Origin of the sequence: Rhodococcus sp. ARC_M12 (assembly GCF_022810385.1) — a bacterium.
GTDB lineage: Bacteria > Actinomycetota > Actinomycetes > Mycobacteriales > Mycobacteriaceae > Rhodococcoides > Rhodococcoides navarretei.
On sequence record NZ_JALGQI010000003.1, the window covers coordinates 229,966 to 287,636 of the forward strand.

Here is a 57,671-nt window from a genome sequence, read left to right on the forward strand (position 1 = left end):
ACTCGACCCACAGCTCGCGGATGAACGGCAGATTCGCCGGTTCTTCGAATCCGGCGAGCACTGTCTTCACGCTGTCCGGCAAGCTCGGGTCAGCATTCATCGGTCGACCGACTGTGAAGTTCTCAGCGGCTTCCCGAACTTTCGCCATCAGCTCGCTGCCACCAGAAATCTGGTTGGTCTGCTGCCCCAATTGCGCAAGCAGCAATTCCCGTATCGGCCGACCAGGTGGTGCCGCGAGGACGATTCCCGCAAAGGGGACGTCATGGGTTGTCGTGGCGTAATGGAGCACGTGCAGAGTTCCTTCACTGTTCCCGAACCCCACGATCCTCGCGGAATCGACGCACTCCAGCCCGGAGAGCACCGTGACGGCATCGACCAGCTCGTCCAGATGCGATTGCATACTCATTTTGCCGGTCAGCGTCTCGACGTTGTCCATCGCGTGTGCACCGGATGCCCGCTTGTCGTAACGAAGAGAGGCGATACCCGCATCGGCGAACGCCTCTGCCATGAGCCGAGCGCTCCCATTTTCGCCGGGCAGCAGGGGCGAACACCAATCGCGGTCGGTCGGCCCGCTACCGGCCACGAAAACCACTGCAGAAAAAGGCCCGTCACCTTCGGGGCAGACCACCGTGCCTTCCATGGTGATGCCATCCAGCATCCAAGTGACCTCGAAGGTGTGTGTCATATGTGCCTTTCTCTTGTCCGGCCGCGAACCGCGCCGAACTGATGGGGTACGGCGCACAATGCGCCAGGGCCGTGCGGAATGGGCCAGGTGAGTGTCCCGACGCTGGGTCGGCTCGTACCGCTTCTTGCCACTTCGGCGCTAGGGTTGGGCTCCGATCGATTCGAGCAAAGGGGTGCCCATGACATGGAGCACCAGTGAGCTTGCAGAGTTGGCGACGACCACCGTCAACACCGTCCGGCACTACCATCGGTGCGGATTGCTGGACGAGCCATATCGTCGCTCCAACGGTTACAAGCAATACGGCGTCACGCACCTGGTGCGACTCCTGCAAATCAGACGGCTACGCGACATCGGCGTACCACTCGCGGAGATCCAGGCCACCGGTTCGGGCGTCGGAACCTCGGCCGACGTACTCACCGCCATCGACGCGAATCTTGCCGACGTCATTGCAAGCAGCCTTCGCACTCGCGCCCAAATCGCGTTGTTGCTTGAGCACGGATCGATCACCGAGGTCCCGGCCGGCCTCGAGCGCACCGCACTGGGCATGACTCCGGCCGAGCGATCCATGGCGCTGGTCTACTCGCAGGTATACGACACCGAAGCTATGGACGATGTCCGAGACATCATCGAATCCGACGACGACGCGGCGACAATCGCGTTCGAAGCTTTGCCCGCGGACGCTGATGAGGACACGCGTACACGCCTCGCCGACGAGTTCGCGGACACCATCGCCAAAGCATTGGTCGAGTACCCGTGGATGAGCGAACCGAATTCCCGTCTGATGGGAAGCCCGTCGTTGGCGGGAGAGGCCATCGCCGAGACCATCCGAGAGTTCTACAACACTGCCCAACTCGACGTACTGCTTCGTGCCACCGTCATCGCTCGTCAGCGACACCGGTGACCGGTCTCCCGTCACAGGACGCAGCGTGAGTCGTCGGGGGGCGTCACGAGGTCGATGAGGTAGTCGGCAACGATGTCGTCTGTGCAGGCGTTCCCCGCGATGATCGATCCGTGCTGCTCACCCTCGACGGTCAACAGGCTTCCACCGAGTGCGTCCGCAAGGTTGATGGCACCCTGGTGCGGAGTCAACGCGTCACCGGTCACGGAGACCGTCAAAGTGTCTGGTAATCCTTCGATTTCGGTCGCGTAGGGGTAGCCCAATGTGGGCTCGACAGGCCATTGCTCGCATGTATCCCGCGCGCTCTCTGCCGACCGTCCCGAATCGACGAACGGACTCGCATCGAACACTACGCGAATGAGCGCCGATTCCTGAACCGGACTGTGGCGTTCCTCGTCGATGCAGTTGATCGCACCCGTCGCTTCGAGTGTGTTCGCGTAGGTTCCGTTCGTGCTGTTGCGTCCCTGGTAGATATCGTTCAGCGCAATCAGTGAGTCTCCTCGGCCGTCACGCAGTTGGGCAAGACTCATGACGACGGGCTGCCACGCCTCCTGCGAATACAGGCCGAGGACGACGCCCCCGATTGCTTTGGTGAATGTCAGTTCACGACCGTCTGCCGCCGGCAGTGGTGCGTCGACCAGGGGCCGCACGAGGCTGTGGAAGACCTCGGTTGCCTGTGCCGGATCCGGTCCCAGCGCGCAATCGGGTTGTGCGGCACAGAACTTTGCGAGCTCGTCGAACGCACGTTGCATACCGTCGGCCTGCTGAACGCGTCGCTCCTTCGTTCCGGCGAATGGATCCATCGCACCATCGAGAACGAGCGCCCTGACGTTCCCCGGGAACATCTCTGCGTACACGGCGCCCAGTCGGGTTCCGTAACTCGCACCCGCGTAGGTGAGCTCGTCGTCGCCCAGCGCAGCGCGCATGACATCCATGTCGCGTGCGACATCACGGGTGCCCAGGTGGGCCAGCGCGTCCTCTCCCCCGGACCCTGCGGCGCAGTTCTCATAGAATTCGCGGGTCGATTCTTCGGACTTCGCATGCGGCAGAACGCTGATCGCAGCGCTGATCGCGTCGGATTCACGCTCGTCGTCGTCGAAGCAGTTCACCGCGGGTGTCGACGCACCCACACCACGCGGATCGAACCCGACCAGGTCGAACCTGTCGGTGAGGTCGCTCTGCGCCCACGCGCCTGCGGTGGTTGCCGCGAACTCGGTCCCCGAGAACCCGGGCCCACCTGGGTTCAGCACGATGGAACCGATCGGATCAGCCGAACGTGCAGGAACCCGGGAGAGCGCGATCTCGGCAATCTCCCCGTCGGGATTCGTGTAGTCGAGTGGCACATCCATGCGTGCGCACTCGAATTCCATTGGTGACCTACCAGTTTCGCCAGGCGAGAGGTTCGAGGCAGGCGGGGCACAATCCACGAAGTTCAATTGCTGGCTGTAGAACGTGTCGAGAGGTCCGGCTTGGGGCTCGCTGTCCTGGGGTGTGGTGTTCTGGCTGCAGGACGCGAGCAACACCAATGCTGCCACAGCCGCACCCGCTTTCAGTCCTCGGTGAGTACGCATACGTCCATTACGCACTATGTCGTCGGCACACAGTCAAGAACGATAGGGTCCGCGCAATCAGTGGGTCGTGGTGATGTGCCGGCGAACGGGCTGCCGATGTCCCCACGTGCCCCACCGCCACAACCATTCGAGCGGTCCTCGAGTGAAGCGCCTTAGCCACAACACGCTGGCGACCCATTGTGCGAGGAGTATCGCGCCTGCCGTGCCCAACAGTGTTGCCCACGAGGAGCTGTCGGAGAAGTTCAACACCCACCCCGCCGCCAGCATCAACGGTGCGGCACCGACGTAATTGGTCAAGGCCATCCTGCCCAACGGACCGAAGGCCGCTTCCAGAATTCGAGACATACCGGTTGTCATCAGCAAGGCGAGCGACGAAACGTACACCCCTGCGACAGCCAGACCCGCTGCAGCGGACTCTGTACTGTAATTCGACATCTCGATTGTTTTGGTCTGCAGGAAGATCAGCGGGACCGCGGCAACTGCACCGACGATCAGCACGATCGTCGCACCACGGCGCGACCGACCGATGGCCGGCATGACACCGTACCGGGTGAGGACCGCACCCAGAAGGAGCATCCCCGGAGTCAGGCTGATTCCACCGCCCGCGAGGACAAGGCTCCCCACGATGAGCGCCAGTGCCACAACCGCGGAGACCCGCCGCGACATCCACGTGCTCGGAAGCAAGATGACCAGGCCGACCACCGCCAGCGGTAGCAACGCAGATCCGGGTTGGAGCACGTTGAACGGGATTCCGATGGCGAGCAGGAGCAGCAGTCGCCGGAGCAGTAGTAGCCGGGGACGTACCACTCGGCGGGCAGCGGACTCGTAGAACATCGCAAATCCGATGCCGAAGAGCAGAGCGAAGATCGGGAAGAAGCGTTGTTGCACGAGAAGGTGCAACCAGCCGCCTGTGTTGTCGAGCGAAGGACGCTCGTAGAGGCCCGGTGCGGTGCGGAAGCCGGTGAGTGGCCCGATGTTGACAAAGATGATGCCGCACAATGCAACACCACGAATCACATCGAGAGTGGCGATTCTGCTGACACCGGTTACCGAAACAGACTGCTGTGCAATGGATGTCACGTGTTCACCTTCCTCCGAGGTTCGACCGGGGCCGCCCGCACATCAACGGACGGAAAGCCATGACTCGAACGCGTCGGTGAACTGCTGCGAGAAGGGCAACGGCTCTCCGTACTCGGCACCGGTCGACGGCTGGTCGCCTACATCCTTGAGCACATGGTTCGCCGTGTCGAGATGCGTTGTACTCAGCTGCGTTTGCGCCAAGACGTCGTTGAGACCGGCAACGTCGACGCAACGAATTTGCATGTCCTTGTCCGAACAGCTTGTGAATACTGCCATCGAGGACGGCAGGGACGCCGCCATGGCGATCGGATCGAGTTCGTCCTGAGTGGCCAGCATGGTGGCGCCTGCCGGAACCATCCCTATCGAACGCAAAGGTTCCGGGAGATCGTTCGGAATCGTCCCCGAAGTCCGGATCTGGTCCACCGCGCGGTTCAACGACGATACGAGGTCGGCACCATCGGCATCCACCAGTTGTCCGGATTCCACCAGTCCGGCGACCTGACGCATCATGATGTCCAACGTTCGTGCCGTCTGTGGTTGCACCAGGCCCAACGATGTTATCGGCGGCACCCCGCCGGCCTTGTCGGTGGCCAGCGCCAACGCCACAAGGGCACCTTGACTGTGTCCGACCAGTCCGACTCCCGATTTGTCGATACCCGGGCGATCCGCGAGAAAGTTCGCCGCCGCGGCGGCCTCGTGCAGGTATACATCGTGTCCGAGTTTCGACGGGTTTGTCTCTGGGTCCAGTTCCGTTGCACCGGTGCCGGATTTGTCGTACCTCAGGCTGGCAATGCCGCGGCGCGCCAAGACGTCGGCAAAGTAGCTCAACGTGCCGATGGCTCCTTCGACGTGGATGTTGTCGCCATTCCTATCCGTCGGCCCGGAACCTGCAATCAGCAGTACAGCCGGAACAGCTACGCCGGTGTCGTCGGGCATTCGTAAGCTTCCATGAACCGTCAACGCCCCATTTTCGAACGTGACCTCGTGGTCCCTGCCTACCGACTGTGCAGCCGGGCTCGCACTCTGCGAGTCGGAAGTGGCGCTGCCACAGGAGACTATGACCAGCATGGACAGGCCTGTCAGTATCGCCGTCGATGTCGTGAACTTCATGTCAATCTCTCCAAGGTTGCTCTGTCAGAGGCGACGTCTGTGTCCTTCGCTCGCACGCGCCGTGGACCGAAACCAGTGCGCCCCAAGGACAGGGTCAAGCCCAACGATTCGACCGGTTCAACGGTTCTCACTCGCCCGATTCCGCACGGATGGTCGGATCGGTGAACCTGGGTACCGGACCGTCATGCTCGGAGCTCCCGTCGATCGGCGTCCAGGACTCATAGGTGAATTCCTCCAGGGGCATGGGTTTGGCATGTGCCACGATCGTCCGTGGTGGCCGATCTCCGCCGAGCAGGAAGTCGATCACCGGACGATCGACCTCGTCCGTGCCGTAGGGGAAGACGCCGTGGACGCTCTCGTTGTCGACCGCGATCAGGCTCGTGTTCGGCAGCTGCGTGCCCGCAACCTGACCCGCCTCCCACGGCGTCATCGAATCGAGTTCGCTCTGCAGAACAATGCTTTCCGGGAAGTCCTCGGTCAACGGAGGCATCGCCGAGTCCGTCGGCCAGAATGCACAGGCCTGTGGCCCGTCGAGCAGTCCACTCTGCGCCGAGAAGGGCGCAGCGAGCGCCGTTCGCTCGTTGAACTCGTTCCAGTATTCGAGGCCCTGAACCCACTGTCCGTCGGTGCATTTCGTGAAGTCGATGACCTCGTCGTAGGTACCGCGAACCAACCCACTGGAATCGTCTTCCGGTGCCGCGGACAGCGCCGCCAGCACGTCGTGGGCCGCGGTGCGTTGCTCCCCGGTGAGGGTGTCCATCCCGTCGACGATGCGGCTCGCGGAGGCAACAGGAGTCGTAGGGGTCACGGCACGTTCACCTTCGGCGATGATCAGCGAAACGAGCTGTCCAGCAAACGGATAGACCACCGAACTGGAGAACGCAACGTTGAGGTTCGTCGACGCCCACGCGTACCGAGCAGCCAACGACTGCTCCGCACTTCCGGTAGCTGTGAAGTAGCGATTCCAGATCACCTCAGGGTCGCCGCCCAGCCCATACGTGGCGTCGTTGCGCGCAATCCAGTTCATCATGTGGAGCCGGAACTGCCGATCGCGGCCCTCGTGGGCCAGGTCGTACAGGCCCTGGATCGAGTCCTGTGTCGGGTCCGTGGCCGAATCGAGAACCATGCGCTCGATGTTGTCCGAAAACAGGCCGCCGTACCAGGCACCGAGCCACGTGCCGTAGGAGTAGCCCATATAGGTCACCGATTCGAGCCCGAGAAGGTGACGGATGAAATCCATGTCGAACGCGGTCTGTTCGGTCGTCATGGTCGCGACCTCGGGATCGACCGAGCACGACTCGCCGATCGCGCGCGTCTCCGCGTCGGGTCCATCCGCCGGATCGTATTGGTACTCGCACTGCGCATGACTGGACTGACCGAGACCACGCTGATCGAAGCTCACGTAATTCGTGGTCTGCCGCAATTCCGGGGTGTACATCTGAACGGTCGAGCTGTAAGACAACCCCGACGCGTACGGTCCACCCGGGTGGGTGATCACCGTGGTGTGGTAGTCAGGATCGGTGCGATCGATGTTGTGTGCCTGAGAGATTCGTACATCCCACGTCTGCTGTGGATCAGGATCGTTCCAATCGCGTGGAACCTTGATAGTTGCGCACTCGACGTTAGAGACGTCGGCACCAGGGATGGGCGGTCCGTCGTCGTTGAACTCACATGTCTCCCAGCTGAGTTGCTGGCCGGCCAACGACCCTGCGAGCGCAGCGATATCCGGTGTTCCATCACCGGATTCGTCGCCACTCGCAGTCGGGGCGCTTGGTGGCGGTGACGCCATGGCAGCCATCACGACGACGCCGGTCAATCCGATGACACCGGCAGCGATCGCAGCCGGGAGCAAGTACCTCCGCCCGCGCGGTGCCGTACTGAGCACACTCTTGTCCAACGGCACGTGAGCTCCTCCTCATCGATCATCAGTCGGTCCAGCCCGGCGCACGGCAAGATGTGCGTGCGTTGATGTGTGCATGACAAAGCTATTCCGTGTTCCCGCAACAGGGTCAAACGTCCGAACCCCTCAGGGATGGTCGAACAGTCCCGGCACCTGAGATGCCGATATCAGGCCGCGGAGGCGGCGCATCGGATCCGACGCCAAGATCCGATCTGCATACGATCGATCGACAAGAAGGCATCCAGACGGTCGACTCGCCTTTCGCCGCTTACCAGCCGGCCAAGGACCACGAGATAGTCGGATCGAGTCGACCCATTGCGTCGGCCCCACCACTTCGACTCAGCTATCTGTACGCCGGCCTTCTCGCGGAACTATTCCGTGGGCGGGGTTTGTAGCACCGTCATAGCAGCATCGGCGATCGCAAGAAGGTCTTCGGTAGTTCCGCCGTCGCGGGCGCAGCCGGACATGCCACGCATGACTGCCAGGAGAAACGAAGCCAGGTGATCGGTGTGGGTGGTCGTAGCCAGCTCACCGGCATGGACACCGCGATCGAGCCGATCTCGAAGCCGTATTCGCAGGATCTCTCGCTGCGAGGCCAGCCGTGGCTCGGTCAGCATCAGACAGCCCGGGGGCGTCGCGGTATCGGTGTGAGCTCGTGCTGTGTCGTCGAGCATTCGGCCCAGGGCTTCACGGACCGTGGGTAGTTCGGCCGCCTCGTCCACGGCCTCGCACGTGCGGCGAAAGTACTCGGCTGAGGCTTCCTCGAAGAGACTCTGCTTGTCGCCGAACGCGGCATAGAGGCTCGGTGGCGTCACACCCATGGCTGCAGTGAGTGTCGCGACCGAGGTGTCGGTGAAGCCCCTGCGCCAGAACAGTTCGGTAGCCACCGCCAATGCCGCGTCACGATCGAAACCACGTGGTCGGCCAGCCATGCCGGAAGAATAACATATCGATCACTACATAACGTGCTACGCTCGCTGGGCAATCGATAGTGATCACTACACAAAGGATCCGTATGAAGCTCGAAGGTGCAGTTGTGCTCGTCACCGGAGCGAACCGAGGCATCGGTGCCGAGTTCGCGAAACAGCTCAAAACACGTGGGGCAGCGAAGATCTACGCGGCTGCCCGCGACGCGAGCGCGGTCGAAGCCGACGGCGTCGAGCCGATCGAGCTGGACATCACGAATGCCGGGCACATCGAAGCCGCGGCTCGCGCTGCCGGCGACATGCAGGTTTTGATCAACAATGCAGGAATATCGACAGGCACTGCCCTGCTGAGCGGAGATATGGCGGACATCAGGCGGGAAATGGACACCAACTTCTACGGTCCGCTGCAGATGACCCGCGCCTTCGCCCCGATCCTGGGGGCCAACGGAGGCGGTGCGATCCTCAACGTCGTCTCCGCACTGTCGTGGTTCACTGCGCCGGGCGCGGGTGCCTATGCCGCGTCGAAGGCCGCGGCCTGGATGTTGACGGACAGCACGCGCCTCGAGCTCTCATCGCAGGGCACACATGTGGTCGGCGTGCACATGGGGCTGGTCGACACCGACATGGCAAAAGGAGTGGACGCGGTGAAAGTCGCACCGGCCGACCTCGCGAATGCAGGTCTCGACGCAATCGAGTCGGGGGCGCAAGAAGTGCTGGGCGACGACTGGGCGGAGTTCGTGAAAGCCGGCCTCCCGCTCGACCCGAAAGAACGGTACCGGCAGATCTTTTCCGCCCTCGGTATCAGCTGAGCGCCGACCACAGCATCGATCGTCGTCGGGTACGTCGCGACCTCGACACCCATAGCGGCTGTTGATCCGTCGGCCGGCTTCCCGACCGACGGAAAAACTGAGAGCTGTGTCGGGGAAGCGAACACTCAGGATGCTTTCTCATTGACTGATGTGCTGGGCGTGCCCACGAAGCCTCGATAGCGCGGGTCTTTCCTCGGATCTCGCTGGAGACGAGACGAACCTGCTTCAGTAGGACGTCGTCGACAGATTCGATCCTGGCGGGTGTCGGCAATGGGTTATCGAGTCGCGGTGTCTTCTGGTCACGTGTCGTCCGAGCCGATCGACTGCGGCGAACGATGCCTCGAGTTTGTCGGCGAGTCGCCTACTGCCGCGCGCCGGGAGGAAGACCATGGCGGCGGGCAGCAGCTGCGGCGAGCAAGGTGCATGCGACCAGACCGAGGGTGACGGCGGGAAACGACCCTGGTCCTGCAGCAGTGAGAAGTACCCCACCCAGAGCGCTTCCCAGAAAGATTGCCGCGTTCGCGACGGTCGTCAGTATCGAATTGGCAACATCGGCATCGGGGCCCGATGCGTCCGCCAGTGCGGTCTGCAACAACGGTGCAGCGCCACCGAACGACATGCCCCACAGGATCACTGCTAGCAAGAACATCACTGGAGTGCTTCCCGCGATCGCCAGCGAGGTGGCCGCCAAGGCGAACGCGGCCAAGTAGATCAGGACCAGCCTTCGCAGGATGCGGTCCGCCAGCGCCCCGACAACGGCGATACTGGCCATCGCAGCCACCCCGAACACCGCTAGCACCACATCGACTCTGAGCCCTACGTCCATATCGTCGATGATGGGTGCGATGTAGGTATAGAGCAGGTTGTGGGCAAGGAACCATCCGAGCACCACGGCGATGATCGGCGCGACACCGGAGAGCAGAAAGACGCGATTCAATGGCGTTTGCGCAGTGGAATTCTGGCCGTCGGAATCGGGAACTGATACGACCACCCACGCGATCAAACCAAGGGCAATCACAGACATCAGACCGAAGGTCCAGCGCCACCCGACCAGCGTTCCGAGATACGTCGCAAGAGGCGTGCCGATAGCGAACGCAACAGGCGTACCCGCCATCGCCACGGTCAGCGCCTTCCCGGCCAACGCGGGCGGGGCTATTTTGCGGGCGTACCCGGCGAGCATCCCCCAGACCACCCCGGAGAAAGCCCCCGCAACGAAACGCGCCAACAGTGCAATCTCGAACCCCGGTGCCAACGCTGTGATCGTATTGGCCACCACGAATCCGCCGACTGCGACGAGCAGGATCGGTTTGCGTCGCCAACTTCGCGTGAACGTGATCGCAGGAATCGCGAAGAGCACCGCTCCGAGTGCGTATGCGCTGATCAACTGCCCTGCCGCGGCCTCCCCGACGCTCAAACCCGCGGAGAGCTGAGGTAGAAGCCCGGCAGGAAGTGTCTCGGTCATGATGACGATGAATGCGGTCGCTGACATCGCCAGCAGCGCTGACCATGGAAGTCGCTGTTTACTTCCGCCCCCGGCCGGCATCGGAATTGTCGAGCTGTCGGTGGTGCCCTGAATGACTTCTGGATTGATCATTCCGTAAGTCAACACCACCGACACCCCTGTTGCCAAATTATTGGATTGATTAGTCTGTAATCCACTGAACACCGAAACACGGAATGGAACCGCGATGAGCAGAACCGGGAGACCGCGAAAGTTCGACGAGGACCGCGCTCTCGAAGCGGCCATGGTCCTTTTCTGGGAGAACGGCTACGAGGCAACGTCATTGACGCAATTACGAAGCAGCATGGGTATGTCTTCGGCCAGCTTCTACGGTGCGTTCGGATCCAAGGATGGATTGTTCGCCGCCGTGGTCCAGCGGTACATCGACAGCTACGGCCGTGCGACCGCCCCACTGGCAGACGAATCCATGGACCCTCGAGCCGCTCTGGAGAAGACATTGCGTGGCTCGGTGACCATGCAGACCGATGCGACGCATCCCCTCGGATGCCTGGTCGGCCTGGGCGGAATCATCGAGGGTCCGGACGCCGGAAAGCACTCTGCCCTGGCAGCCCGGAGGTCTGTTGATCGCCGCAACATTGCCGCGCTGGTCGAACGGGCTGTCGATCGAGGTCAACTCGACCCGAGCATCCCGATCGACGCAACAGCGACACTGTTTCACGGCTTTCTACTCGGATTGTCACCCCTGGCCAGAGACGGTGTGCCCGCCGATGAACTTCAGGCATCGGTCTCGGCAATGATGACGTTCTGGGATTCCATGCACCCGCGGTAGACGAACCACCCTCTGCCACAACATCTCCGGCCCAAACCCTGCATGCGATCAGGGTGTGGGCCGAAGGGCGAGGTTGCACCGCGCGTCGGGTGCGGGCGACTCGAGGTCCACCAGATAGGCCGAGACGATTGCGTCTACGCACGCATTACCCGCGAGAGAGGCACCGTGCTGTTCACCTTCGACCGTGAGCAGGCTGCCGCCGAGCGCCTCGGCGAGGGCGATGCCGCCGGCGTGCGGAGGAATACCGTCGCCGGTCACCGAGACCACCAGAGTGTCGGCGAGGCCGTCGACCTCGTCGGCCAGGAGCGGGTTGAGCGTGGGATCGACCGGCCAGTTCTCGCAGCCGTTTCGCGAGTTCTCGACCGCAATGCCGGGGTCGATGAACGGCGCGGCGTCGAACACGGCCCGCTTGGGCGCCGTCTCCGCGGCGTTCGCGCAATCGACGACGGTGGAGGCGTTTTCGAGCTCTACAACAGCGCCCAGATCGAGGTCATCCGGCGAGCGGGTCTTCTCGCCGGATGACAGTTCGAGCTCGGACCAGTCGAGCCAACTGTCGAGCAGCGGATGCAGACGGCGAAGCACCTCGGACTGGGCCGCGTTGTGCACGCCGACAACCGCATCCAGCAGGATGTCCCGAGTGCGATCGTCACCCAGCCGCGTGTTCGCGTCGGCCCCGGCAAACACGCCCTCGATGTAGACGAGAACGGGATGCGGTGGCACTGCCTCCGCGAGGTGTCCTAGGGTCACATCGTCGACAAGTGAGGGCAGTGAATCGAACTCGACCTGCGGTTCGGTGCGTTCGGTCGTGAACTGTTCTCGAATCACGTCCAGGGCGCTCGCGGGGATCAGTCGCGAGCAGATCAGGTTGAGCGCGCGGTTCGCGGCCGTCAACCGGCCTGCGATATCGCCGAACTCCGCGGGCACGTCGTAGGGCGCGTCGAGAGCGATCGCGGTCGCGAGATCTCCTCGCACGGTGCCCAGATGCGCGATCGATTCAGTCAATTCCGTCTCCAACAAGCGAAGCATCGTCGATGGCGGTGTTTCGGAACCCATCTCGGCGATGTCGTGCAGTAGTACTCCAAGGTGCGCAAGCCTTCTCACATGCAACAGGCGCACGAGGTGCCGAACCTCGTAGTGTCGTTGGCCGTCGAGTCGGCGCGGGGGCTCGTCGAGCAGTCCGAGACGGTGATAAAGGCGCACGTTATTCGCGGTGGCGCCCACCAGGTCGGCCAGTTGTCGCCTGTTCCACGGCATCGCCCTCACCCCCTCTCGGTGTCTCGGCGTTGCGTTGCCACCGCCCCCGTTGGGTCACCCAGCGCCGACGCACTCGCTTCGTTGGGCAGCTTGGACGCTACCCGTCACAGCCGGCAGCGACCAGTCCGTTCCGGGACGATCACTCAGCAGGTAGGGCGGTCCCTGCGGGGGTACGTAGCCCGTCCAGTGCGATGGCAATCGTTCTGCGCCACTGCCCTTCTCCCCTGGTGGCCCCCAGACATTCCTTGCCGCCGATCGGTGCCAGCGACAGCAGAACGACATCCCGCCACGTCACGTCACTGCGCAACGTCCCTTGCTCCTGCGCCCGACGGACGAGCCGGTCGACCATCTCCGCGAGCACAGCGTTACGGTCCACCAGCTCTTTCGGCAGCTGATAACTTGTCCCGCTGGTGAATTCGGCCAATCCGAGATTGTTCATCTGCGCCTCGGTGAACGCATAGAGAAAGCGGGAGAGCCCTTCCCACGCGTCGGCGTCCTCGAGAGCGGCCTCGGCCCACGATTCGATCTCCGCCACGCCATCGAGAAGCACATCGGCCACCAAGGCCTCCTTCGACCCGAACCGTCGATACAGCGTTCCGACTCCGACCTCGGCGCGTTCGGTGATATCCGTCGTCGACGCCTGAAGTCCGTGTTCGGCAATAGCCGCGCGTGCCGCCTCGATCAGGCGCAGGCGTTTGCGGCGCGAGTCCGCGCGTTCTCTCGGAGCCTCGCCGGCACCCGCTGCGTTCGTCATACCGACAACCATAGCGCGGATAGTATCTCTCCCCTCGGAGCCATTACCTCCGATCGGAGCGTACCTCTCCGTTTATGCTACGTTCGTCTTTATGGAACACAGCGCGCCCCCCGCACTCCTCATCTACGGCGCAACCGGCTACACCGGACGCCTGATCGCCGAGGAAGCTGCCCGCATCGGACTGGACTTCGCGGTGGCAGGACGTAACCGGGTCGAGGTCGAGGCCCTGGCGGAACGGCTCGGGGTTCCCGGTAGGGTCTTCGCTCTGCACGACCCGATCACCGTCCTGGACAACCTCGAAGGCACGCGCGTCGTACTCAATGTTGCGGGTCCATTCGGCGTGACAGCCGAACCGCTCATTCGCGCAGCCATCTCGGAGGGCATCCACTACCTCGACACGACTGCCGAATTTGCGACCTACGCTCTGGCAGAGGAACGGTCGGCTGCTGCCGCAGCGGCCGGCGTGATGTTGGTGCCCGGGGTGGGCTGGGACGTCGTTCCGAGTGACGCCGTCGCCGTGCACGCGGCCTCGAGGACACCACGACCGGTCCGGCTCCGTATCGCACTCGAGATCACCGGCGGCTTCTCTCGGGGGTCCATCTCGAGCTCGGCCGGAATCGGCGACCTCCTCGGGCTGGTCCGCGCCGATGGTGGACTGGTACGCACGCCGAACGCCACCGCTGAAACCTTCGACTTCGGCTCAGGGCCAGAGGACTTCGCACCCGTACCGATGGGTGATCTCATCACAGCACAACGGTCTCTCGGGCTCGGCAACATTGCAGTGTTCATGCGGTCGACCAACGGGATGCCCGCGCCGGGTGACCACATCCCCGACGGCCCGACCGAGGCCGAACGACTCGAAGGTCGCTATCGCGCACTGGCCGAAGTCACCGACGAGGACGGCACCGTCGTGCGGTCGGTCATCGACACTCCGAACGGCTACGTCTACACCCAACTCTCGGCCGTTCAGGCGGCTCGCCGCGTCCTTGCCGGCCAACACTCTGCAGGGTTTCGGACTCCGTCCGCGGCATTCGGCCCCGGATTCGCCACAAGTATTGCCGACAGCCACATCACCGATCTCTGACATCACTACAACAAAGGAAATAAAATGCGCTACACCACCTTCGGACGACGTTCAGGCCTGCGAGTCTCGGAATTCGCTCTGGGCACCGGCAATTTCGGGACCTCCTGGTCCAGCGGTACGGACGCCGCGGAGGCCCGGATCATCTTTGACCGGTTCGCCCAGGCCGGCGGTACGTTCCTGGACACCGCCAACATGTATCAAGCGGGAGAGTCCGAGGTCATTCTCGGAGACCTCGTTGCAGCAGACCGCGATCATTTCGTCGTCTCGACGAAATACGGTGCGAGCGACACAACCGAGCCACACGTCTCGTCGACAGGAAGTGGACGAAAGAACATGATCTCTTCGGTCGAAGCAAGCCTTCGCCGGCTCCGCACCGACTACCTGGACCTGCTGTGGGTGCACTTTCCCGACGGAGTCACACCGATAGACGAAATCGTCCGCGGGATGGACGATCTCGTGCGTTCGGGCAAAATCCATCACGTCGCCCTCTCGAACTATCCGGCATGGCAGGTCTCGGCCGCGGCGACCCTGGCGGACATGCGTGGGTGGGCACCGATCGTCGGAATCCAGACCGAATACAGCCTGGTCGAGCGGACCGCCGACCGTGAGCTGATGCCAATGGCCGAGAGCCTCGGATTGGCCGTCAATCTGTGGTCGCCACTCTCCGGCGGACTACTGACCGGAAAATATCGAACCGGTGCCGAAGGTCGCGCTACGGATCCCGACCGATTCGTCACTCCGGAACACTCTGCACAGCGCACGGCCGTCATCGACGAAGTCCTGGCAATTGCACAACAGACCGGTGCGAGCGCCGCTCAGGTATCGATGGCCTGGCTGCGGGAACGGGGCGATCGATCCGCCGCCACACTGATTCCTATCGTCGGACCGCGCACAGTTGCTCAGCTGAACGAGTATCTCGGCGCGCTCGACGTCACGTTGACCGATGAGCAGTACACGCGGCTCGACGCGGTCAGCGCCGTCGAACTCGGTGTCCCCCACTGGATCAACGCACAGATTCGTCCCAACCTGCTGGGCGGGGATGCGAGTCGGTTCATGGGTCCACTCACCCCGATCGCCTGATCGGAGGGGCGTTCACCGTCTCGATCCAGGCGCGCCGAAACGTGCGTGACCCATGATGTCGTGGGTCCGACCCGCGGCCGGCCGGAGTGTGGTTACTTCGAGTGTTTCGGTCATCGGTTGCGACTTGACTTCGGGCGAAAAGCGCTTCCCCACTTCTCGAGTCTCGCCGTCGACCGTTCGCAGAAGGCGGAGCGCGCCGGGGTGCACCGAATCCTGTAAGCCGACCCACACCCAGGTCAGGTATTTGCCTCGACGCTCGGAATAGCACAGCAAGCCGGCCGTTCCGCCAATCGGCGGAACAACCATCCGTCGTCGACGATCGATGTCGCGAACTTCGATCTCCCCTTTCTGTCGCTGTCACGCCGTCCACAACGTGCCCGGTCTTTTCGACCAGGCCAGGAGCACTCAACTCACCGCTTTTCCCTCGAAGTGATGAGCTGGGACTAAGCCGAGGAAAAACAAAACACCCCGCCTCCAGCTTCAAACTGGTGACGGGGTGTTTCAGTGTGCGCCATCAGGGATTCGAACCCCGGACCCGCTGATTAAGAGTCAGCTGCTCTAACCAACTGAGCTAATGGCGCCGATCCGCACCGCGTGTTCTCTGCGGTGCGGGAGAAACATTAACAGCAGATGCCGCCAGATGTGAAATCGGCTGGTCGGAGCACCTGCTGCGTCAGTTGAAGATCCTGCGAACCACGAGAACTGCCACCACTGCGCCGACTCCGAGGAGGGTGAATTTCACTGCCGGCTCGTTGAGCTTGGCCACCACGGACTGCTTGGTGTTGGCGACGATGTTCTTGGGGCTGGCACGGACGCTCAGCTCGTCCAGGGTGCTGGCGAGCTGATTGCGAGCGGCCTCGATCTCGCGCTCGATTCGGTCGGTGTCCTTGGCCACGTGTCCTCCAACTTGTTGCAAATAGTCTCGGTCGCAGTCGAGCCTAGAGCACGACGACATTTCGATACTCTCGTGCGGTGACCGAATACAGCAAGCTCGAGCCGGGCGACACCGCTCCGGCGTTCACCCTGCCCGATGCCGACGGCAACGACGTCTCTCTCGCCGACTACGCAGGCAAGAAGGTGATCGTGTACTTCTACCCTGCTGCGAGCACCCCGGGCTGCACCAAGCAGGCGTGCGACTTCCGAGACAGCCTCGCCGAGCTCAACGGCGAAGGCCTGGAGGTCATCGGTATCTCCCCCGACAAGCCCGCCAAGCTCGCCAAGTTCCGCGACAAAGAAGAGCTGACGTTCCCCTTGCTCTCCGACGAAGACAAGTCGACGCTGCAGGCGTGGGGCGCATTCGGGGAGAAGAAGAACTACGGCAAGGTCTACGAGGGCGTCATTCGCTCCACGTTCCTCGTCGACGAGGCCGGCAAGATCGAGGTGGCGCAGTACAACGTCCGCGCCACCGGCCACGTCGCCAAGCTCCGTCGCGATCTAGCTGTCTGAGTCCCCACTACCCGAGCCGGCCAGTCGCTGCAGGAACAACGCCTCGGCGACGGCCATCTTCTCGATCTCCGTCGGATCCACGCTCTCGTTGGGAGCGTGGATCCGGCACCGAGGTTCCTCGACGCCCATCAGCACGATCTCGGCGTTCGGCAACACCTGAGCCAGCGCGTTGCACAGCGGAATCGACCCGCCCTGCCCAGCCGTCCCCATCGGTTGCCCGAATGCCTCCTCCAACGCCTCGGAGAGCGCCGCGTAACCCGGCCCGTCGGTTCTGGCCCGAAACGGCGACCCGATCGCCTCACGCTCGACGGTGACCCGCGCATTCCATGGCGTACGCGCCTCCAGATGAGCCACCAACGCATCCTGAGCCCGCAGCGAATCCATTCCCGGCGGCACCCGCAGATTGAGCCGTGCCGACGCACGCGGTGAGATCGCCGCTGCCGACCCCACGACGGGTGGGCAGTCGATCCCCAGAATCGTCAGAGCAGGCCGCGCCCACACCGCCTCGGCCACCGAGCCCGAGCCCGCCAGCCCGACGCCGTCGAGCACCCCGGCATCGGAGCGGAACTGCTCGGCGTCGTACTCGACGCCGTCCCAGGCCTGCGTGCCGTCGAGACCGTCGACCACGGTGTCGCCCTGCTCGTTGCGCAACGTGGAGAGCACCTGCACCAACGCGGCGAGCGCGTCGGGTGCCGACCCACCGTACATGCCCGAGTGCACCTCACCGGCAAGGGTTTCCACGTGCACCACGACATTCGCGATACCGCGGAGCGTGGTCGTCACCGTCGGCGAACCCACGCGAGCGTTGCCGGTGTCGGCGATGACGACCATGTCTGCGGCGAACAATTCCGGTCGCTGCTCCACGAGCGCTTCCAACCCGCCGGTACCCACCTCTTCCGAACCCTCGCAGACGATCCGCACGCCGACGTCGAGCGACTCCCCCAGCGCCCGTAACGCCAACAGATGCATGATCACGTTGCCCTTGCAGTCGGCCGAACCCCGCCCGTACCACCGGCCGTCCCGTTCGGTCAGCTCGAAAGGCTCACTGTCCCACAGCGTTTCATCTCCTGGAGGCTGGACGTCGTAGTGCGAGTAGAGCAGAACGGTCGGCGCTCCCGCGGGTGCCGGACGCGAACCGACAACGGCCAGGGAGCCGTCGACCGTCTCGATCAACTGGACGTCGGGGACGCCCGCATCCAGGAAAGCCTGCTGCACCCAGTGCGCTGCCCCGATGCATTGCTCGGCCGGAAACTGCCGGGGATCGTGTACCGAAGTGAATCGGACCAGCTCTGCCAACTCAACTTTCGCTCGGGGCATCTGCGATGCAATTGCAGATCGAACGTCGACGGGTCGAGCATCGGCGGGCATGAATCCTCCAAACGAGAAAATGACAGACGGGCTCTCGCCAGTCTGTCATCACTCGTCACCGTCAGCGGCCGGAGAACTCCTGCTCGAACCACTGACCCGTCTGCTGCCAGTGCCGATCCCACGCTTCCTGCTCGAGCTGTTCGGGCGACTTGCCCGGCTCCGGAACGGGAACGGGAACGGTGAACTGTGGCGGGTCCACCCGTGTTGGTACCGGTGCCGCCACCTCCTGGCGAGGTGGATCCTGGGTCGCCCACGCCTCGGTCGTCGGTGCAGACTCGACAACTGTCGATGGGTCCACTGTCGGAGGAATTATCTCGGGCGGGGGCGCAATCACCGGTGCAGGCGGAACCACGATCGCAACCGGGTCCGGGGTCGTCGAATCCGCCGGCCGGGTTGCCCCCACCAGATCCGCCCCGGCATCGCGCCGATCCACGCTCTGCTCGGCGGTCGTCTCGGATTCACCCGGCAATGTCGCAGCAACAGCCACACCTGCCGACAGCACACCGGCCAGCAGCACAGCGGCGAACACGAGCTTGCGCCCAGAGCCTCCCGACCGGGCCGGGTGTGCACCCACAACGCGCGGCACTGCAGACGGCGGAAGCGGCGCTGGCACCACAACGAGATCCGGAACCTTCTCGACCTCGACGGTCTCCTCGGGCCCGGCATCGGCGGCGACGGTCTCGACCGGCTCCGAATCCGCGGCCGCCGTCACTGGCGCGACGGCCAGCGGTGCCGACTCGCCCTCGTGCGCCAGCAGCGCAGCTCCTCGCGCTGCGACCTGGTCCGCGTGACTCACGCGCACGACGGGGACGCCGAGTCCGAGCGACAGGATGTCCAGGAGATCGCGATTGCTCGACGAGTCGCCGAACAGGGCCACGAACTCGGGCTTCTTGCCGGATTGATCGACCACTTCCCACGCCAGCGGGATGGTGCTGCCGATGCGCTCGGGCGACATCGAGTCCAGCGCAGTGGTCTTGGTCGGGGTGAGCGAGGCTTCGGCTGCGTCGGCGAGAGATATCGAGACACCCGTGCCGCCCATGTGATACAGCAGTACGGTCTTCGCGTCGGCGAATTCCTTCGAGCGCTCGAGCCAACCGAGGAACGACTCGGCCGCGGAGGACAGAACTACGGGCTCGTGGACCAGCGTGGCTGCGAACTCGGCGCGCTCGTCCTCGGTTCGGTACACCACGCCTACTGCGTCCACGTCGGTGTCTAGCGCCGCTGCCTCGGCGCGCATGGTCTCGATCGCTGTCGCCAATACGGAGGCCACGTCGGGGTCGAGAGGGGCGGTCCGATCGGCCAGCACCACGCCCGAGGTCGGCTCGAGTAGAACTGTCTGCATCGAGCCAGATTCGATCGCTACACCAATAGTTGCCATGGCAGTCTCCCTGTGCTCAGGGTGGAGGCACCCGACCATGAACGCCATTCTGTTGTTCCGAATAACGATCACCCTGCACGGAATTTGATTCTGTCTACCAAACCATACCTGTTGACGGTTAAATCGGTCCGGATCGGGCTTGGAGTTTGTCACAGTATGGGGAACGAGAAATTGTCGTCGAACCCAGGTTTATTTCCGAGACCTCCAGCCGTGGCGCGCGTGTCGGACCCAGTTGTGGATACCGAGCACCTGCGCCGGATAGCCTGACCGGGTGGAATCCTCTGCTCGTGCCCAGTCCTCGCGCCGTCTCGACGCCGCGCTCGAGTCGACGGCACAGACTCAGGAGCTCATGCCGCGACGGCGTCCCACCCAGGAACGCAGCCAACGCAAGTTCGACGCTTTGCTGCAGGCTTCCCGCGAGTTGCTCAGCGACGTGGGGTTCGAGTCGTTCACCTGCGAGGAGGTGGCGTCACGAGCCGAACTGCCGATCGGCACGCTCTACCAGTTCTTCGCCAACAAGTACGTCATCGTCTGCGAACTCAATCGCCAAGACCTTGTCGGGGTTCAGCAGGAGCTCGCCGAGTTCGACGGTGAGGTCCCATCGCTGGACTGGGTGCGGTTCCTCAACAACTTCGTCGACCACATGGCGGGCATGTGGATGACCGATCCCTCACGCCGTGAGGTGTGGCTCGCCATGCAGTCGACGCCCTCGACACGCGCGACCGGAGTGATCCATGAGCGAGAATTCGCCGATCAGGTCTCCCGCATGCTCGGTCCACTGACTCCGCGCACACCCCGGCACCGACGCAACCTGATGGCTCAGGTGTTGGTGCACATCGTCTACTCGATGCTCAATTTCTCGGTGCAGGACGGCCAGAGCCACGAGGACGCCGTCGCCGAGCTCAAACGCATCATGATGGCGTATCTGCTCGTCGCCGAGAAAGAGAGCAGGCGCTCCGGCGGCTCGGCGAGCGATACAGAGCGAGCCTGACCAACCCGACCCCGCACAAACGACAGGCCCGCCCGATCACCTGGATCGGACGGGCCTGACTCGTTTTCGGAGCGAACTCACTCCTCCAGGATCGCCACCGCGGCGGCGATGTCACCGTCGTGGGTCAGTGACAGATGAATCTTCACCGTCGGCAGGAACTCCTGCGCCATGCCGTGCAACTTGATCGACGGACGGCCCCACGCATCGTTGACGACCTCGATCAACGGATACGGGTTGTCACCGATCTGCGGCGGCCGAGCGAATCGCGATGTCGCCCATGCCTTCAGCACTGCTTCCTTGGCAGCCCACCGTGCTGCGTAGTGGCGGGTCGGGTCGGAACTCTTCGTTGCGGCATGACGGCGCTCGCCCGCGGTGAAGCTGTCGCGGATCATCGTCGTGCCGACCTTCTCCATCTGCTCGGCGAAGTCGGACACCGTCACCAGGTCGAAACCCACTCCCAGGATCGCCATCAGATGGCACCCGGCAGACCGGAGGAGTAGACATCGTCCTCGCCGAGGCGAGCGGACTCGTTGAGCAACACGTGTGCCTCCAGTTCGCGTGACGCCGTGGACGGCGTCCCGTCATGTCCGAGCCGTCGATCGTCGGGCCGCTCGTAGAGGGAATCTCCTCCCACCATCGCGGAGATCAGCCTGCGCTGACCGGCGATGCGCCGCTCGTTCGCCTTGGCGATGTACGCGGCACGTCGATCCGCCGGAACGGCCTCGAGGAATGCCTGCGGGTGCACCAGCGCGATGAGTCCGGACACGTGCCCGAAGCCCAGCGAGGTGAGCAGACCTGCCTTGAGCGGTACCGAGTCGCCGAAGCGCAGCGGCTCCCGTGCCCACACCAGGTGCTCGAACGCGGTCATCTTGTCGTCGACGCAGTCCAGGCTGCGGTTCGGCGGGATGACTCCGTTGGCCAGCACCTGGCACAGGCCGATCAGCTGCCAGGCAGCCGCTCCGCCCTTCGAGTGTCCGGTGAGGCTCTTCTGCGAGACGACGAACAGCGGAGCGCCGTCCGAACGGCCGATGGCCTTGGCGAGGCGGGTGTGCAGTTCCGCCTCGTTCGGGTCGTTCGCCGCGGTGGAGGTGTCGTGCTTGGAGATCACGGCCACATCGTCTGCACTGACGCCGAGCGCGTTGAGCGAGAGCGCGAGCGCCGAATCCTTGCCGCCGCGACCGGCACTGAGCGCGCCGAGTCCCGGAGCCGGGATGGACGTGTGCACTCCGTCGCCGTACGACTGTGCGTAGGCCACCACTCCGAGGACCGGTAGGCCCATCTCGAGTGCCAGATCGCCCCGAGCGAGCAGAATCGTTCCGCCACCGTGGGATTCGACGAATCCACCGCGCCTGCGATCGTTGGCTCGCGAGAACCGGCGATCGCTGATGCCCTTGGCGGTCATCGCTGCCGAGTCGGCAGTTGCCGACATGTCACCGAAGCCGATGATGCCCTCGGTGCTCAGGTCGTCGAATCCGCCGGCGACCACGAGCTGTGCCTTGCCCAGCTTGATCTTGTCGACGCCTTCCTCGACCGAGACTGCAGCGGTGGCACAGGCAGCGACGGGGTGAACCATCGCGCCGTAGCTACCGATGTACGACTGGACCACATGCGCGGCAACGACGTTCGGCAGAGCCTCCTGCAGGATGTCGTTCGCACGAGCATCACCGAGCAGGGTGTCGATGTACAGCGAGCGCATGGATTCCATGCCGCCCATGCCGGTGCCCTGCGTGTTGGCGACCAGTGTCGGGTGCACCCAGCGCATAAGTTCCGACGGGTTGAAGCCCGAGGAGATGAACGCGTCGACCGTGGTGACGATGTTCCACAGGGCGACTCGGTCGACCGAGCTGGCCATGTCGGGCGAGATGCCCCACTTGGTGGGATCGAATCCGGTCGGAATCTGTCCACCCACGGTGCGGGTGAGCTTCATCTTGCGCGGAACGCGAATCTCGGTGCCAGCCTTGCGGGTGACCTGCCAGTCGCTCGAATCCGGGACCGGCGTGATCAGCGTGTGCTCGGGATCCGCTGCTGCGAACGACCGGGCATCGATCTCGGTTCCGACCACGAACGTGAGGTCGTTGTCGAGGAAGATCGAGGTCATCAGCGGAGCGGTGTTGCCGACCATCGCGCCGTCGTCGCCGTAGGTGCGGATACCGCACTTCTCGACCACGATGTCGTGGTACTTGTCGGCGATGTCCTCCTCCGGCACCAGGTCACCGGACTCGATGTCGTACCAACCCGGCTTGGGATCGTTCTCCCAGGCGATGAGACCGGTGTTCCATGCGAGTTCGAGAACGCCTGCGGCAGAGAGCTGCTCGTCGACCTCCATCTCGAAGCGGGTACGCGCCGAACCATACGGTCCGAGCTCGCCTGCACCGACGATGACGACCAGGTCCTTCGGGTCCACATCGAGTGTCGGCCACGCCGGAGCGGTGGTCGACGTCGACAGCCGCGGCGGTGCGGGTAGTGCCGCGATCACCGAGTTGTCCACTGCCTCTTCGGTCTTCTCGGCAGCGGCCGCAGCTGCATCCCGAGCGAGCTCGACGAGGTTGAGCTTGGTGTTGGCCAAGCCGCCCGTGAGATCGGCCACGATGGGCTCCTGCGCGGCCTGACGGCGAGCGGCAGGTGTGCACAGTTCGAGCAGCTCGGTCGCCATCTCCTCGGTCGACCAGGTGCGTACGCCCTCGGCCTCGACGGCCTCGACGATGGGATCGTTGCCACCCATCAGGCCGGTGCCGCGCACCCACCCGATGTGAGCGTGGGCGATGGACACCCGCTCGGCCCAGTTCTTCTCCGAGCCCCACTTGGCGACAACCGCATCGAGTGCAGCCTTGGACTCGCCGTAGGCACCGTCGCCACCGAACATTCCGCGGTTCGGCGATCCCGGCAGCACCACGTGCAGGTGGGTGTCGATGTCGGTGTCGTAACCGACCTTCGACAGTCCGGTGATGAGACGCTCGACCGACCAGAGCAGCACGCGCATTTCCATCTCGGCGCGAGCTCCGGCGTCGGACATCTCGCCCATGACCCGAGGTGCGGCGAACGGGAACAGCATTGTCGGTGTGACGCCGGCCTTGACCAGAGTCTTTGCGCCACCGGCAGTGTCGATGAAGTCGCTGCCGATCCACTCGATGAGTGCATCGACGTCGGTGTACGACGCGATGTTGGCCGGAACCACCCACAGCGACGCTCCGCTGCGTGCGTTGTCGCGGTACAGCGAGCGGTAGAAGCCGAGCCGCTCGTCGTCGAGCCTGGAGGTGGTGACGAAGACCGTCGCTCCCCCGGCCAGCAGCTTGGCCGTCACCGCAGCTGCGATGGAGCCCTTGCTGCCGCCGGTGACGACTGCGACCTGATCGGTCCACTGGCCCTTGTCCTCGGATGCGACCGCGATGTCCGCGATGCGTCCGAAGGTTTCGGCCAGCACAGTCTTGTTCTCGTAGTCGGCCTTGGCCTTCCACCACTGTGCCTGCGACGCAACGGCATTGCCCGCGCCGGCGAAGGACTCGACAGCGATATCGCCTGCGGTACCGAGCCACAACCGGGCCAGGTCCTCACGGGCGGTCGCCCACCGGTCGTCGATCAGGACGGCGCGCTTGGCGTCGAACGCGGGGGCGACGAGGCGGGGCCAGTCGGATCCCAGCTCGGCCGAGACCAGCTCCACCAGAGCCGCGTCGGGATCCTCGGCCAGCAGTGCGTTCGGTGCATCCGCAAGTCCGAGCTGCTCGAGCACCAACCGGGCTGCGGAGGCGAGAACGCCGTCGCGGCCGGTGATGTGCTCGGTGAACTCACCGAGAGCAGCAGCGTCGACGGTTCCACCGGCTCCACCGCCTGCCTGCGGCATCGACACTGCGATTCCGCGACGAGCGGCAACCGAGGCAACCGCTGCGTCGATGACGTTGTCGACGGCAGTGCCGTCGGCGAGAGCGCCGTCGGCCAGACCGCCGAGCGCGCCACCACGAACCGAAGCACCGTCACGAGTACCGAGGGCGACCTCGGCGGTGACGTGGTGCGCCCAGCCGTCGCCCAGTTCCCAGGTCTTCTTGACGCGATCGGCGATCGAGGCCGGGCGTCGACCCGAGGGGCCGAAGACCTTGCGGAGGTGGTCGTTGATGGAGTCGCTGAGCACCGGACCGAACGGCTTGTACGTACGAGCCAGCTTGTTGACCGTGCCCGAGAGCGCGCCCATGTCGGCATCGGCTGCGCCGTCGATGGCACCGAGCGAGAGCTCGGAACCGAGGTCGACGAGCAGCTGATTACGGCGTGAGGACACGCCGTCGCACAGTGCCTCGATGGTGTCGGCGGGCCCGATCTGATCGAGCTGCAGTTTGGTCCACAGCCCGATGAGGATCTTGGTCGCGTCGGCCGCGACGAACGCGATGTCGTCGGGGCGAGGTCCGCCGGACGGTGCTGCGGCCGGAGCGGGAGCCGCGGCAGGTGCCGAAGCTGCTGCCGGAGCGGCAGATTCCACGGGCGTCGACTCTTCCTCGTCGGCCGGAGCCGGGTCGGTGTCGGTGCCGTAGACGATCGCGGCCTCACGCTCGAGGTTGAGTACCTCGACCGGGTGGCCGAAGCGACCCGGCAGCTTGAGGGTCTGCGACGCGAGGTTGGCGACGGTCGGCGTTGCACCGAGGCCGATCTCGACGAAGCGCTCGACGCCCATGCCGCCGTCGGACTCGTCTGCGAACAGCAGGTCCTGGGTCTCGATCCAGCGCACCGGGCTGGCGAACTGCCATGCCAGCAGCTCGGTCAGAATCACCCGACACAGATCGCTCGGCCGTGCGGCCCACGAATCGAAGTCCGCGAGAACGGTGTTCAGCGGCTCGGACGGCACGAGATCGGCGATCTCCTGCGCGAATTCGCGCTTCAGCGAGAACGGCTTGGGCACCAGGTTGGGGATGTAGCGCCCCACCAGGATCGCCGGATCGAGCTGCTCGGGCAGCAAGGTCTGGAGGCGGTTGCGGAAGTCGTCGACTCCCCCGCGCAGCACCGTGGAGTGGAACGGCACGTCGATGCCGGGAACCATGATGTAGGCGGCCTTGCCACCGAACTCTGCCCGGCGAATCGCGATCTTCTTCTCGAGCTCGCCGAGACCGGCGACCGTACCTGCGATGGCGTACTGCGAACCGCGCAGGTTGAGGTTGACGATTTCGAGGAACTCACCGGATTCTGCTGCGACACCGGCGACGAAGCCCTGCACGTCCTCGTCGGCCAGGCCGATCTGCGACGGGCGAATGGCGGCCATGCGGTAGTCACTTCGGCCGTTCTCGTCACGGGGAACGAGTGCGTGCATGGCCGAGCCACGCTGGAAGACGACCTCGAGGACGGCTTCGAGTGGAAGCACACCGGCGACGGCGGCGAGTGCGTTGTACTCACCCACCGAGTGGCCGGCGAGGATGGAGTTCTCCACGAACGCACCGGATTCACGCAGTTCGGCAACCTGTGCGACACCGAGAACGGCCATCGCGACCTGGGTGAACTGGGTCAGGTGCAGCACACCGTCGGGATGCTTGTGTGTGACACCGCGCGCCTTGAGCGTTGTCGGATTGTCGCGCACCACAGCGAGAATCGAGAATCCGAGTGCGCTGCGGGTGTGCTTGTCGGCACGCTCCCACACCTTGCGAGCGGCCTTCGACCGAGCCCGTGCGTCCAGTCCCATACCCGGACGTTGGATGCCCTGGCCGGGGAAGGCGTAGACGGTCTTCGGCGCTGCGGTGCGAGCAGTGGCGACCATGACCAGTTCGCCTGCGACACGGCAGGAGACCTCGACCAGCTCGGCACCCTGGTCGAATCCGGTGCGATCGACGCGAACATCGATCTCGGCTCCGGGTCGAACCATGCCGAGGAAGCGTGCCGTCCAGGCGGTGAGGCGACGCGGCGGAATCTTGGTGTCCGCGTGGTCGACTGCGGTGACCGTCTGCTGTGCTGCGGCCGAGAGCCACATGCCGTGCACGATCGGGCTGCCGAGACCGGCGAGCATCGCCGCGGCGTCGGAGGTGTGAATCGGGTTGTGGTCACCCGAGACCTGAGCGAACGCAGCCATGTTGCGCGGGGCCACGATGGTGGCCTGACGACGGCGACGACGCGGAGTGTCCTTGGCGTCGGCACCGACGGAGCCGCCTGCACGAGCCGGGTCGACGAGCTCGCCCTTGCCGGTGCGTCCACGAATGGCGAAGCGCTCCACGAGAGTTGCGACGGCGGGAGCATCGAGCCCCTCACCGAGCATGGCACCGATCTCGACAGTGACCTCGACGACGCGACCGAGGTCGGTGTCGAGCACCTCTCCGGCGGCCGCCTTGACGACGAGAATCGAGGTGTCGGTGGGCAATTCGCCGACCAGGTTCACGCTGTGATCGAGGTGCACCAGATCGAGCATGCCTTCGATGACGTCGATGCCGTCGGCGTTGCGGGTGGCACCCAGGACGGCGAACACGGCGGGCCAGCAGGCACCGACCAGAACGTCGGGAACCGCCTTCCCGCTGACGGTCAGCGAGTCCGGCAGTCCGGATCCGGTGACGCCTGCGTGGTCGGCGATCAGGTCGGGGATCCACGCGATGTTCAGCCGTGCGACACCGCTCTTGACGGCCGGAAGCTCTTGGCCGGCAGCAACTCCGAGCAGAGCCGACATGGCCTGCTGGGCGTCCTGTGCGGTGACGACGGGAGCGCCGCCGTCGATCGTGGAGGAAGGCACCGTCAGACGGATGCGCACTTCCTTGCCCGGAGCGAGCGGAACCAGCAGCTCCACGTGCTCGGCATCGAGCACGGTCAGCGAGGAGCCGGTCTGCGGATGCGAGGCAACCGAATCGGAATCGACGGTCCAGTCGGCTGGATCGCCGAGGCGTGCAACGGGGTTCTGCGTCATCCGCGAGGCCCAGGTGACGTCGGGAGCTGCCAGCACGATGCCCAGCAGTCCGGGTGCGATCTCGGCGTGGCGACGGCTCGCGATGGCCGCGGGCTCGATGCCCTCGGCGAGAAGCTGGTCCGCAGTGGCCTTCTCGAATCGGTTCAGCAGTTCGCCGACCGGCTCGTCCACGCGGGTGATGCCTGCGACGGCAACGGTTCCGGGGATGACACAGACCTGATCGGCCGAGTAACGAGCGTCGTGTGCCTGCCACAGCGAGTCGCTGCGCCACCAGCGGCGCACGTCACCGTCGACGACGGGGACGAAGTTGACCGGCTTGCCTGGCATGCGGCACAGCGAGGTGAAGAAGGTGATGTCGGCCGGGTGCAGCACCACGTCGGCGGCGTCGGGGAACTGCGCGAGCAGAGACTTCAGTGCTGCGCGCGGACGCTCGAGAACCTCGGCGTCGGCGAACAAGGTGGGGATGGGGCCACGATCGACCGGGTGCAGCCGAGCCTCGGCGCGCTGGAGCATCTCCAGATAGCGGGTACGCCAAGTGACATCGAGCCACACCGATTCGCGTGCCTCGGACACGGCGTCGGTGAACTCACCACCGCAATCGAAGTCGCTGCGCGAGTCGGTTCCGATGGCGAGGTCGAGGTAGCGAGCGAGCCATTGCTGGTACGTCATCTCGGCTACGTCACCGAAGAACGGCTTGGCGGTGCCGTCGAGTGCGGCGATGATTTCCTCACGACGCTCGGCCACGGCGTCGGCGTTGCCGGCGACCTCGTCGAGCAGTCGACCGCACCGCGATGCCGCATTGTCGATCTCGTGGATGTCGGCACCGAGCTGGCTGCGGCCCGAGGCCATTCCGCCGTTGGCGGTACCGGCACCGACCCAGTCGGGGGTTCCGGGTGTGTCGACGAGCAGCTGCTTGACCTCGGGAGCCGTGGTGGCTTCGAGGGTGGCCATGGCAGCGGTGCCGACGAGGATGCCGTCGAGCGGCATCTTGGGGTAGCCGTGCACTGCCGACCACGTTCCGGTGAGGTATTCCGCTGCGCGCTCGGGGGTGCCGATGCCGCCGCCGACGCAGACCACGAGGTTGGGCCGTGACCGCAGCTCCGCGTAGGTGGTCAGCAGCAGGTCGTCGAGGTCTTCCCACGAGTGGTGTCCGCCTGCGCGGCCGCCCTCGATGTGCACGTTGACCTGGTAGGACGGAACCTCGTTGGCGATGCGGATGACGGCGCGAATCTGCGCCACGGTGCCGGGCTTGAACGAGACGTAGCTGATGCCTGCCTCGGACAGCTCCTCGATGAGGGCCACTGCCTCGTCGAGTTCCGGGATGCCCGCGGTGACCACGACGCCGTCGATGGCTGCACCTGCTGCGCGAGCGCGCTGCACGATGCGGCGTCCGCCGAGCTGGAGCTTCCACAGGTACGGATCGAGGAACAGCGAGTTGAACTGGATGGCGCGGCCGGGCTCGAGGAGGGTGGAGAGCTCGGCGACGCGATCGGTGAAGATGTCCTCGGTGACCTGGCCGCCACCGGCGAGCTCGGCCCAGTGGCCTGCGTTGGCAGCTGCGGCGACGATCTTGGCGTCGACCGTGGTCGGCGTCATGCCGGCCAGCAGGATCGGTGAACGTCCGGTCATCTTGGTGAAGGACGTCTCGACCACGACGCGGCCGTCGGGCAACGTGACCGGGGTAGGTGCGAACGCCGACCATGCGGGCTGAACCTCGGGTGCAGCTCCCGGGGTGAGCAGATTCCGGTGGCCCCCGCGAGAAGACGCGGCGATGATGCCCACGCCCTGTCCACGCAGCGCCGGAGTGGTCATGCGGGTGAGCAGGTCGCCCGGGCCGAGATCGAGGATCCAGTCGGCACCTGCGTCGACGACACCGTCGATGGCGTCGACCCAATCCACGGAGTCCACGAGGATCTTCTGTGCGAGGTCGCGAGCGAGCTCGACGTCGAGTCCACACCGCTGTGCCCACGCGCTGACGAGTTCGACCGCGTCTTCCAGGGCTGGGTGATGGAAACCGATCTCGACGGGAAGTTGCTCGAAGACCGGAGCGAACACGGCACCGCCGCGCTTCTTCGCGTCACGGTCGCGCTCTTCCTCGGCAGCGATCTGCTCGCACTTCTCCTGCACGCGGGCGAGCTGGGCAGGCGGGCCCGAGAGTACGACGCGACGACGGCCGTTGCGGATGGCGAGGGCGGCGGATCGCTCCGGCGCTCCATCGATTGCGAGATCGGCGATGATCGCCTGCAGTCGCGCGGGTTCGACGTTGGCGACCGAGACCATCGGCGCGCGGTCTCCGGCACCGATGATGCCGCGGCGGCGGCCGACCAGGCCTGCAGCAGCACCCACGAGCTGGGCGATCGCGAGGAAGCTCGCGTCCTGCGCTCCGTCGGCTGCGACGGATTCGGCGGCGATGAGCCCCTGCGAGTGTCCGACGACCTTGACGGGCGGGGTCTGGGCGGGATCGAGTCCCTGCAGCTTCAGCGCGCGCAGTGCTGCGACCTGAGTGAGGAACACTCCGGGAAGCGAGACGGCAGCGGAGGTCAGTGCAGCCTCGGACGGGCCGTACGAACCGACGGTGTCGTCGTCGGCGAGGTCCTGCTCGAGCATCCAGCCGATCGGATCGAAGCCGACAGACCGGACGACCAGCAGCTCGTCGGCAACGGGCGCAAGAGTGGCTGCAGCCTCGTTGACGAGATCGGTCAGTTCGGGCTCGAGTGCGGAGTCGCGAGCGAGTTCTTCGAGGGAGCTGAGCCACGGTGCACCCTGGCCACCGAAGGCCAGTGCGTACGGCTCGCCCGCGGCGAAACGATCTGCCAGAGTCCGAGAGCCGCCATTGCTTCTAGGGGATTTGTCTGCGTTGCCGGTGCTTCGCGAGCCTCGTCCGTGTGATGGTGTGCTCTCGTTGATCGTCAAGGCTGAAGATTCCTCTCGTGGACGCCTCGGGGGTCGGGGCGTTCGCTGTAATGGCCGCCCGGGTGCGTCGTGGGCTACATGGGCGAAGCGGTGAGCCGGTCCTCGTCGACAGATCTCTTCCGCGCTGCTCAAGGTTGACACAAAATCATGAGGAAATCCTCAGGTTTGCTCGGACGTCCGAGTGCTACCAGCGAGTACGCCACTGGAAGCGGCTTTACTTTTTGTTTACCCGACCCGCCGGTAACCCGTATCCACGCTGGCGAGAGCATCGCCCGGTATCGAAAAACATGAGGAAACCCTCGCATTTTTCGTTATCTTTTCGTGATGTGATGTCGAGCACAGTTTGTCATCCGCAGAGCTTGTCGGTGACGCCCTCTACCGTGGGCGATCGAACCACTCCTCGGGAGAGTGGTCGACGAACTCCGGGGGGAATTCATGTATTCATCGGTTACAGATATCTGCACCCAAGACGAACTGAACGCACTGCTGACGCATATCGAATCTGTTGCGTCACAATCACGTTCGCCGCACTGGACGCCCGGGTGGCGCGGCGAGAGCGAGGTCGCGCTACTGGATGCGATCTTCTCTGCTCGCGCACCCTACGGCGGACCCAGCAGCGGGGTCCGCGCAGTGCTCGCGCGATGGCGATCGCATCGTGGCGACAACCGACTCGATGATTTGACAACGCTCGCCGAACTGAATGCAGATCCTGACGTACTCGTCGAGATTCTGTCCAACCGTCAGTTCGTTCCGGGCAACAGCCGAACCAAGGCAGCAGCTGCAGCCGTGGCAGCACAGACGCTCGTGTCGGTGGGACTGAGCCGATCGAGCGACTTCGAGCAGCACACCGAGCAACAATTCGAGGCGTTCTGCGCGATTCCCGGTCTCGGCGAGACCACCTGGGAATGCATGCTCATGCATCTCGGGGTGCGGACCGACACAGCGGCCGCACATCTGAACTCCTTCGTCGCCGACGCACTCGAACCCCTCCATCAGAACCTCGCCGCCGGAATCGCCGAAGACCGCTCCCCCGTCATTCTCACCGCGGCAGCGAACGCACTCGGCACCGACCTCGCCTCACTCGAGCATGCCGTGTGGCGATACCAGCACAAGTTGCGCAGGCCCAAGCGGCGTCACTCCGGGGCAGCGCTCCGGTCGGTGGGCTGAGTGCGCGACATCAGCGCCTCCACACCGTCGAGAATGCACTCCAACCCGAACCGGTAGGCGTGCACGGGGTCGCTGGCGGCGTCGTACGACGTCGCCGCGGCCGTCCCGACCCGAGACGACACCGGAAAGCGATCACGGTCCATCACCCGTTCGAGGATCGGAGCCGTGGCCGACCACCACTGGGCATCGGTCAGGCCCGACTGCTCCTTCACACGCCTCACGCCTGCAAGGGCTCGCGCGGTACCGGAGACGTGGGTCAGAACCAACGTGAGAACGGAATCGATCTCGACGTCGTCCAGGCCGATGCCGACCAGGGCGCGCAACTCTGCCTCGTACTTGTCGTTGGTGTGCGGACCGAGCACAGGGCGTGCCCCCTCTGCTTCGAGTAGCCACGAATGCCGTTGGTACAGAGACCAATTGCGCTCGGCGACGAACCGCAGAGCAGGACGCCAGCCGCCGGCGACGGAGGACGGCTCGTCGACGTCCGAATAGAGGCCCGCGAGTGCTCGATCGATCATCAGATCGGCCAACTCTTCCCGGCCCGGCACGTGCGTGTAGAGCGACATCGCACCGACACCGAGATGCTCTGCCACGTTCCGCATCGATACCGAGGCCAGACCGCTCGCATCGGCCAGTTCGATCGCGGCGTCGACGATCGCATCCACGCTCAGTCCGGTTCGACTCGGCTTGGCATCGACTCGCCACAGCAACTCGAGGATGCGCGCTGGGTCGAACGAGTTCTCCTTCTTCACCACCCGGCGAGCCTAATCGGAGGTCGACCTGGCTCGAAGAACCGCGTCGCGCGCACCGGAGCATCGGTTGTAGACTTCACCGGCACGCGCGAGTGGCGGAATTGGCAGACGCGCTGGATTTAGGTTCCAGTGTCTCAGGACGTGGGGGTTCAAGTCCCCCCTCGCGCACCACGGTCGTTCGACCCGGCTTTTCTCGAGACTTCTGCAGGTTCCGACGTGTGAAGGCGGCTCGAATGTCCAGAAACCCCGACAACGACGCGATCTTCGCCGAGATTTCAGACGAGAGGCGTTCTCTCGCAAGAACTCTCGAGGCTCTCACCCCCGAACAATGGGACACCCCATCGCTGTGCGAGGCCTGGACGGTGCGCGACGTCGCCGCCCATCTGGTGGTCCCGTTGATCATCCCGCTCAGGCAGTTCGGCCTTGCCATGGCACGTACCCGAGGCAACTTCGACCGGGCCAATCAGCTGATGACCCAGCGTGTGAGGCGCAAGCACGGCGACGAATTACCCGCGCTCCTGACAGCTCACGCCGACAAGAAATTCACCCCGCCTGGCCACGGTCCGCTGGCCCCCTTGTCCGACGTCATCGTGCACGGACTCGACGTGTGCAGGCCGCTGGGAATCGAGCACCACGTTCCCGACCACCGCATGATCACGATGCTCGATTTCCTGGTGCCCGCGAGCGGTGCCGCACCGTTCAAGGGCCCCGAACTTCGACTGCGGTGGCGAGCAACCGATCTGGAGTGGAGCCGCGGCGAAGGACCCCTCATCGAGGGATCCGCCGGCACCCTGGCGTTGGTGCTGACGGGGCGCAGCAGCGCTCTCGCCGACGTCACCGGCCCCGGTGCCGAGCAACTCGCCCGAGCACGGGCGAACCGTCGTCGCGCATGAGTCGCACCCGAGTCGTCCATGGTGAGAATCACCGCCGGGCCGCAGCACGCGACTACCTCCAGTAGTAGTACCTCCGGTACCGTCGAGGGATGACGTCATCCCGCCCGAACCGTCGGCCAGCACTGATCGCGCTGGTCATCGTGTCCGCGGCGGTGTGCCTGGGCCTCGGCTGGTGGCAATGGGAACGCTTCGAGGCAGTCGGTGGCAACGGCCAGAACCTCGGCTACGCGTTCCAATGGCCCCTGTTCGCTGTGTTCGTGGTCTACGCCTACCGCAAGTTCGTCCGCCTCGAGGACGAGGACCCCGAGGAGGCGGCGGCGGCTCGGCCCGACGGGCCCACCGAGGTGCCGCTCGACCTGCTCCCCCAGCGGGGCGCCCCGGCAACCGACGCTGCGGACCTCGACGATCCCGAGGCCAGGCAACTACTCGAGTACAACAACTACCTCGCGGAGCTGAACGAATCCCGCGGGACCGACAGGAGCACCACGTGAGTTCGGCACCGGACAAGACACAGCCGTCCACCGACAAGAATCGGAAGATCGCGTCCGCGCTGCTGCGTTACCGCGTTCTGGCCTACGCCACTGGCATCTGGCTGCTCGTTCTCGTGACCGAGATGGTCGCGAAGTACATCTTCGAGGTCGAGAACGTGCCCAATTGGATTGCCGTCGTGCACGGTTGGGTCTACCTCGTGTACCTCGTGCTCACGGTGGATCTCGCCATCAAGGTTCGGTGGCCTGCCGCCCGCACGATCGGCACACTGCTCGCCGGGACCATTCCGTTCCTGTCCTTCTACGTCGAGCACAAGCGCACCGAGCAGGTCAAAGCCGACTTCGCCGTCTGACGTCAGCAGCCGATCGGCTGCGCGATCGCCGGATCCAATGCGTTCTGCACCAGCCGCTGAGCCAGCGGATCGTACGAGATTCCCGTGTGCTCGACGGCATTGGACGGACACACGTCCTGCAGCACCACGTTCGTGTTTCCCGCTCCGCTGAGCAGGGAGGCCGTGTACGGAACGACGACCTGGTCGTATCGGGTGACGATCGTGGTGTAGTCGATTCCCGAGACGGTGTCGCTCCCCTCGTTCAGTCGCTCGAGCACGTCGTCCTGCACCGGCGGACCTGCCGTCGGGTAGTTCGGCGGAGACAACGCCACGATCCGCGCCACGGTGCGGTCGCCACCGAGGAAGCGGGCGTAGTAGCGCGGAACCGTGCCGCCCTTCGAGTGGCCCACGATCGACACCTTCTGCGCGCCCGTCGCCGCGAGCACGGAATCGACGAACGTCGACAGTTCCGCAGCACTCTCGGGGATGGGTTCGAGCGCACCGAGGGCCTGAACCGGTCCGGTCTTGCCGTAGTCGATCGCGAACACGCAGTATCCGGCAGCGGCCAGCTTCGGCGACAGGGATGCCCAGTTGGCATAGGAGTTCTCCAGGAATCCGTGCACCAGCACCACCGGCTCGGGATGCTGCGCGCTCGGAACGCACGAGAAGTCGTTCGAGCCGGCAGGCGTCACTCCCGGGTGCGCGATCGAGTAGGCGAAAGCCTCGACGAAGGAGCCTGACACAGGTGCCGCCGAGGCAGGCGTACCCGCCAGGCACACCGCGGCGGCGGCGAGCACCACCGCAGTACGCCTCAGAATCACGCGCGCATCCACGAGCTACGTCCCTGCCAGTTCTTCGAGCGCCGGAATCAGCGTGCGTAGCGCGCGACCCCGATGCGAGGCGGCGTCCTTCTCCTCGGGACTCAGCTGTGCTGCGCTGCGGCCGTCCCCCTCGGGCACGAAGATGGGGTCGTAGCCGAAGCCGTTCTCCCCCTGCGGCTCTCGGGCAACCGCACCGCGCCACTCGCCGCGGACCACGGTCTCGGTGCCGCCGGGAATCACGAGGGCACACGCCGAGACGAAGGCGGCTCCGCGGCGCTCGTCGGGGGTGTCGCTCAGCTGCGCCAGAACCAACGCGGTATTGGCCTCGTCCTGCCCGTGTGTACCGGACCAGCGTGCCGACAGCACTCCGGGCATCGCGTTCAGGGCATCGATTTCGATACCGGAATCGTCTGCCACACAGGGCAATCCGGTGGCCGCCGCGCCGTCGCGCGCCTTGGCCAACGCATTGTCCTCGAAGGTCGCTCCGGTCTCGGGAGCCTCCGGGAACGGCGGCACCTCGTCGAGGCCGACCAGTTCGATTCCGACCACTCCGGCGGCATCGAGCACCCGCCGGAGTTCGCGCAGCTTCTTCGCGTTCCGGCTTGCTACCAGAAGCTTGGTATCAGGCACCGAACTTCTTCTTCGATTCCGCGGCCGCGGGCTCGGGCAGATCGCCGGGGTACGGCAACGCCAGAGCTTCCCTCTGCACGTCGAACAACTTCTCGATACCGACGAATGCCGAATCGAGCAGTTTGTCGAGGGTGGTGCGTGGGAACGTCGCGCCCTCTCCGGTTCCCTGGATTTCCACCAGCGTGCCGGTGTCGGTGGCGACGACGTTCATGTCGACCTCGGCGCGTGAGTCTTCTTCGTAGGGCAGATCGAGACGCACTCGACCGTCGACGACGCCAACGCTGACCGCGGCGATCATGCACGAGATGGGCTGCGGATCGGCCAGTCGTCCTGCTGCACGCAAGTAGGTGACCGCATCGTTGAGCGCCACGAACGCCCCGGTGACAGCTGCGGTTCGGGTACCACCGTCGGCCTGCAGCACGTCGCAGTCGAGTGCGATGGTGTTCTCACCGATGGCGGCGAGGTCGATGCAGGCACGCAGCGAACGTCCTACCAAGCGGGAGATTTCCTGCGTTCGTCCGCCGACCTTGCCCTTGACGGATTCGCGACCGTTGCGGGTGTGCGTCGCGGCCGGGAGCATCGCGTACTCCGCGGTGAGCCAACCGAGGCCGGATCCCTTCCGCCAGCGCGGGACGCCCTCCTCGACGCTGGCCGTGCACATCACCCTGGTGTTGCCGAACTCGACCAGCACCGACCCTGCCGGGTGACTGGTGAATCCGCGGGTGATCTTGATGTTGCGGAGCTCGTCGTCCGCTCTGCCGTCTTCTCGTCTGGACACGACTCGAAGCCTAGCGCGTCCTCAGACGGTGAATACGTCCCCCGGAAGAACGGCATGAACCGGTCCGCTGAACTCCGCCTTGGCCTCGGCGATGACGTCCTCGCGGGACGTCCAGGGCGGAATGTGGGTGAGCAGCAACTCCCCGACTCCGGCCTCGCGAGCGATTCGGCCGGCCTCGGTTCCGGACAGGTGCACGCCCTCCGGCCGCTCGGGACTGTCGGTCCACGATGCCTCGCACAGGAACACATCGGCCCCGTGCGCCAGATCTCGCACCGCCTGACACATTCCCGTGTCGCCGCTGTACGCGAACGTGCGGCCCGCGCCCGTGGTGACTCGCATGCCGTACGACTCCGGCGGGTGAAACACCTGCCGAGTCAGAATCGACAGCTTGCCGAATTCGACGGTGCGCCCGTCCACCCAGCGACGCAGATCGATCGTGTCGGACATGTCGTCGATCTGGCCACCGCACTCGGCCGAGGCCACTCCGAGCCGGAACGCTGTGTCCTTCGGTCCGTAGACGATCGCGCGCCCCTCCGGCGGAGTGGGATGGTAGCGACGCCACACCAGCAGACCCGGAACGTCGAGGCAATGATCGGCGTGTAGATGCGAGAGCAGAACGCTCACATCGCCCGGGTCGGCGTAGCGCTGCAACGCCCCGAGAACGCCCGGACCGAAGTCGAGGACGACCGGAGAGGTCTCCTCTTCTTCCAGCAAGTAGCCCGACGCGGGCGAATCGGGTCCGGACACACTGCCCGAACATCCCAGGACGGTAATTCGCATGAAAGCCATGCTGCCACGCCGAGTGCGTCACTCGAAACGTTCGGGCAGTATTCACAGCGCGAGTCGGCGAAATTCACCGCCGACGACAGATGTGTCTGCAGTTACCTCGTGACTACGAAGTGGGCCGATCGAGCGATTTCGCGCGCGCTCGCTCGGCTCTGGCGTCGGCCGAGAGCAGTCGAGCTGCAACCACTCCGCCCACCGCGCCGAACAGATGCCCCTGCCACGAGACGTTCGGTTCGCTGGGGAGCACACCCCACAGCGCGCCGCCGTACAGCACGAACACCACGACGCCGATCGCGAGTTGCCCGAGTTTGCGGGTGAAGAACCCTCGAACCAGTAGGTACGCGATGAAGCCGAAGATCAGAATCGACGCGCCGATGGTGTTCGTGTAGGAACCGGCGATGAGCCAGGTGCCGAATCCGCCGACCACCCAGATGATCCCGGTGGCGGCCAAACCGCGCGCGAGTCCGGACAGCAACACCAGAAATCCGAGCACGACGATGGGCACGGTGTTCGCGATCAGATGCTGCCAGTCGTCGTGCAACACGGGCGCGAACAGAATGCCCCACAACCCCTCGATCGAGCGCGGCTCGATGCCATTGCGTTCGAGTCTCGATCCGCTGGCCACATCGATGAACTCGATGACCCACAGCAGCACGGTGAAAGCTCCCACCAGCATGGCGGCCTGCATCCAGACCGGCCGCTCACGCTGCGCTGGACGGTTACTGATCTCGCTCATGATCGCCTCCGGATTCGGTACCTCCACGGTACCGGGCAGAGGTATCGAGTGAGCTGCGCTCAGGCTCCCGATCCGCCGAACGCGGACGTGAAGATCTGGCGGTACGTGGGGATGCCGGCCACCGAAGTGGCGTCGAGCAGGGCTCGGACGATTGCTTTTTCGACGACGATCGCTGCGGCCTCGGTGACCGCGGCCAGTACCGGGAGTTCCGCCGAGAACGCCGCGGGCACCGTGGACTCTGCGGTGACGGGTCTGGTGCCGGTGGACACGGCGAAGATCGTGTCGCCGTCGAGTGGCGAGTGTGCGGGTCGAATGGCCCGTGCCAGACCGTCGTGACCGGCAACGGCAATCCGCTTGCACGACGCCGACGACAACGCGGCATCGGTGGCGACGACCCCGATCGTGGTGTTCAGGGCAGTGCCCTTGGGTTCGAGGGCCAGCGCGGCCCACAGCTGGTTCACGTCGGGCGTGCGCATGCCGAACGACGCAGGCCCGAGCGTGCCGACACCCCACAGCAAACCGGTGCGTGGGTCGAACACTGCACCGACCGGATTGGCGACCATCAGCGCAGCGACGGTCACCCCGTCGGCAGGGCCGCCCTCGATCACCGTGCTGGCGGTACCGACACCACCCTTGAGCACGCCGGCGCGGGCACCGACACCTGCACCGACCGATCCCGTCGCGAATTCGGTCGCCGCCGCTGCCGCGGCAAGATAGCCGAACTCCGCCGTCGGACGCGCTGCCCAGTCGCCGACCGGAAGGTCGAAGATCACCGCCGCCGGCACTATCGGAACGACGTGGTCAGGACTGCCCATCGGAATGCCCTGGCCGTGTTCTTCCAGCCACCGCATGACACCGTCGGCGGCCGCGAGCCCGTAGGCGCTCCCCGCGGTCAGCAGGATCGCGTTGACGTGCTGGACGGAATGGCTCGGATCGAGCAGGTCGGTCTCTCGTGTTCCCGGCCCGCCGCCGCGGACGTCGACGGCGGCCGTCGCACCTCCGAGGGCGCGCACCACGGTGCACCCGGTGGCCGAACCGGATCCCATCGTGGCGTCGTCGAGTTCGTGATGATGACCGACCAGCAGACCTGCGACGTCGGTCAAACTGTCCCGTGGTCCGGGCGTCTGGAAGGCAGCAGTCACGCGGGCGTCCTAGGGAGTGAGGACCTGTACGAGTGAATCCTGCATCCAGGTCAGCCAGTGGTAGACATCGAGATGTGGAGCACGAGGATCACCCTCGTCGAGGACGTCGGGTGTGTCCGCATTGATCCCCAGCGTCGTGCCGAGCGCCAGCCTCACGTCGTTGAGTCCGGTCAACCATGCGTCCGCTTGCTCCTGGGTCAGCACGATCTTGCCACCGGATTCGGGCAGCGTGGCCAGGATCATCGATCCCGCGGCCATCTTCTCGTCGATGATCTCGGGTTCGTGAAGTCCGCGCAGCGCACCGTTGAGGTCGGCCGGATCTTCTTCGTCGCGGCCCGGGTCGGCGCGATGGAAGTCCGGCAGCAACCGCGCCAGCGCGGCATCCTCGGGCGGACTGTTGTGGCCCGTACGCAGACCGGTCAGCGCGGCGAGCTCGTCGGTGGGGGCGGCGGCGGAGCGGTCGCGCAGCAATCCGAGAACGGAGCCGACGAGCGACCGGAGCACGGCGGCCTCGCGAGCATCGATCTCGGATTTGATCTTGACCCCGGACAACGAATTACGTCTCGTCCACGTGCGCACTGTTGCTGATGTCCTTATCTGACGAAGAGGGGGCGAGCTACTACTTGTCCTGCTGCATGGTGGCCCACAGACCCGCCGCATGCAGCCGTCGAACATCGTTCTCCATCGCGTCGCGCTCACCACTGGACACGACGGCCTTGCCCTCCGAGTGCACCTGCATCATCAGCTCGGTGGCCTTGGCCTTGCTGTAGCCGAACAGCTTCTGGAACACGTAGGTCACGTAGTGCATCAGGTTGACCGGGTCGTCCCACACGATGGTGACCCAGGGGGTGTCGTGCGATTCGTCCGCTGCAACGGCCTCGGACTGCGCCGGAACCGCCTGCGGTGACGCGGCGACGACCTCACCTGCCGAGAAGCCGTCCACGGGCAGAAGCGTTCCATCCACCGTCAACCAAGGCATGGCAACAGGGTACGGCGTGTCGGGCCAGCCTCCCACGCTCGCCCCTTCGCTCGTAGTGTGGGCGAGGTGAGCAACGACGCGACCACGGATCACACGAATTCCAGCGACGGTGCCAGCACCGCGCTGCTGACCGATCAGTACGAGTACACGATGCTGTCCGCGGCTCTGGCCAGCGGCTACGCCGATCGCATCTGCAGCTTCGAGGTGTTCGCGCGACGCCTACCTGGTGGCAGGCGATACGGAGTTCTCGCGGGCACCGGACGCATTCTCGACGCCATCACGCGGTTCCGGTTCGGCCCGGACGAGCTGCGGATCGTCGCCGAATTCCTCGACGCCGACACCGTCGAATGGCTGCGCAACTACCGGTTCACGGGCGACATCGACGGCTATCGCGAGGGCGAACTGTACTTTCCCGGCTCTCCCGTCCTGACCGTCCGCGGCACCTTCGCCGAGTGCGTCGTCCTCGAAACGCTCGTGCTCTCCATCCTCAATCACGACAGTGCGATCGCCTCCGCGGCTGCGCGGATGGTGGCGTCAGCCAAGTCCCGTCCGATCATCGAGATGGGATCGCGGCGTACCCACGAGGAGGCCGCCGTCGCTGCCTCGCGGGCGGCATATCTCGCCGGATTCACCGCAACATCCAACCTCGAAGCCGTCCGACGCCACGGCGTCCCTGGCGCTGGTACGTCGGCGCACGCCTTCACGCTGCTGCACACCACCGCCGACGGCCCGGACGAACGGTCCGCTTTCGCGGCTCAGGTGCGCGCGCTCGGCGTGGGCACCACCCTGCTCGTCGACACCTACGACATCACCCAGGGCGTCGCCAACGCCATCGAGGTGGCCGGGCCCGAACTCGGCGGTGTGCGCATCGACTCCGGCGACCTCGGCGTACTCGCGCGCCAGGTTCGCGACCAACTGGACGCACTGGGTGCGCCGAAGACCAGGATCGTCGTCTCCGGCGACCTCGACGAGTACGCAATCGCCGCACTGCGGGCCGAGCCGGTCGACTCCTACGGCGTCGGCACGTCACTGGTCACCGGTTCCGGTGCTCCGACGGCGGGCATGGTCTACAAGCTGGTCACCGTCGACGGCATCCCCGTCGCCAAGCGGAGCAGCCACAAGGAATCGCGTGGGGGTACCAAGGCCGCTGTGCGGACGGCGCGGAGCACAGGCACCGCGATCGAGGAGATCGTGCATCCGTTCGACGCTCCCCCGACCGTCGAGAGCGATCTGACGGTGGAGACGTTGACCACCCCGTTGGTTCGCGGCGGAGAACGGGTCGCCGATCTTCCGACCCTCACCGACGGCCGTGACCTGCTGGCCCGACGGCTGGTCAGCCTCCCGTGGGAGGGCTTGAAACTGTCCCAGGGCGAGCCGGCGATCCCCACCCGCTTCGTCGAGGGGTAACTGCGGTGTCGATACCGAACCGGGTGGGCGATCGGCAGTAGTCTGCTTCGGTGCCGTCGAAGACCGAGTTGCCAACCGTTCCCGCTCTACTGCAGGTCGCGGTGCACTCGCTCGGCGGCAAGGAACGCAGCAATCAGCTGACGATGGCCTCGGCGGTAGCGCACTCGATCGATACCGGGGAGCATCTCGCGGTGCAGGCGGGCACCGGCACCGGCAAGTCCCTCGCCTACCTGGTGCCGAGCATTCGGCACGCGGTGGAATCCGGCAAGACCGTCATCGTCTCGACGGCCACCATCGCGCTGCAGCGGCAGCTGGTCGACCGCGATCTACCCCGCCTGTCCGATGCCCTGACCGAGGCAGTCGGCCGTCGTCCTAAATTCGCAATCCTCAAGGGCCGCAACAACTATCTGTGCATGAACAAGATCCATACCGGCGCCGCGCAGGAGGCACCGGACGCGGAACTGTTCGACCCGTTCGCCGTCTCCCGCATGGGACGAGAGGTGGTCCGGCTGACGAAGTGGTCGTCCGAGACCGAGACCGGTGACCGCGACGACGTCGTGCCAGGGGTCAGCGATCAAGCCTGGCGTCAGGTCAGCGTCACCGCGCGAGAATGCCTGGGCAAATCACGTTGCCCGGTCGGCGAGGACTGCTTCGCCGAGCGCGCCCGCACCGAGGCCGCCCAGGTCGACGTGGTCGTGACCAACCATGCCCTGCTGGCGATCGACGCGATCACCGGCATCCAGATCCTGCCCGAGCACGACGTCGTGGTCGTCGACGAGGCCCACGAACTGGTCGATCGGGTGACCGGGGTGGCCACGGAGGAACTGTCGGCCGCAACCGTCACCGCCGCGGCGCGTCGTAGCGCCAAACTCATCGAAGAAGAGACGGTCGACCAGCTCGAGGCAGCTGCCGAGAACTGGGCCGCAATTCTGGACGAGTTACCCCCGAGCCGCTGGCAGTCCCTCCCCGACGGCGTCGGCCCCGCACTCGCCTCCATCCGCGACTCCGCCTGGGCGGTGCGGACCGCGATCGGCCCCAACAAGCAGGGCATGGCGGCCAGCGATCCCGAGGCTGCCGCGGCCCGCAGCGCCGCACTCGTCGCGGTCGACGAGGTGCACGACAGCGCTGTCCGTGTTCTCACGGCGTTCGACGAACCCGATCCGGCCAAACGCAAGGACGTCGTCTGGCATGCCGTCGACGATTTCCGCGGCAACGTCAAACGCACCGTCCGCATCGCTCCGCTGTCGGTGGGCGGACTGCTGCGAGCGCGCTTGTTCGCCGAGTCCACCGTGGTGCTCACCTCCGCGACCTTGACCGTCGGTGGATCGTTCGACGGGTTGGCCGTCAACTGGGGGCTGCCGGCAGAGAAGCCGTCGCGCAGTGACACCGCGATGGCGTCCGGCGTCGAACCGCCGTCCGACACCGGGTCGATCAGGTGGAATTCGCTCGACGTCGGCTCGCCGTTCGACCACGCGCGGGCCGGCATCATATACATCGCCAAGCATCTGTCGCCGCCCGGACGTGACGGCCTGTCGAAGTCATCCCTCGACGAGATCGAGTCCCTGGTCAGCGCCGCAGGCGGCCGCACACTCGGACTCTTCTCGTCGATGCGCGCCGCCAAGGCCGCCGCCGAGGAGATGCGCGAACGCCTCGACACACCGATCCTGTGTCAGGGCGACGACTCCACCGGCGCACTGGTGCAGAAGTTCGCCGACGACGAGGCCACCTCCCTGTTCGGGACGCTGTCGCTGTGGCAGGGCGTCGACGTCCCTGGCCCGTCGCTGAGTTTGGTCATCCTGGACCGTATTCCGTTCCCGAGGCCCGACGATCCACTGCTGGTGGCCCGACAGCAGGCCGTCGAATCCCGCGGCGGTAACGGCTTTCTCGCGGTCGCCGCCAACCACGCGGCCCTGCTGCTGGCGCAGGGTGTCGGCCGACTGCTCCGTAGCGTCGACGACAAAGGTGTTGTGGCCGTTCTCGATTCGCGGCTCGCCACCGCCCGCTACGGCGGGTACCTGCGTGCCTCGCTGCCGCCGTTCTGGGAGACCTCGGACCCGGAGGTCGTACGCAAGGCGCTCACCCGCCTGGCCGGAAAGTAGCTGCCCTCTACGGCGTCGCCACCAACCCGAGTTCGGCATCCGAGGCGAGACCGTGGTGATGAGGTAACACGCGCACCGTGTACCCCACCGCGCCACTGTGCGGCAGCGACGTCTGCCCGGCATAGATGTGCTCACCGCCCTCGGTTCCCACGTGCGCCATGGCCGTCGTCCTGATGTCGGTGAGGTTCTCCTCGTCATCGGCCCGGCCCACCACTGCCTGCACCACGACGTCCGACGCGTCCAGTCCACCGAGATCGACGTTGGCGCGCAGCGAAAGCTCCGCACCGATCACCGGGGTGTCCGGCAGGCCGTCACTGTCGACGCGGGTGACTTTCACTGCGCCCCAAGCCTGTTCGACGCGGCGGCGGTACGACGCGACGTCCGTGGCACCGCGATGATCCTCGGCCGAGGCTGCACGGGCGGATTCGGCAGCAGGCGCGTAGTAGCCCAGTGTGTAGTCCTGAACCATCCTCGAGGCCAACACTTTCGGGCCCAGCTGTTCGAGGGTGTGCCGCACCATTTCGATCCAGCGACTCGGCACCCCGTCGTCCCCGCGGTCGTAGAACTTGGGTAGCACAGCCTGTTCGAGCAGTTCGTACAGCGCGGCGGCTTCGAGATCGTCGCGGCGGTTGTCGTCGGTGACGCCGTCCGCAGTGGGAATGGCCCAGCCGTTCTCTCCGTCGTACATCTCGTCCCACCACCCGTCGCGAATCGACAGGTTCAGACCGCCGTTGAGTGCGGACTTCATGCCCGAGGTGCCGCACGCTTCGAGCGGTCGCAGCGGATTGTTCAGCCACACATCGCATCCCCAATACAGGAAGCGCGCCATGGACATGTCGTAATCGGGCAGGAACACGATGCGGTGCCGTACGTCGGCTTGATCGGCAAACTTGACGATCTGCTGGATGAGCGCCTTTCCACCGTCGTCTGCGGGGTGCGACTTGCCCGCGACAACCAACTGGACCGGGCGAACCGGGTCGAGCAACATGGCGCGCAGTCGCTCGGGTTCGCGGAGCATCAAGGTCAGGCGCTTGTACGTCGGCACGCGCCGAGCGAACCCGACGGTCAGCACGTTCGGATCGAAAACATTCGCGGTCCAGCTGATCTCGGCCTGAGTGGAGCCGCGTTCGAGTGCCGAGCGCCGCACCCGACGCCGCACCTCGTCCACCAATTGCGCACGCAGAGCGTTACGTGTCGACCACACGCGCTCCGAGGACAGCTCCCCCTCCTGTGCCCACTCCCGGGCAGACCACGTCGGCGCGTGCACCCCGTTGGTCACCGACCCGATCGGCACCTCGGAGGCGTCGAACCCCTGCCACAGGTCGTTGAACATCTCACGGCTGACGATGCCGTGAAGTTTCGAGACTCCGTTGGCGCGTTGCCCCAGACGCAATCCCATGTGCGCCATGTTGAACACCGAGGCGTCGCTCTCGCCGCCGAGGGCGAGAATTCGGTCCATCGGCAACCCCGGCAGCAGCGCCGAGTCTGGCCCTCCATCCGTACTACCGAAGTAGTGCCGCACCAGATCCGCCGGAAACCGGTCGATTCCGGCGGGGACCGGGGTGTGGGTGGTGAAGACAGTTCCGGCTCGCACCGCGGCCAGCGCCGCGTCGAAGTCCAGCGCGCCCGAGGTGACGAGTTCGCGAATGCGTTCGACGCCGAGGAAACCGGCGTGGCCCTCGTTCATGTGGAACACCTCCGGGTCGGGCAATCCGTGCGCACGCGTGTATGCCCGGATCGCACGAACTCCGCCGATACCGGCGAGTATCTCCTGCTTGATGCGGTGATCCTGGTCGCCGCCGTACAACCGGTCGGTGACCCCGCGCAGCTCCGGGTCGTTGTCGGCGATGTCGGAATCGAGCAACAGCAGCGGGACGCGTCCCACCTGGGCGATCCACACGCGCGCCCGCAGGACCCTCGATCCCGGCATCGACACGTGGATCAACACCGGAGAATCGCTGTCGTCGGTGAGCAACCGCAGCGGGAGACCGTGTGGATCGAGGGACGGATAGCGCTCGGCCTGCCAGCCGTCGGCCGTCAGGGACTGGCGGAAGTATCCCGAGCGGTAGAGCAACCCGACGCCGATCAACGGCAGACCCAGATCGGAGGCGGCTTTGAGGTGGTCACCGGCCAGGATTCCGAGGCCGCCGGAGTAGTTGGGCAACACCTCGGTGACGCCGAACTCCATCGAGAAGTACCCGATACCCGACGGCAGAGCCCGACCCTCGGACAGCTCGTTCTGGTACCAGAGCGGACGGGCGAGGTAGTCGTGCAGATCCGCCTCGGCGGCATCCAGCTCGGCCAGAAAGCGATCGTCGACCGCGAGTTCTTCGAGGCGCGCAGGTGCGACGGCTCCCAGTACGGCCACCGGATCGCGCTCGAGTTCGGTCCACAACAGTGGATCGATGTGCTCGAACAGATCCTGCGTCGACGAGTGCCACGACCACCTGAGGTTTGTCGACAGCTCGGCGAGGGCATTCAAGCGGGCGGGAAGATGGGCTCGGACGGTGAATCGGCGCAAAGCTTTCACAGAGTCGAACCCTACCCACGGACACCGGTGTCGATGGGTGTCTTACGTGAAATCTGCTCTGCTGCGTAGGGCGCGGAAAGTATGCGTCGGCGCACGCGCCATCTCCGCTGCTGCACTACGGTTGACGAGTAGAAGCACACCAATATCGGTTCGACAAGAGGTTGCGCCCGCGCAGCCATACCTCTAGCGAAGAATGGAGTGTGAAGTGACAGGTCGACTTGGTATCGACAATGTCCTTCCAGATACGACGACCGGGAAATACCCCGCGAAAGCGGTGGTGGGCGAGACCTTTCCGGTCTCCGCCGACGTCTGGCGCGAGGGTCACGACGCGGTGGCCGCCACACTGTCGGTGCGGGGACCGGGAGGCAAACTCGAACGCATCCCGATGACACCGGGCCGCGAACCCGACACGTTCGACGCGGTGTTCGTCCCCTCTCGGCCGGGTTACTGGATCTGCCGCATCGAAGCATGGAGCGACCCGATCAGCACTTGGCGCCATGCGGTCGAAGCCAAGCTCGGAGTGGGCCAGAGTGCACACGAACTCGCGAACGACCTGGAGATCGGTGCACGGCTGTTCCTGCGCGCTGCCACCGGAGTTCCTGCCGAGAGCAGGCAACTGCTGGCCGACGTCGCCGCCGCGCTGCGCGACACCGACCGCCCGCTCCCGGCCCGCGTGTCCTCGGCGTTCGCGTCGTCGGTCGCCGACCTGTTGTTCGCGCACCCCCTGCGCGAGCTGGTGACCCGCTCGCGTGCCGTCAACATCTGGGTCGATCGCAATCTCGCTCTCAACGGTGCCTGGTACGAGTTCTTCCCACGGTCGACCGGGGGGTGGAACGAAGACGGATCACCGCGGCACGGCACGTTCGCAACGTCGATCGAGCAGTTGCCTCGCGTCGCGCGCATGGGATTCGACATCGTCTACCTGCCGCCGATCCACCCGATCGGCACCATCAACCGCAAGGGCCCGAACAACACGTTGACCCCGGGCCCGGAGGACGTCGGGTCACCGTGGGCCATCGGATCGAAGGACGGCGGACACGACGCCATCCATCCCGAGCTGGGCACCGAGGACGATTTCCGCGCCTTCGTCGCAGCCGCACAGGAGCACGACCTGGAGGTTGCACTCGACCTCGCCCTCCAGGCCGCTCCCGACCACCCCTGGGCTGCAACGCATTCCGAGTGGTTCACGGTGCTGCCGGACGGCACTATCGCGTACGCCGAGAACCCCCCGAAGAAGTACCAGGACATCTACCCGGTCAACTTCGACAACGACCGCCGTGGCATCTACGAAGAAGTGCTTCGCGTGGTCCGATACTGGATCTCGCTGGGTGTCAAGGTCTTCCGAGTCGACAACCCGCACACCAAGCCGCCGGACTTCTGGGAATGGCTCATCGCCGAGGTCAAGAAGACCGACCCGGACGTATTGTTCCTCGCCGAGGCCTTCACCCGTCCGGTACGGATGTACGGCTTGGCGCAGCGCGGCTTCACCCAGTCGTACACGTACTTCACCTGGCGTACTGCGAAATGGGAGCTGACCGAGTTCGCCGAAGAGCATGCACGACGCGCCGACGACGCACGTCCGAACCTGTTCGTCAACACCCCGGACATCCTGCACGAGAGCCTGCAGCACGGCGGGCCCGGAATGTTCGCTCTCCGAGCAGCTCTCGCAGCAACGATGGCTCCGACCTGGGGCGTCTACTCCGGCTACGAGCTGTTCGAGCACCAGGCCGTGCGCGAAGGCAGCGAGGAATACCTGGACTCGGAGAAGTACCAGTTGCGTCCACGCGACTTCGAGGGTGCACTCGCCCGCGGCGAGTCGCTCGAGCCCTGGATCACCACGCTGAACGCGATCAGGCGTGCACATCCGGCGCTGCAGCAACTACGCAACATCCACTTCCACAGCATCGACAACGAGGCGTTGATCGGTTACTCCAAGTTCGACCCGCAGACCGGTGACTCGATCCTGGTGGTGATCAACCTCAATCCATTCGGGGCCGAGGAAGGCACGATCCACCTGGACATGCCCGCCCTCGGGCACGACTGGCAGGACACCCTCACGATCAAGGACGAAGTGAGTGGCGTCCACTACGACTGGGGCCACACCAATTTCGTCCGGCTCGAGCCCTGGACGTCGGTGGCGCACATCTTCACGCTCCCCCACATCCCATACCCGGCACGAATCGAACTGGCCTACCGCGGCAACCGAAAGTGAAGGGATTCAACGTGACCGAGAATCCGACGACGCCCGAAGACACCGTCGCAGCCCCGTCCGACAACGATCTCGAACTCATCGCCGCGGGGCGGCACTACAACCCGCATTCCGTACTCGGCGCTCACCCGATGCCGGGCGGCACGGCGATTCGAGCGCTCAAACCCGACGCCGAGAAGGTCGTCGCCCGCATCGGTGGCGTCGACCACGAATTGACCCACGTCGCGCACGGGCTCTTTTCGGTGCTGTTGCCGTTCGAGGACCTGATCGACTATCGGCTCGTGGTGACCTGGCCCGGTGGACACGTCTCCGAGTCCGCCGACGGGTATCGGTTCCTGCCCACTCTCGGCGAACTCGATCTCCACCTGTTCGGCGAGGGCAGGCACGAACGGCTCTGGGACATCCTCGGCGCACATCAGCAGTCCTACGCGACACCGGACGGCCCCGTCACCGGCACGTCGTTCGCGGTATGGGCTCCCGCTGCCCAGGGCGTCACGCTCGTCGGCGACTTCGACGGCTGGACCGGGCGAAGCTGGCCGATGCGAGCACTCGGATCGACCGGCGTGTGGGAAGTCTTCGCTCCCGACATCGCGCCGGGCGCGCTGTACAAGTTCCGCGTCCACGGCTCCGACGGCTCGGTCAAGGACAAGGCCGATCCGATGGCCTTCGCCACCGAGATCCCCCCGTCGACGGCCTCGGTCGTCACCGCATCCTCGTACACCTGGAACGACGACGCCTGGCTCGATACCAGGGCCGGCATCGAGCCGACGCAGGCTCCGATGAGCGTCTACGAGATCCACCTGGCGTCCTGGCGACCGGGCCTCGGGTACCGCGAGCTCGCCGAGCAACTGGCCGAGTACATCACCGAGACCGGCTTCACCCACGTGGAGCTGCTCCCGGTCGCCGAGCATCCGTTCGGCGGCTCCTGGGGCTACCAGGTCACGTCGTACTACGCACCGACTTCGCGGTTCGGCAGCCCCGACGATTTCCGCTACTTCGTCGACCACCTGCACAGCGCCGGAATCGGCGTGATCGTCGACTGGGTGCCCGCGCACTTCCCCAAGGACGAATGGGCCCTGGCCCGGTTCGACGGTGGCCCGCTCTACGAGCACGGCGACCCGCAGCGCGGCGAGCAACTCGACTGGGGCACACTCGTTTTCGATTTCGGACGACGCGAGGTTCGCAACTTCCTGGTCGCGAACGCGCTGTACTGGATCGACGAGTTCCACATCGACGGGCTGCGGGTCGACGCGGTGGCGTCGATGCTGTACCTGGACTACTCCCGTCCCGAAGGCGGCTGGTCGCCGAACATCTACGGGGGCCGTGAAAACCTCGAGGCCGTCACCTTCCTGCAGGAGATGAACGCAACGGTGCACAAGAAGCACCGCGGTGTCGTCACTGTGGCGGAGGAGTCGACGGCATGGCCCGGCGTCACCCGCCCGACGAATGTCGGCGGACTCGGGTTCAACATGAAGTGGAACATGGGTTGGATGCACGACACCCTTGGCTTCCTCGGGCGTGATCCCATCCACCGCAGCTACCACCACCACGAGGTCACGTTCTCGCTCGTCTACGCGTGGAGCGAGAACTATCTGCTTCCCATCAGCCACGACGAGGTGGTGCACGGCAAGGGCACGCTGTGGACTCGGATGCCCGGCGACGACTACGCCAAGGCGGCCGGTCTGCGCGGCATGCTCGCCTACATGTGGGCGCACCCCGGTAAGCAACTGCTGTTCATGGGACAGGAGTTCGGACAGACTCGTGAGTGGTCCGAGGAACGCGGTCTGGACTGGTACCAGATCGACGAGGAGCCACTGCACAACGGCGTCAAAACCCTTGTGTCCGATCTCAACTCGACCTACCGGTCACATCCGGCACTGTGGACACTCGACACCTCCCCCAGCGGGTACTCGTGGATCGACGCCAACGACACCGAGAACAACGTGCTGAGCTTTCTGCGGTACGGGTCCGACGGTTCGGTCATCGCGTGTATTTTCAACTTCTCCGGGACCGAGCACGGCAGCTATCGTGTGGGACTACCGGAACCAGGCCGTTGGATCGAGATTCTCAACACCGATGCAACGGAATACGGCGGCTCCGGTGTGGGCAACCTGGGTGAAGTGACGGCAACATCGCACTCGTGGCACGGTCGACCGGCGTCAGGCCAGGTCGCCCTACCTGCCAACGGGGCGATCTGGATCAAACTGGAGCAGTAGATGAGTGGCGGCCGCACACCCCGACTTCTGGCCGCGGCCGCCACCGCAGGGCTGCTCGTGCTGACCGCCTGCGCGCAGACCGTCAGCGGAAACGCCGTATCGATCTACGAGAATCCGTTCAGCGTCGCCGGACTTCCCGTCACCAGCGGCCCGAGCGGACCGCGTCCCGGTGTCCCCGATTCGACCATCACAGTCGAGAACGCCGAGGGCACCGACTCCGACATCCTCGCCACGAACGCGGTCGACGACATCCAACGATTCTGGGAACAGCAGTATCCGAACCTGTTCAAGGGTTCGTTCACCCCGGTGTCCGAGATCGTCTCGTGGGACGCGTCCGAGGACGAGGGATCGGGCGTCCGATTCTGCGGAGACCGCACCGGCGGTATTCCCAACGCCGCGTACTGCACCCGCGACGACTCGATCGGCTGGGATCGCACCATTCTGCTGCCGGCTCTGGTCGATGCCTTCGGGCCGATGTCGGTGGTGATGGTGATCGCCCACGAATACGGCCATGCCATTCAGCACCAGTCGGGTCTCGTCGGCGACGACACCCCGACCATCGTTGCCGAACAACAGGCCGACTGTTTCGCCGGTGCGTTCATCCGCCACGTCGCCGAAGACGATGCGCCGCACTTCACCATCAACACCTCCGACGGGCTCAACGGCGTTCTCGCAGCAACCGTTGCCGTGCGCGACGTCGATCCCAACGATCCCGAATCGGTGCACGGTTCGGCCTTCGAGCGCGTCACCGCAGTGCAGATCGGGTTCACCGACGGCGCGGCAGCCTGCATCGGCATCGACGAGGCCGAGATAGATTCGCGTCGAGCATCGTTGCCGCAGAAGTTCAGTGACCCGGACGACTCCGGTGAGCTACCGGTCACCGAGGACACCCTCGGGTTGTTCACTCGGTCCTTCGAAGCGGTGCTGCCCGTGGCCGATCCGCCGGCCGTCGACTACTCCGGGTCGGACACCGGATGTTCCGACGCCGAGGCGACCGCGCCGGTGTCGTACTGCCCGTCGACCAATACCATCGGTGTCGACGTCGAGGACCTGGCCGAAATCGGACAACCCGAGACCCCACAACGCGGAGATATCTTGCCGCTCAACGTCTCCGGTGACTACAGCGCCTACGTGCTCTTCGCCTCGCGCTACACGCTCGCGGTGCAGAAGGAAGCAGGCCAGCGGCTCGACGACCCACAGACCGCCTTACGATCGGCGTGTCTGTCCGGCGTCATCACCTCGGCGATGAGCGCCGAGAACGGTGACACCGGCCTCGACATAGTGCTGTCCCCCGGCGACCTCGACGAAGCGGTATCGGGACTGCTCAGCGACGGCCTCGCCGCCAGCGACATCAACGGTACGACGCTGCCGTCCGGGTTCTCTCGGGTCGATGCGTTCCGTTCGGGAGTTCTCGGCGGCAAGGAACGGTGCGACGCGCGCTACAACTGACGGGTCAGTACAGCGCCGAAGCGAGCTTGCGCCGTGCAGAGACGACCAGCGGATCGGCCGAGTCGAACAACTCGAACAACTCGAGCAGACGGGTGCGCAGCGTAGTTCGGTCGTCGCCTGCACTGATCTTGATTCCGTCGATCAGACGAGCGAAGGCCTGCTCCGGTTGCTGACCGGCCATCTCGGCGTCCGCGGCATCGATCCGAGCCTGCACGTTTCCGGCGTCGGCATCGGCGACAGCAATTGCGTCGGGTGCCAGATTCTGTACACGCGCGAGAAACTTGACCTGTCGCAACGCGGCGACAGCCTCTGTGTTCTTCGGTTCGGCGTCGATGATCGCTTGGTAGGCAGCTTCTGCCTTGTCGAAGTCGCCCTCGTCGATGGCCTCTTCGGCTGCGACGATCCGCGGATCCTCGATCTCGGGTTCCGGTTCGGCAGCCGCGACTCCGGGAGGCCCGGTGAGCTTTCCCGCAGTCGCCTGCTCGACGGCCTGTAGCCACTGACGCAGCTGCTCGTCCGACTGCGTTCCCTCGAAGTCGGCCAGCGGCTGACCGGCTGCAACGGCGACCACCGTCGGAATGGCTTTCACACCGAACGCCTGCGCGATCTGCGGATTGGAATCGACGTCGACTCGGGCGAGAACCCACGTACCTGCGGCCTCGACGGCCAGTTGGCCGAGCTGTCGCGTCAACGCCTGCGATTGCGGGGACCGGGCGGAACCGAGATCGACGATCACCGGGACCTGTGTGGACCGCTGCAAAACCTCGGCCTCGAACGTAGCCGCGGTCACGTCCACGATCGGTGCCAATCCTCCCGCGTCGCCGCCGGATTCGGCCGCAGGTGCAGACGCAGGTGCCGGACGGTCCTTGAGAACGGACAGGTCGACGGCACCGGCAATGGATGCGGGAACGACGGCTGACGGGCGGGCGGGAGGACGGGAACCGGGTCGAGTCACGCCCTACAGTTTGTCACTAACGCGATGCGTCATCCACTGGCGGGCGGTCAGGACGGAACCTTCGCGTCGGCTGCTGGTCGTCCGGTGCTCAACTCGGCGAGACGGCCGGTGCGCACCGCCCAGATCTCGAAGACGACCGTGCCGAACGGGGGAAACGCCGCGACGAGTGCGAGCAAGGTCGCCTTGACGTCCCACTTCAGCTTCACTGCCGTCAGCACGGCGACGGCCAAGTACACGACGAACACGCCGCCATGGATCGGCCCGAAGATCTTGACGCCGATCTCGTTGCCGTCGGCGGGGATGTATTTGAAGGCCATTCCGATCAGCAGTCCGAGCCAGGTGAACGCTTCGAGCACGGCGACGAAACGGAAGCGTTTTGCTGTGCTGCTCAGGTCGAAGAAATTGGTCATGCCCGCTATTGTGCCCGGTTTGCTACGACAGAACGTAGTGGCTCTGGTCTCAGTTCTTCTCCAGAGCCACTACGAGTCCTACTGCTTCGGTACTCGAACGATGAGGGCGTCGCCCTGTCCACCGCCGCCGCACAGCGCGGCCGCGCCCACTCCGCCGCCGCGTCGCTGCAGCTCGAGAGCCAGGTGCAGAGCAATGCGAGCTCCCGACATGCCGAGGGGATGCCCGATCGAGATCGCTCCACCGTTGACGTTCACGATCTCCGGATCGATGCCGAGTTCTCGTGTCGACGCGATTCCGACCGCCGCGAACGCCTCGTTGATCTCGACGACGTCGAGGTCCTTCGGATCGATGCCGTCCTTCTCGCATGCCTTGGCGATCGCGCGAGCCGGCTGCGACTGCAGCGTGGAGTCGGGACCGGCCACCACTCCGTGGGCACCGATCTCCGCGAGCCACGTCAGACCGAGCGACTCCGCCTTCTCCTTGCTCATCACCACGACCGCGGCAGCACCGTCGGAGATCTGCGACGCCGAACCCGCGGTGACGGTGCCGGCCTTGTCGAAGGCAGGGCGAAGCTTGCCCAGGGAGTCGACGGTGGTGTCGGCGCGAATGCCTTCGTCCGCGGTGAACTGGATCGGCTCGCCCTTGCGCTGCGGAATCGACACCGGGACCACTTCGTTGTCGAAGACGCCGTTCTTCCAGGCCGCAGCGGCCTTCTGATGCGACGCGGCGGCGAAGGTGTCCTGCTCTTCGCGAGTGATGACCTCGGTGTTCTGGTTGCGCTGCTCGGTGAGCGCACCCATGGCCTGGTCGGTGAAGATGTCGTAGAGACCGTCGTACGCCAGGTGATCCCGCATCGTCACATCGCCGTACTTGAATCCCGCGCGCGACTTCTCGAGCATGTGCGGAGCCTGGGTCATCGACTCCTGGCCACCGGCGACGACGATCTCGAATTCTCCGGCGCGGATGAGCTGATCGGCCAGCGCGATGGCATCGACACCGGACAAGCAGACCTTGTTGATCGTCAATGCGGGCACGGTCATCGGAATGCCGGCAGCAACAGCTGCCTGGCGTGCCGGGATCTGGCCGGCTCCGGCGGTGAGAACCTGCCCCATGATGACGTAATCGACCTGATCGGGAGCAACACCGGCCTTCTCGAGTGCACCCTTGATGGCGATCCCGCCGAGGTCCGATCCCGAGAAGTCCTTGAGTGCGCCCGAGAAGCGCCCGACCGGCGTGCGAGCACCGGCGACGATGACTGTTGTGGTCACGATTTCCTCCGAAAGTGTGAAGACGGCCTTGTCGAGATCAACGCTCCGACGCCGCCTGCCGATACCGGCCGGGCGAAGCACCGAAACGCAGCTGGCGCTAACGTCATGGCCATGACCTCCAGCACGCAGTCTTACACGGGAGCCCCGCTGCGCTCCGACCTGGTGACGGCTATCGACCACGCGGGTGTCGCGGTGCCCGATCTCGACGCCGCCATCGCCTGGTACACCGATCACCTCGGGATGGTTGCGGTGCACGAAGAGATCAACGAGGAACAGGGCGTCCGGGAGGCGATGCTCTCGTTCCCCGGAGCACCGGAGAAGTCCGCTGCACTGCAGTTGCTCGCGCCGATCGACGAGTCGTCCACCATCGCCAAGTTCATCGGCCGCAACGGCCCGGGACTGCAGCAGCTGGCGTACCGCGTCACCGACATCGACGAGATCTCGACCGAGCTACGCGCTCGCGGCGTTCGGTTGCTGTACGACGCCCCGCGCCGCGGCACCGCCGATTCTCGGATCAACTTCGTCCACCCCAAGGACGCCGGTGGCGTGCTCATCGAACTCGTCGAACCGAACCCCGACGCGCACTGATCGAACTCTGTGAATCAGCCGTATGGCTCTCTACTTGACTCACCGGTAAATTGACGGCCATGGCCATCGATCATGAGCGCACCTCCGCGGTGCAACTTCCCTTTTCCATCGTCCGGAAGGGGTTCGATCGCGACGAAGTCACCAACTACTTCGAGCGGTTCGACGCCGAACTACGGCTGACGACCGCCGATCGTGATGCAGCTGCAGCGCAGGCGCGTGATCTGGCGAAGCAACTCGACGACGCTCGAGACGAGATCGACGAACTCCGCAAGGACATCGATCGCCTGTCGGTTCCGCCCACCACCGCGGAGGGCATGAGCGACCGAATCTCGCGCATGCTGCGGCTGGCGTCGGACGAGGCATCCGAGGTCCGCGCGAAAGCGCACTCGGAGTCCGAGGAAATGATCTCGGTTGCGCAGCAGGAGAGTGCACGTCTGCGCGGACGGCACGAGTCGCTGGTGGCCGAACTCGAAGAGCGCCGGACGGCACTCGAGGCCGAGCATGAGCAGACCATGGCCCAGGCGCGTACCGAGGCGGCTCGCGTGGTCGAGGCCGCGCAGGCCGAACGCGACAAACTGGCCGCCGAATCCGAGGCCAAGCGCGCCGAGGTTCAGGAGGACTTCGAGATCACGATGGCCGAGCGCCGCACCAAGGTCCTCTCTGCCCTCGAAGAGCTCGAAGCGTCGAGCAAGTCCGATGCCGCCCGCCGCATCGAAGAGGCGACGACCGAGGCTGCGCGACGGCTACAGTCCGCCAGCGAACAGGCCGAGCGGCGGATCGCGCATTCCAAGGAACTGGCCGAGGAGCTGCGTGTACTGCGCAGTCGGGTCCTGGCTCAGCTGCTCGGAATTCGCGGGCAGCTCGATTCGGTACCGGCGATGCTCGCCTCGGTCAATCGAGAGAGCGAACTGCTCGACAATCCCGATCCGACCGCGATCCTGAAGAAGGAAGAAGAGAAAGCTGCAGCGAAAACCGAGGACGAGAAGGAATCGGCTGACTCCACGTCCTGACTCTTTTCGTCCTGCGCCTGGCCTCCCCCGCTACGACCACCTGCGGGTGAGGCCTCGCGTGTTTCGGCCCGACCAACACCCGGTGTGCCAATGCCGACGATTGTCTGCACCGCCGAAGTCGTCCGACGGCCACGCAACGATGTGCGCGACGCCCGGCCGCACCTCGTGATCGCAGCCGGGACAGCGATAGGTCTTGACCGCCTTGGCGCCCGGGACCATGCGCGTCGTGTAGGTGTCTCCGTCCGGACCGACCTCGACCCGGTTGCCACCCAGCACGGAATCGGTGGGCGGACCGAGATCACTCGGACCGCTCCGATTCGGTCTGCGGGGCTGATTACGACGAGGCACTCGTCCAGTGTAGAGAACGGGTCGACCGATACCGACAGTCGTCAGAAAAGACGGAACTCGGTACTGTCGGTTCCCCGTAGGACGTCGTAGTCGAGTGTGAGACAACGAATACCGCGATCGGTGGCCAGCGTCTTCGCCTGCGGCTTGATGACCTGCGCAGCGAACACTCCGCTGACCGGAGCCAGCAGGGGATCACGATTGAGCAGCTCCAGATAGCGAGTCAGCTGTTCGACGCCGTCGATCTCACCGCGCCGCTTGATCTCCACTGCCACTGTTCCGCCATCTGCGTTCCGGCACAGCAGATCCACCGGTCCGATGGCCGTCATGTATTCACGACGAACGAGCGTGTAGCCATCGCCCAACGTGCTGACGTGCTCGGCCAACAACTCTTGAAGATGGGCCTCCACACCGTCTTTCACCAACCCGGGATCGATGCCGAGCTCGTGACTCGAGTCGAGCTCGACGTCGTCGATGGTGATACGAAGTTCCTCGCCGGCCTTGTTGGTGACGATCCACTTGATCGTCTCGCCCTCGGTGGTCTCGACCGTCCAGCAGGGCGGAGACATCCAGTTGAGCGGCTTGTAGGCCCGGTCGTCCGCGTGCACGCTCACCGATCCGTCGGACTTGACGAGGAGCAGGCGACGAGCGGACGGGAGGTGTGCGGTGAGGCGGCCGACGTAGTCGACTTGGCAACGAGCAATAACTAGACGCACTCGACCACCTTAAGGCAGGACCCCCGTTAGTCTGTGACGACCATGCCGCAACTGAGACGATCTGCCGCTCCCCTGGGTTCCCGACTGCTCGGCGACACCTCCGAGTCGCCACGTCGACGACGGATCCGAATTCAGCTGCTGCTGACCGTCTTCTTGGTCCTGTCGAACTTGATCGGCGCGGTCATCGTTGGCGTTCTGATCAGTGTCGTGGTTCCGGGCCCGGACGTCTTGGACATGGATCGATACTGGTGGGTCAATTTCATCGTCGTGCCGGTTTACGTCTTTCTCGCCTTCCTGGTCGGCGTCGTCTGTGGAACCACAAGCGCGCTGAGCAGCCTGCGGTGGGGCATAGAGGATCGTCGACCGACACGGTCCGAGCAGGTCGCGACTCTCGCCATGCCGTGGCGCCTGACGCGCATGCAGATTGCACTGTGGACCGGCGCGTTGATCCTGCTGACCACGATCGACGGCATCATCGATCCTCAGGCGATACCCAAAGTTGCGTTCACGATCGCCGCGGGCGGCACAGTCGTCTGCGCTTTCAGCTACCTGCTCAGTGAGTTCGCGCTT

The 57,671-nt window shown here is 65.1% G+C and carries 48 protein-coding genes, 2 tRNA genes and 1 pseudogene (2 of these 51 only partly in view); 20 read left to right on the plus strand and 31 right to left on the minus strand.

Annotated features, from left to right (window positions below):
• A protein-coding gene (locus MTX35_RS06360) for an alpha/beta hydrolase (RefSeq protein WP_243594152.1) crosses the window boundary here: on the minus strand, positions 1-685 show its 5' portion. It extends 311 nt beyond the left edge of the window; the window shows 685 of its 996 coding nt (coding positions 1-685); the start codon lies at positions 683-685; its stop codon lies beyond the left edge, outside the window.
• 178 nt (positions 686-863) lie between these two features.
• On the opposite strand from MTX35_RS06360, the gene MTX35_RS06365 reads away from it, so the two are divergent.
• Positions 864-1,586 (plus strand): MerR family transcriptional regulator, encoded by a 723-nt coding sequence (locus MTX35_RS06365; RefSeq protein ID WP_243594153.1) that lies wholly within the window; start codon positions 864-866, stop codon positions 1,584-1,586.
• 11 nt (positions 1,587-1,597) lie between these two features.
• Here MTX35_RS06365 and MTX35_RS06370 read toward each other — a convergent pair whose 3' ends face one another.
• From MTX35_RS06370 to MTX35_RS06390, 5 genes are all read right to left on the minus strand, one after another.
• On the minus strand, positions 1,598-2,932 hold the full coding sequence (locus MTX35_RS06370) for an alpha/beta hydrolase (protein WP_243594154.1): 1,335 nt from the start codon (positions 2,930-2,932) through the stop codon (positions 1,598-1,600).
• A gap of 279 nt (positions 2,933-3,211) precedes the next feature.
• Complete coding sequence (locus MTX35_RS25965; RefSeq protein ID WP_243594155.1) at positions 3,212-4,234, minus strand: DUF418 domain-containing protein; 1,023 nt, start codon at positions 4,232-4,234, stop codon at positions 3,212-3,214.
• A 42-nt stretch (positions 4,235-4,276) separates the two neighbouring features.
• Complete coding sequence (locus MTX35_RS06380) at positions 4,277-5,170, minus strand: S9 family peptidase (protein WP_243594156.1); 894 nt, start codon at positions 5,168-5,170, stop codon at positions 4,277-4,279.
• A 301-nt stretch (positions 5,171-5,471) separates the two neighbouring features.
• A complete protein-coding gene (locus tag MTX35_RS06385) occupies positions 5,472-7,247 on the minus strand; it encodes an alpha/beta fold hydrolase (RefSeq protein ID WP_243594157.1) in 1,776 nt (591 codons plus the stop codon).
• Between the two features lie 368 nt (positions 7,248-7,615).
• Complete coding sequence (locus MTX35_RS06390) at positions 7,616-8,176, minus strand: TetR/AcrR family transcriptional regulator (RefSeq protein WP_243594158.1); 561 nt, start codon at positions 8,174-8,176, stop codon at positions 7,616-7,618.
• Positions 8,177-8,259: 83 nt separating this feature from the next.
• Between MTX35_RS06390 and MTX35_RS06395 the strand changes: the two genes are divergently transcribed.
• The gene (locus MTX35_RS06395; protein WP_243594159.1) at positions 8,260-8,979 is read left to right on the plus strand and encodes an SDR family oxidoreductase; all 720 of its coding nucleotides are present in this window, start codon (positions 8,260-8,262) and stop codon (positions 8,977-8,979) included.
• A gap of 361 nt (positions 8,980-9,340) precedes the next feature.
• Here MTX35_RS06395 and MTX35_RS06400 read toward each other — a convergent pair whose 3' ends face one another.
• A complete protein-coding gene (locus MTX35_RS06400) occupies positions 9,341-10,573 on the minus strand; it encodes an MFS transporter (protein WP_243594160.1) in 1,233 nt (410 codons plus the stop codon).
• A gap of 94 nt (positions 10,574-10,667) precedes the next feature.
• On the opposite strand from MTX35_RS06400, the gene MTX35_RS06405 reads away from it, so the two are divergent.
• Positions 10,668-11,270 carry a TetR/AcrR family transcriptional regulator gene (locus MTX35_RS06405; protein WP_243594161.1) on the plus strand — a complete coding sequence of 201 codons (603 nt, stop codon included), beginning with the start codon at positions 10,668-10,670 and terminating at the stop codon, positions 11,268-11,270.
• A 48-nt stretch (positions 11,271-11,318) separates the two neighbouring features.
• Here MTX35_RS06405 and MTX35_RS06410 read toward each other — a convergent pair whose 3' ends face one another.
• The 3 genes and pseudogenes from MTX35_RS06410 to MTX35_RS06415 form a co-directional block, all read right to left on the minus strand.
• Positions 11,319-12,272, minus strand: a complete 954-nt coding sequence (locus MTX35_RS06410; RefSeq protein ID WP_243594162.1) for an alpha/beta hydrolase — start codon at positions 12,270-12,272, stop codon at positions 11,319-11,321.
• Between the two features lie 60 nt (positions 12,273-12,332).
• A pseudogene (locus tag MTX35_RS26250) lies at positions 12,333-12,524 on the minus strand (MerR family transcriptional regulator); the annotation flags it as partial.
• Positions 12,525-12,663: 139 nt separating this feature from the next.
• Positions 12,664-13,278, minus strand: coding sequence for a TetR/AcrR family transcriptional regulator (locus MTX35_RS06415; protein WP_243594163.1), 615 nt, complete (start codon positions 13,276-13,278; stop codon positions 12,664-12,666).
• A 91-nt stretch (positions 13,279-13,369) separates the two neighbouring features.
• Here MTX35_RS06415 and MTX35_RS06420 point away from each other — a divergent pair, with 91 nt between their 5' ends.
• A complete protein-coding gene (locus tag MTX35_RS06420; protein ID WP_243594164.1) occupies positions 13,370-14,362 on the plus strand; it encodes a trans-acting enoyl reductase family protein in 993 nt (330 codons plus the stop codon).
• A gap of 24 nt (positions 14,363-14,386) precedes the next feature.
• Positions 14,387-15,442 (plus strand): aldo/keto reductase, encoded by a 1,056-nt coding sequence (locus MTX35_RS06425; RefSeq protein ID WP_243594165.1) that lies wholly within the window; start codon positions 14,387-14,389, stop codon positions 15,440-15,442.
• 507 nt (positions 15,443-15,949) lie between these two features.
• Here MTX35_RS06425 and MTX35_RS06430 read toward each other — a convergent pair.
• Positions 15,950-16,023: transfer RNA gene (locus MTX35_RS06430), tRNA-Lys, on the minus strand.
• A 92-nt stretch (positions 16,024-16,115) separates the two neighbouring features.
• On the minus strand, positions 16,116-16,337 hold the full coding sequence (locus MTX35_RS06435; RefSeq protein ID WP_032375974.1) for a DUF3618 domain-containing protein: 222 nt from the start codon (positions 16,335-16,337) through the stop codon (positions 16,116-16,118).
• 77 nt (positions 16,338-16,414) lie between these two features.
• Between MTX35_RS06435 and bcp the strand changes: the two genes are divergently transcribed.
• Positions 16,415-16,888 carry a thioredoxin-dependent thiol peroxidase gene (gene bcp / locus MTX35_RS06440; protein ID WP_243594166.1) on the plus strand — a complete coding sequence of 158 codons (474 nt, stop codon included), beginning with the start codon at positions 16,415-16,417 and terminating at the stop codon, positions 16,886-16,888.
• On the opposite strand, the gene MTX35_RS06445 is transcribed toward bcp, so the two are convergent.
• Positions 16,877-18,256: a dipeptidase gene (locus MTX35_RS06445; RefSeq protein WP_243594167.1), complete on the minus strand. Its 1,380-nt coding sequence runs from the start codon at positions 18,254-18,256 to the stop codon at positions 16,877-16,879. The two genes, bcp and MTX35_RS06445, sit on opposite strands and share 12 nt — an antisense overlap.
• A gap of 61 nt (positions 18,257-18,317) precedes the next feature.
• Entirely contained in the window at positions 18,318-19,598 is a 1,281-nt protein-coding gene (locus tag MTX35_RS06450; protein WP_243594168.1) for a hypothetical protein, read from the minus strand.
• Between the two features lie 385 nt (positions 19,599-19,983).
• Between MTX35_RS06450 and MTX35_RS06455 the strand changes: the two genes are divergently transcribed.
• On the plus strand, positions 19,984-20,625 hold the full coding sequence (locus MTX35_RS06455) for a TetR/AcrR family transcriptional regulator (protein WP_279393272.1): 642 nt from the start codon (positions 19,984-19,986) through the stop codon (positions 20,623-20,625).
• A 77-nt stretch (positions 20,626-20,702) separates the two neighbouring features.
• On the opposite strand, the gene MTX35_RS06460 is transcribed toward MTX35_RS06455, so the two are convergent.
• The gene (locus tag MTX35_RS06460) at positions 20,703-21,095 is read right to left on the minus strand and encodes a holo-ACP synthase (protein ID WP_008715184.1); all 393 of its coding nucleotides are present in this window, start codon (positions 21,093-21,095) and stop codon (positions 20,703-20,705) included.
• On the minus strand, positions 21,095-30,394 hold the full coding sequence (locus MTX35_RS06465) for a type I polyketide synthase (RefSeq protein ID WP_243594170.1): 9,300 nt from the start codon (positions 30,392-30,394) through the stop codon (positions 21,095-21,097). Before MTX35_RS06465 ends, MTX35_RS06460 begins: the two co-directional genes overlap by 1 nt.
• A 435-nt stretch (positions 30,395-30,829) precedes the next feature.
• Between MTX35_RS06465 and MTX35_RS06470 the strand changes: the two genes are divergently transcribed.
• On the plus strand, positions 30,830-31,561 hold the full coding sequence (locus tag MTX35_RS06470) for a hypothetical protein (protein ID WP_243594171.1): 732 nt from the start codon (positions 30,830-30,832) through the stop codon (positions 31,559-31,561).
• On the opposite strand, the gene MTX35_RS06475 is transcribed toward MTX35_RS06470, so the two are convergent.
• Entirely contained in the window at positions 31,528-32,316 is a 789-nt protein-coding gene (locus MTX35_RS06475; RefSeq protein WP_243594172.1) for a TetR/AcrR family transcriptional regulator, read from the minus strand. The genes MTX35_RS06470 and MTX35_RS06475 overlap by 34 nt on opposite strands.
• 83 nt (positions 32,317-32,399) lie before the next feature.
• Here MTX35_RS06475 and MTX35_RS06480 point away from each other — a divergent pair.
• From MTX35_RS06480 to MTX35_RS06495, 4 genes are all read left to right on the plus strand, one after another.
• A tRNA-Leu gene (locus MTX35_RS06480) sits at positions 32,400-32,484 on the plus strand.
• A gap of 62 nt (positions 32,485-32,546) precedes the next feature.
• Entirely contained in the window at positions 32,547-33,206 is a 660-nt protein-coding gene (locus MTX35_RS06485; protein WP_243594173.1) for a maleylpyruvate isomerase family mycothiol-dependent enzyme, read from the plus strand.
• Positions 33,207-33,295: 89 nt separating this feature from the next.
• The gene (locus MTX35_RS06490; RefSeq protein ID WP_243594174.1) at positions 33,296-33,697 is read left to right on the plus strand and encodes a transcriptional regulator; all 402 of its coding nucleotides are present in this window, start codon (positions 33,296-33,298) and stop codon (positions 33,695-33,697) included.
• Positions 33,694-34,047: a DUF3817 domain-containing protein gene (locus tag MTX35_RS06495; RefSeq protein ID WP_243594175.1), complete on the plus strand. Its 354-nt coding sequence runs from the start codon at positions 33,694-33,696 to the stop codon at positions 34,045-34,047. The genes MTX35_RS06490 and MTX35_RS06495 overlap by 4 nt, the downstream gene beginning before the upstream one ends.
• Positions 34,048-34,049: 2 nt before the next feature.
• Here the strand turns inward: MTX35_RS06495 and MTX35_RS06500 are convergent, their stop codons facing one another.
• The 8 genes from MTX35_RS06500 to clpS form a co-directional block, all read right to left on the minus strand.
• Positions 34,050-34,847: a triacylglycerol lipase gene (locus tag MTX35_RS06500; protein ID WP_243594176.1), complete on the minus strand. Its 798-nt coding sequence runs from the start codon at positions 34,845-34,847 to the stop codon at positions 34,050-34,052.
• A 15-nt stretch (positions 34,848-34,862) separates the two neighbouring features.
• Complete coding sequence (rdgB, locus tag MTX35_RS06505) at positions 34,863-35,477, minus strand: RdgB/HAM1 family non-canonical purine NTP pyrophosphatase (RefSeq protein WP_243594177.1); 615 nt, start codon at positions 35,475-35,477, stop codon at positions 34,863-34,865.
• Positions 35,470-36,255: a ribonuclease PH gene (gene rph, locus MTX35_RS06510; RefSeq protein ID WP_243594178.1), complete on the minus strand. Its 786-nt coding sequence runs from the start codon at positions 36,253-36,255 to the stop codon at positions 35,470-35,472. Before rph ends, rdgB begins: the two co-directional genes overlap by 8 nt.
• Positions 36,256-36,276: 21 nt before the next feature.
• The gene (locus MTX35_RS06515; protein ID WP_243594179.1) at positions 36,277-37,035 is read right to left on the minus strand and encodes a cyclic nucleotide-degrading phosphodiesterase; all 759 of its coding nucleotides are present in this window, start codon (positions 37,033-37,035) and stop codon (positions 36,277-36,279) included.
• Positions 37,036-37,147: 112 nt separating this feature from the next.
• Positions 37,148-37,777 (minus strand): rhomboid family intramembrane serine protease, encoded by a 630-nt coding sequence (locus tag MTX35_RS06520; RefSeq protein WP_243594180.1) that lies wholly within the window; start codon positions 37,775-37,777, stop codon positions 37,148-37,150.
• A gap of 59 nt (positions 37,778-37,836) precedes the next feature.
• Complete coding sequence (locus tag MTX35_RS06525; protein WP_243594181.1) at positions 37,837-38,919, minus strand: P1 family peptidase; 1,083 nt, start codon at positions 38,917-38,919, stop codon at positions 37,837-37,839.
• Positions 38,920-38,928: 9 nt separating this feature from the next.
• Positions 38,929-39,498, minus strand: a complete 570-nt coding sequence (locus tag MTX35_RS06530) for a DUF2017 domain-containing protein (protein WP_243594182.1) — start codon at positions 39,496-39,498, stop codon at positions 38,929-38,931.
• A 40-nt stretch (positions 39,499-39,538) separates the two neighbouring features.
• A complete protein-coding gene (clpS, locus tag MTX35_RS06535; RefSeq protein WP_243594183.1) occupies positions 39,539-39,898 on the minus strand; it encodes an ATP-dependent Clp protease adapter ClpS in 360 nt (119 codons plus the stop codon).
• Between the two features lie 57 nt (positions 39,899-39,955).
• Here clpS and MTX35_RS06540 point away from each other — a divergent pair, with 57 nt between their 5' ends.
• Both MTX35_RS06540 and MTX35_RS06545 read left to right on the plus strand, forming a co-directional pair.
• On the plus strand, positions 39,956-41,305 hold the full coding sequence (locus MTX35_RS06540) for a nicotinate phosphoribosyltransferase (RefSeq protein WP_243594184.1): 1,350 nt from the start codon (positions 39,956-39,958) through the stop codon (positions 41,303-41,305).
• Between the two features lie 50 nt (positions 41,306-41,355).
• A complete protein-coding gene (locus MTX35_RS06545; RefSeq protein ID WP_243594185.1) occupies positions 41,356-43,404 on the plus strand; it encodes an ATP-dependent DNA helicase in 2,049 nt (682 codons plus the stop codon).
• Positions 43,405-43,411: 7 nt separating this feature from the next.
• Here the strand turns inward: MTX35_RS06545 and glgP are convergent, their stop codons facing one another.
• Entirely contained in the window at positions 43,412-45,934 is a 2,523-nt protein-coding gene (gene glgP, locus MTX35_RS06550; RefSeq protein ID WP_243594186.1) for an alpha-glucan family phosphorylase, read from the minus strand.
• A gap of 205 nt (positions 45,935-46,139) precedes the next feature.
• Here glgP and MTX35_RS06555 point away from each other — a divergent pair, with 205 nt between their 5' ends.
• From MTX35_RS06555 to MTX35_RS06565, 3 genes are read left to right on the plus strand one after another with little or no spacing between them, the layout of a single operon-like run.
• Complete coding sequence (locus MTX35_RS06555; RefSeq protein WP_243594187.1) at positions 46,140-48,146, plus strand: alpha-1,4-glucan--maltose-1-phosphate maltosyltransferase; 2,007 nt, start codon at positions 46,140-46,142, stop codon at positions 48,144-48,146.
• A gap of 11 nt (positions 48,147-48,157) precedes the next feature.
• Positions 48,158-50,359, plus strand: a complete 2,202-nt coding sequence (gene glgB, locus MTX35_RS06560) for a 1,4-alpha-glucan branching protein GlgB (RefSeq protein ID WP_243594188.1) — start codon at positions 48,158-48,160, stop codon at positions 50,357-50,359.
• The gene (locus MTX35_RS06565; RefSeq protein WP_243594189.1) at positions 50,360-51,808 is read left to right on the plus strand and encodes a metallopeptidase; all 1,449 of its coding nucleotides are present in this window, start codon (positions 50,360-50,362) and stop codon (positions 51,806-51,808) included.
• Between the two features lie 4 nt (positions 51,809-51,812).
• On the opposite strand, the gene MTX35_RS06570 is transcribed toward MTX35_RS06565, so the two are convergent.
• The 3 genes from MTX35_RS06570 to MTX35_RS06580 all read right to left on the minus strand — a co-directional run bounded on the left by MTX35_RS06570 (position 51,813) and on the right by MTX35_RS06580 (position 54,442).
• Complete coding sequence (locus MTX35_RS06570) at positions 51,813-52,763, minus strand: tetratricopeptide repeat protein (protein WP_243594190.1); 951 nt, start codon at positions 52,761-52,763, stop codon at positions 51,813-51,815.
• A 47-nt stretch (positions 52,764-52,810) separates the two neighbouring features.
• Positions 52,811-53,173 (minus strand): DUF3817 domain-containing protein, encoded by a 363-nt coding sequence (locus MTX35_RS06575; RefSeq protein ID WP_279395703.1) that lies wholly within the window; start codon positions 53,171-53,173, stop codon positions 52,811-52,813.
• A 78-nt stretch (positions 53,174-53,251) separates the two neighbouring features.
• Complete coding sequence (locus MTX35_RS06580) at positions 53,252-54,442, minus strand: acetyl-CoA C-acetyltransferase (RefSeq protein ID WP_243594191.1); 1,191 nt, start codon at positions 54,440-54,442, stop codon at positions 53,252-53,254.
• 105 nt (positions 54,443-54,547) lie between these two features.
• Here MTX35_RS06580 and mce point away from each other — a divergent pair, with 105 nt between their 5' ends.
• A complete protein-coding gene (gene mce, locus MTX35_RS06585) occupies positions 54,548-55,030 on the plus strand; it encodes a methylmalonyl-CoA epimerase (protein ID WP_374230246.1) in 483 nt (160 codons plus the stop codon).
• A 59-nt stretch (positions 55,031-55,089) separates the two neighbouring features.
• The gene (locus MTX35_RS06590; RefSeq protein ID WP_243594193.1) at positions 55,090-56,040 is read left to right on the plus strand and encodes a hypothetical protein; all 951 of its coding nucleotides are present in this window, start codon (positions 55,090-55,092) and stop codon (positions 56,038-56,040) included.
• Between the two features lie 30 nt (positions 56,041-56,070).
• On the opposite strand, the gene MTX35_RS06595 is transcribed toward MTX35_RS06590, so the two are convergent.
• Together MTX35_RS06595 and nucS are read right to left on the minus strand one after the other, a co-directional pair.
• Complete coding sequence (locus MTX35_RS06595; RefSeq protein WP_243594194.1) at positions 56,071-56,388, minus strand: ATP/GTP-binding protein; 318 nt, start codon at positions 56,386-56,388, stop codon at positions 56,071-56,073.
• A gap of 41 nt (positions 56,389-56,429) precedes the next feature.
• On the minus strand, positions 56,430-57,101 hold the full coding sequence (nucS, locus tag MTX35_RS06600) for an endonuclease NucS (RefSeq protein ID WP_243594195.1): 672 nt from the start codon (positions 57,099-57,101) through the stop codon (positions 56,430-56,432).
• A gap of 42 nt (positions 57,102-57,143) precedes the next feature.
• Between nucS and MTX35_RS06605 the strand changes: the two genes are divergently transcribed.
• Positions 57,144-57,671, plus strand: the 5' portion of a protein-coding gene (locus MTX35_RS06605) for an adenylate/guanylate cyclase domain-containing protein (RefSeq protein WP_243594196.1). 1,062 nt of this gene lie beyond the right edge of the window; 528 of the gene's 1,590 nt are visible here — the first part of the coding sequence; the start codon lies at positions 57,144-57,146; its stop codon lies beyond the right edge, outside the window.

What these genes read in the sequence shown, in the direction of transcription:
- MTX35_RS06515 (WP_243594179.1), bottom strand. Translation starts at nt 37,035, where the DNA reads ATGCGAATTACCGTCCTGGGATGTTCGGGCAGTGTGTCCGGACCCGAT.
- MTX35_RS06405 (WP_243594161.1), top strand. Translation starts at nt 10,668, where the DNA reads ATGAGCAGAACCGGGAGACCGCGAAAGTTCGACGAGGACCGCGCTCTC.
- MTX35_RS06470 (WP_243594171.1), top strand. Translation starts at nt 30,830, where the DNA reads ATGTATTCATCGGTTACAGATATCTGCACCCAAGACGAACTGAACGCA.
- MTX35_RS06460 (WP_008715184.1), bottom strand. Translation starts at nt 21,095, where the DNA reads ATGGCGATCCTGGGAGTGGGTTTCGACCTGGTGACGGTGTCCGACTTC.
- MTX35_RS06565 (WP_243594189.1), top strand. Translation starts at nt 50,360, where the DNA reads ATGAGTGGCGGCCGCACACCCCGACTTCTGGCCGCGGCCGCCACCGCA.
- MTX35_RS06370 (WP_243594154.1), bottom strand. Translation starts at nt 2,932, where the DNA reads ATGGATGTGCCACTCGACTACACGAATCCCGACGGGGAGATTGCCGAG.
- clpS (WP_243594183.1), bottom strand. Translation starts at nt 39,898, where the DNA reads ATGCCTTGGTTGACGGTGGATGGAACGCTTCTGCCCGTGGACGGCTTC.
- MTX35_RS06450 (WP_243594168.1), bottom strand. Translation starts at nt 19,598, where the DNA reads ATGCAGACAGTTCTACTCGAGCCGACCTCGGGCGTGGTGCTGGCCGAT.
- MTX35_RS06485 (WP_243594173.1), top strand. Translation starts at nt 32,547, where the DNA reads ATGTCCAGAAACCCCGACAACGACGCGATCTTCGCCGAGATTTCAGAC.
- MTX35_RS06490 (WP_243594174.1), top strand. Translation starts at nt 33,296, where the DNA reads ATGACGTCATCCCGCCCGAACCGTCGGCCAGCACTGATCGCGCTGGTC.
- MTX35_RS06520 (WP_243594180.1), bottom strand. Translation starts at nt 37,777, where the DNA reads ATGAGCGAGATCAGTAACCGTCCAGCGCAGCGTGAGCGGCCGGTCTGG.
- MTX35_RS06590 (WP_243594193.1), top strand. Translation starts at nt 55,090, where the DNA reads ATGGCCATCGATCATGAGCGCACCTCCGCGGTGCAACTTCCCTTTTCC.
- MTX35_RS06445 (WP_243594167.1), bottom strand. Translation starts at nt 18,256, where the DNA reads ATGCCCGCCGATGCTCGACCCGTCGACGTTCGATCTGCAATTGCATCG.
- MTX35_RS06400 (WP_243594160.1), bottom strand. Translation starts at nt 10,573, where the DNA reads ATGATCAATCCAGAAGTCATTCAGGGCACCACCGACAGCTCGACAATT.
- MTX35_RS06395 (WP_243594159.1), top strand. Translation starts at nt 8,260, where the DNA reads ATGAAGCTCGAAGGTGCAGTTGTGCTCGTCACCGGAGCGAACCGAGGC.
- MTX35_RS06380 (WP_243594156.1), bottom strand. Translation starts at nt 5,170, where the DNA reads ATGCCCGACGACACCGGCGTAGCTGTTCCGGCTGTACTGCTGATTGCA.
- MTX35_RS06415 (WP_243594163.1), bottom strand. Translation starts at nt 13,278, where the DNA reads ATGACGAACGCAGCGGGTGCCGGCGAGGCTCCGAGAGAACGCGCGGAC.
- MTX35_RS06420 (WP_243594164.1), top strand. Translation starts at nt 13,370, where the DNA reads ATGGAACACAGCGCGCCCCCCGCACTCCTCATCTACGGCGCAACCGGC.
- mce (WP_374230246.1), top strand. Translation starts at nt 54,548, where the DNA reads ATGGCCATGACCTCCAGCACGCAGTCTTACACGGGAGCCCCGCTGCGC.
- MTX35_RS06425 (WP_243594165.1), top strand. Translation starts at nt 14,387, where the DNA reads ATGCGCTACACCACCTTCGGACGACGTTCAGGCCTGCGAGTCTCGGAA.
- MTX35_RS06365 (WP_243594153.1), top strand. Translation starts at nt 864, where the DNA reads ATGACATGGAGCACCAGTGAGCTTGCAGAGTTGGCGACGACCACCGTC.
- MTX35_RS06455 (WP_279393272.1), top strand. Translation starts at nt 19,984, where the DNA reads ATGCCGCGACGGCGTCCCACCCAGGAACGCAGCCAACGCAAGTTCGAC.
- MTX35_RS06390 (WP_243594158.1), bottom strand. Translation starts at nt 8,176, where the DNA reads ATGGCTGGCCGACCACGTGGTTTCGATCGTGACGCGGCATTGGCGGTG.
- MTX35_RS06575 (WP_279395703.1), bottom strand. Translation starts at nt 53,173, where the DNA reads ATGACCAATTTCTTCGACCTGAGCAGCACAGCAAAACGCTTCCGTTTC.